This window comes from Arthrobacter sp. YAF34, assembly GCF_052113245.1.
In the GTDB taxonomy this organism is placed as follows: Bacteria; Actinomycetota; Actinomycetes; order Actinomycetales; family Micrococcaceae; genus Arthrobacter.
The window spans coordinates 114,539-172,013 of record NZ_JBFRCV010000008.1 but is presented as its reverse complement, the minus strand read 5'-3'; the positions used below and the strand labels follow the sequence as shown (position 1 = coordinate 172,013).

Annotated in this window: 48 protein-coding genes and 2 tRNA genes (2 of these 50 cut by a window edge); 31 read left to right on the top strand and 19 right to left on the bottom strand. The window is 68.3% G+C overall.

The features are described from left to right. Positions 1-1,083, top strand: the 3' portion of a protein-coding gene (gene hemE / locus AB4Y72_RS11845) for a uroporphyrinogen decarboxylase (RefSeq protein ID WP_441426351.1). Its footprint begins 72 nt before the window's first position; only the last 1,083 of its 1,155 coding nucleotides appear in the window; its start codon lies beyond the left edge, outside the window; it ends in the stop codon at positions 1,081-1,083. Positions 1,084-1,088: 5 nt separating this feature from the next. Next, positions 1,089-2,633, top strand: a complete 1,545-nt coding sequence (locus AB4Y72_RS11840) for a protoporphyrinogen/coproporphyrinogen oxidase (RefSeq protein WP_441426350.1) — start codon at positions 1,089-1,091, stop codon at positions 2,631-2,633. 302 nt (positions 2,634-2,935) lie between these two features. Here the strand turns inward: AB4Y72_RS11840 and AB4Y72_RS11835 are convergent, their stop codons facing one another. Further along, complete coding sequence (locus tag AB4Y72_RS11835; protein ID WP_441426349.1) at positions 2,936-3,103, bottom strand: hypothetical protein; 168 nt, start codon at positions 3,101-3,103, stop codon at positions 2,936-2,938. Positions 3,104-3,121: 18 nt separating this feature from the next. Continuing rightward, positions 3,122-3,502: a hypothetical protein gene (locus tag AB4Y72_RS11830; RefSeq protein WP_441426348.1), complete on the bottom strand. Its 381-nt coding sequence runs from the start codon at positions 3,500-3,502 to the stop codon at positions 3,122-3,124. A gap of 252 nt (positions 3,503-3,754) precedes the next feature. Here AB4Y72_RS11830 and hemQ point away from each other — a divergent pair, with 252 nt between their 5' ends. From hemQ to hemL, 7 genes are read left to right on the top strand one after another with little or no spacing between them, the layout of a single operon-like run. After that, entirely contained in the window at positions 3,755-4,501 is a 747-nt protein-coding gene (hemQ, locus tag AB4Y72_RS11825; RefSeq protein WP_441426347.1) for a hydrogen peroxide-dependent heme synthase, read from the top strand. Next, complete coding sequence (locus AB4Y72_RS11820; protein WP_441426346.1) at positions 4,498-5,784, top strand: ferrochelatase; 1,287 nt, start codon at positions 4,498-4,500, stop codon at positions 5,782-5,784. Before hemQ ends, AB4Y72_RS11820 begins: the two co-directional genes overlap by 4 nt. Then, the gene (gene hemC / locus AB4Y72_RS11815; protein WP_441426345.1) at positions 5,781-6,779 is read left to right on the top strand and encodes a hydroxymethylbilane synthase; all 999 of its coding nucleotides are present in this window, start codon (positions 5,781-5,783) and stop codon (positions 6,777-6,779) included. Before AB4Y72_RS11820 ends, hemC begins: the two co-directional genes overlap by 4 nt. 19 nt (positions 6,780-6,798) lie before the next feature. Next, the gene (locus AB4Y72_RS11810; protein ID WP_441426344.1) at positions 6,799-7,794 is read left to right on the top strand and encodes a uroporphyrinogen-III synthase; all 996 of its coding nucleotides are present in this window, start codon (positions 6,799-6,801) and stop codon (positions 7,792-7,794) included. Beyond that, positions 7,791-8,774, top strand: coding sequence for a porphobilinogen synthase (gene hemB, locus AB4Y72_RS11805; RefSeq protein ID WP_441426343.1), 984 nt, complete (start codon positions 7,791-7,793; stop codon positions 8,772-8,774). Before AB4Y72_RS11810 ends, hemB begins: the two co-directional genes overlap by 4 nt. Next, a complete protein-coding gene (locus AB4Y72_RS11800; RefSeq protein WP_441426342.1) occupies positions 8,771-9,880 on the top strand; it encodes an LLM class flavin-dependent oxidoreductase in 1,110 nt (369 codons plus the stop codon). The genes hemB and AB4Y72_RS11800 overlap by 4 nt, the downstream gene beginning before the upstream one ends. Before the next feature lie 29 nt (positions 9,881-9,909). Continuing rightward, complete coding sequence (gene hemL / locus AB4Y72_RS11795; protein WP_441426341.1) at positions 9,910-11,241, top strand: glutamate-1-semialdehyde 2,1-aminomutase; 1,332 nt, start codon at positions 9,910-9,912, stop codon at positions 11,239-11,241. 127 nt (positions 11,242-11,368) lie between these two features. On the opposite strand, the gene AB4Y72_RS11790 is transcribed toward hemL, so the two are convergent. From AB4Y72_RS11790 to AB4Y72_RS11775, 4 genes are all read right to left on the bottom strand, one after another. Further along, positions 11,369-12,106: an amino acid ABC transporter ATP-binding protein gene (locus AB4Y72_RS11790; protein WP_441426340.1), complete on the bottom strand. Its 738-nt coding sequence runs from the start codon at positions 12,104-12,106 to the stop codon at positions 11,369-11,371. Next, positions 12,103-12,867, bottom strand: coding sequence for an amino acid ABC transporter permease (locus AB4Y72_RS11785; protein ID WP_441426339.1), 765 nt, complete (start codon positions 12,865-12,867; stop codon positions 12,103-12,105). Before AB4Y72_RS11785 ends, AB4Y72_RS11790 begins: the two co-directional genes overlap by 4 nt. 3 nt (positions 12,868-12,870) lie before the next feature. Continuing rightward, positions 12,871-13,806: an ABC transporter substrate-binding protein gene (locus AB4Y72_RS11780; RefSeq protein WP_441426414.1), complete on the bottom strand. Its 936-nt coding sequence runs from the start codon at positions 13,804-13,806 to the stop codon at positions 12,871-12,873. A gap of 428 nt (positions 13,807-14,234) precedes the next feature. Further along, on the bottom strand, positions 14,235-14,945 hold the full coding sequence (locus AB4Y72_RS11775) for a 3'-5' exonuclease (RefSeq protein ID WP_441426338.1): 711 nt from the start codon (positions 14,943-14,945) through the stop codon (positions 14,235-14,237). A 97-nt stretch (positions 14,946-15,042) separates the two neighbouring features. Between AB4Y72_RS11775 and AB4Y72_RS11770 the strand changes: the two genes are divergently transcribed. From AB4Y72_RS11770 to AB4Y72_RS11760, 3 genes are all read left to right on the top strand, one after another. Continuing rightward, entirely contained in the window at positions 15,043-15,459 is a 417-nt protein-coding gene (locus AB4Y72_RS11770) for an MGMT family protein (RefSeq protein WP_441426337.1), read from the top strand. Between the two features lie 92 nt (positions 15,460-15,551). Then, positions 15,552-18,812 (top strand): ATP-dependent helicase, encoded by a 3,261-nt coding sequence (locus AB4Y72_RS11765; RefSeq protein WP_441426413.1) that lies wholly within the window; start codon positions 15,552-15,554, stop codon positions 18,810-18,812. After that, positions 18,809-22,363 (top strand): ATP-dependent helicase, encoded by a 3,555-nt coding sequence (locus AB4Y72_RS11760; RefSeq protein ID WP_441426336.1) that lies wholly within the window; start codon positions 18,809-18,811, stop codon positions 22,361-22,363. Before AB4Y72_RS11765 ends, AB4Y72_RS11760 begins: the two co-directional genes overlap by 4 nt. Positions 22,364-22,393: 30 nt before the next feature. On the opposite strand, the gene AB4Y72_RS11755 is transcribed toward AB4Y72_RS11760, so the two are convergent. After that, a complete protein-coding gene (locus AB4Y72_RS11755; protein WP_441426335.1) occupies positions 22,394-23,815 on the bottom strand; it encodes a phosphotransferase in 1,422 nt (473 codons plus the stop codon). 304 nt (positions 23,816-24,119) lie between these two features. Between AB4Y72_RS11755 and nudC the strand changes: the two genes are divergently transcribed. From nudC to AB4Y72_RS11740, 3 genes are all read left to right on the top strand, one after another. Next, positions 24,120-25,124 (top strand): NAD(+) diphosphatase, encoded by a 1,005-nt coding sequence (gene nudC, locus AB4Y72_RS11750; RefSeq protein WP_441426334.1) that lies wholly within the window; start codon positions 24,120-24,122, stop codon positions 25,122-25,124. 155 nt (positions 25,125-25,279) lie between these two features. Further along, complete coding sequence (locus tag AB4Y72_RS11745; protein WP_441426412.1) at positions 25,280-27,382, top strand: ATP-dependent DNA helicase UvrD2; 2,103 nt, start codon at positions 25,280-25,282, stop codon at positions 27,380-27,382. 29 nt (positions 27,383-27,411) lie between these two features. Further along, complete coding sequence (locus tag AB4Y72_RS11740) at positions 27,412-28,050, top strand: M48 metallopeptidase family protein (RefSeq protein WP_441426411.1); 639 nt, start codon at positions 27,412-27,414, stop codon at positions 28,048-28,050. 44 nt (positions 28,051-28,094) lie between these two features. Here the strand turns inward: AB4Y72_RS11740 and AB4Y72_RS11735 are convergent, their stop codons facing one another. Further along, complete coding sequence (locus AB4Y72_RS11735) at positions 28,095-29,609, bottom strand: zinc-dependent metalloprotease (protein ID WP_441426333.1); 1,515 nt, start codon at positions 29,607-29,609, stop codon at positions 28,095-28,097. A gap of 281 nt (positions 29,610-29,890) precedes the next feature. Between AB4Y72_RS11735 and AB4Y72_RS11730 the strand changes: the two genes are divergently transcribed. The 3 genes from AB4Y72_RS11730 (at position 29,891) to AB4Y72_RS11720 (ending at position 34,502) form a co-directional block, all read left to right on the top strand. Beyond that, positions 29,891-31,039: a YlbL family protein gene (locus AB4Y72_RS11730; RefSeq protein WP_441426332.1), complete on the top strand. Its 1,149-nt coding sequence runs from the start codon at positions 29,891-29,893 to the stop codon at positions 31,037-31,039. 216 nt (positions 31,040-31,255) lie between these two features. Continuing rightward, positions 31,256-34,252 (top strand): UPF0182 family membrane protein, encoded by a 2,997-nt coding sequence (locus AB4Y72_RS11725; RefSeq protein WP_441426331.1) that lies wholly within the window; start codon positions 31,256-31,258, stop codon positions 34,250-34,252. Between the two features lie 176 nt (positions 34,253-34,428). After that, positions 34,429-34,502: transfer RNA gene (locus tag AB4Y72_RS11720), tRNA-Met, on the top strand. Positions 34,503-34,784: 282 nt separating this feature from the next. Here the strand turns inward: AB4Y72_RS11720 and AB4Y72_RS11715 are convergent. Together AB4Y72_RS11715 and AB4Y72_RS11710 are read right to left on the bottom strand one after the other, a co-directional pair. Beyond that, entirely contained in the window at positions 34,785-35,696 is a 912-nt protein-coding gene (locus AB4Y72_RS11715) for an IS1249 family transposase (protein WP_441426330.1), read from the bottom strand. Next, positions 35,603-35,911 (bottom strand): IS1/IS1595 family N-terminal zinc-binding domain-containing protein, encoded by a 309-nt coding sequence (locus AB4Y72_RS11710; protein WP_441426410.1) that lies wholly within the window; start codon positions 35,909-35,911, stop codon positions 35,603-35,605. Before AB4Y72_RS11710 ends, AB4Y72_RS11715 begins: the two co-directional genes overlap by 94 nt. 345 nt (positions 35,912-36,256) lie before the next feature. Between AB4Y72_RS11710 and AB4Y72_RS11705 the strand changes: the two genes are divergently transcribed. From AB4Y72_RS11705 to AB4Y72_RS11690, 4 genes are all read left to right on the top strand, one after another. Then, complete coding sequence (locus AB4Y72_RS11705) at positions 36,257-36,970, top strand: DUF4397 domain-containing protein (RefSeq protein ID WP_441426329.1); 714 nt, start codon at positions 36,257-36,259, stop codon at positions 36,968-36,970. 183 nt (positions 36,971-37,153) lie between these two features. Continuing rightward, a complete protein-coding gene (locus AB4Y72_RS11700) occupies positions 37,154-37,726 on the top strand; it encodes an RNA polymerase sigma factor (RefSeq protein WP_441426328.1) in 573 nt (190 codons plus the stop codon). Then, complete coding sequence (locus tag AB4Y72_RS11695) at positions 37,713-38,567, top strand: anti-sigma factor (protein ID WP_441426327.1); 855 nt, start codon at positions 37,713-37,715, stop codon at positions 38,565-38,567. The genes AB4Y72_RS11700 and AB4Y72_RS11695 overlap by 14 nt, the downstream gene beginning before the upstream one ends. 129 nt (positions 38,568-38,696) lie before the next feature. Beyond that, a tRNA-Met gene (locus AB4Y72_RS11690) sits at positions 38,697-38,773 on the top strand. A 119-nt stretch (positions 38,774-38,892) separates the two neighbouring features. On the opposite strand, the gene AB4Y72_RS11685 is transcribed toward AB4Y72_RS11690, so the two are convergent. The 3 genes from AB4Y72_RS11685 to AB4Y72_RS11675 form a co-directional block, all read right to left on the bottom strand. Next, positions 38,893-40,317, bottom strand: a complete 1,425-nt coding sequence (locus AB4Y72_RS11685; protein WP_441426326.1) for a cryptochrome/photolyase family protein — start codon at positions 40,315-40,317, stop codon at positions 38,893-38,895. Positions 40,318-40,475: 158 nt separating this feature from the next. Beyond that, on the bottom strand, positions 40,476-41,267 hold the full coding sequence (locus AB4Y72_RS11680) for a PspA/IM30 family protein (RefSeq protein WP_441426325.1): 792 nt from the start codon (positions 41,265-41,267) through the stop codon (positions 40,476-40,478). Positions 41,268-41,407: 140 nt separating this feature from the next. Continuing rightward, positions 41,408-43,459, bottom strand: coding sequence for a TPM domain-containing protein (locus AB4Y72_RS11675; RefSeq protein ID WP_441426324.1), 2,052 nt, complete (start codon positions 43,457-43,459; stop codon positions 41,408-41,410). 296 nt (positions 43,460-43,755) lie between these two features. Here AB4Y72_RS11675 and AB4Y72_RS11670 point away from each other — a divergent pair, with 296 nt between their 5' ends. From AB4Y72_RS11670 to AB4Y72_RS11645, 6 genes are all read left to right on the top strand, one after another. Further along, a complete protein-coding gene (locus AB4Y72_RS11670; protein ID WP_441426323.1) occupies positions 43,756-45,396 on the top strand; it encodes a trypsin-like peptidase domain-containing protein in 1,641 nt (546 codons plus the stop codon). A 329-nt stretch (positions 45,397-45,725) separates the two neighbouring features. After that, positions 45,726-46,526 carry an electron transfer flavoprotein subunit beta/FixA family protein gene (locus AB4Y72_RS11665; RefSeq protein WP_441426409.1) on the top strand — a complete coding sequence of 267 codons (801 nt, stop codon included), beginning with the start codon at positions 45,726-45,728 and terminating at the stop codon, positions 46,524-46,526. A 15-nt stretch (positions 46,527-46,541) separates the two neighbouring features. After that, positions 46,542-47,492: an electron transfer flavoprotein subunit alpha/FixB family protein gene (locus tag AB4Y72_RS11660; RefSeq protein WP_441426322.1), complete on the top strand. Its 951-nt coding sequence runs from the start codon at positions 46,542-46,544 to the stop codon at positions 47,490-47,492. 4 nt (positions 47,493-47,496) lie between these two features. After that, positions 47,497-48,276: a PIG-L deacetylase family protein gene (locus AB4Y72_RS11655; protein ID WP_441426321.1), complete on the top strand. Its 780-nt coding sequence runs from the start codon at positions 47,497-47,499 to the stop codon at positions 48,274-48,276. 75 nt (positions 48,277-48,351) lie between these two features. After that, entirely contained in the window at positions 48,352-48,882 is a 531-nt protein-coding gene (locus tag AB4Y72_RS11650; protein WP_441426320.1) for a gluconokinase, read from the top strand. 54 nt (positions 48,883-48,936) lie between these two features. Next, complete coding sequence (locus AB4Y72_RS11645; protein WP_441426408.1) at positions 48,937-50,331, top strand: GntT/GntP/DsdX family permease; 1,395 nt, start codon at positions 48,937-48,939, stop codon at positions 50,329-50,331. Between the two features lie 181 nt (positions 50,332-50,512). On the opposite strand, the gene AB4Y72_RS11640 is transcribed toward AB4Y72_RS11645, so the two are convergent. From AB4Y72_RS11640 to AB4Y72_RS11625, 4 genes are all read right to left on the bottom strand, one after another. Continuing rightward, on the bottom strand, positions 50,513-51,394 hold the full coding sequence (locus tag AB4Y72_RS11640; protein WP_441426319.1) for an anti-sigma factor: 882 nt from the start codon (positions 51,392-51,394) through the stop codon (positions 50,513-50,515). A 10-nt stretch (positions 51,395-51,404) separates the two neighbouring features. After that, positions 51,405-52,010: an ECF RNA polymerase sigma factor SigK gene (gene sigK, locus AB4Y72_RS11635; RefSeq protein ID WP_441426318.1), complete on the bottom strand. Its 606-nt coding sequence runs from the start codon at positions 52,008-52,010 to the stop codon at positions 51,405-51,407. A gap of 306 nt (positions 52,011-52,316) precedes the next feature. Next, positions 52,317-52,784: a tRNA (cytidine(34)-2'-O)-methyltransferase gene (locus AB4Y72_RS11630; RefSeq protein ID WP_441426317.1), complete on the bottom strand. Its 468-nt coding sequence runs from the start codon at positions 52,782-52,784 to the stop codon at positions 52,317-52,319. Between the two features lie 101 nt (positions 52,785-52,885). Further along, positions 52,886-53,869: a J domain-containing protein gene (locus AB4Y72_RS11625; protein ID WP_441426316.1), complete on the bottom strand. Its 984-nt coding sequence runs from the start codon at positions 53,867-53,869 to the stop codon at positions 52,886-52,888. 142 nt (positions 53,870-54,011) lie between these two features. Here AB4Y72_RS11625 and AB4Y72_RS11620 point away from each other — a divergent pair, with 142 nt between their 5' ends. Further along, on the top strand, positions 54,012-54,239 hold the full coding sequence (locus tag AB4Y72_RS11620) for a hypothetical protein (protein ID WP_441426315.1): 228 nt from the start codon (positions 54,012-54,014) through the stop codon (positions 54,237-54,239). A 71-nt stretch (positions 54,240-54,310) separates the two neighbouring features. Here AB4Y72_RS11620 and AB4Y72_RS11615 read toward each other — a convergent pair whose 3' ends face one another. After that, a complete protein-coding gene (locus AB4Y72_RS11615) occupies positions 54,311-54,739 on the bottom strand; it encodes a hypothetical protein (RefSeq protein WP_441426314.1) in 429 nt (142 codons plus the stop codon). 91 nt (positions 54,740-54,830) lie between these two features. On the opposite strand from AB4Y72_RS11615, the gene AB4Y72_RS11610 reads away from it, so the two are divergent. Together AB4Y72_RS11610 and AB4Y72_RS11605 are read left to right on the top strand one after the other, a co-directional pair. Next, entirely contained in the window at positions 54,831-55,601 is a 771-nt protein-coding gene (locus AB4Y72_RS11610) for a helix-turn-helix transcriptional regulator (RefSeq protein WP_441426313.1), read from the top strand. A 261-nt stretch (positions 55,602-55,862) separates the two neighbouring features. Beyond that, positions 55,863-57,104: a cysteine desulfurase family protein gene (locus AB4Y72_RS11605; RefSeq protein ID WP_441426312.1), complete on the top strand. Its 1,242-nt coding sequence runs from the start codon at positions 55,863-55,865 to the stop codon at positions 57,102-57,104. On the opposite strand, the gene AB4Y72_RS11600 is transcribed toward AB4Y72_RS11605, so the two are convergent. Next, on the bottom strand, positions 57,101-57,475 hold the final stretch of the coding sequence (locus tag AB4Y72_RS11600) for an NAD(P)/FAD-dependent oxidoreductase (protein ID WP_441426311.1). It continues 876 nt past the right edge of the window; the window shows 375 of its 1,251 coding nt (coding positions 877-1,251); its start codon lies beyond the right edge, outside the window; its stop codon occupies positions 57,101-57,103. The genes AB4Y72_RS11605 and AB4Y72_RS11600 overlap by 4 nt on opposite strands.

The following is a 57,475-nucleotide window of genomic DNA, read 5'->3' as shown; positions in this document are numbered from 1 at the left end:
GCCGCGGATGAGGCCGCCGGCCGCCTCCCTGCCGGACACCCGCTGATGGATGGGCGCACCGCAGGCTCGCCGCTGATCACCGCCTACCGCGGGGGCACGCCCTCCCGCCGTCCCGTCTGGTTCATGCGGCAGGCGGGCCGCTCGCTCCCCGAATACTTGAAGGTCCGCGAGGGTGTCGCGATGCTGGACTCGTGTCTGCGCCCGGAACTGGCGTCCGAGATCACGCTGCAGCCGGTCCGGCGCCACGACGTCGACGCCGCCATCTTCTTCTCGGACATTGTCATCCCGCTCAAGCTGGCCGGTGTCGGTGTGGACATCGTGCCCGGCGTCGGGCCCGTCCTGGACAAGCCGGTCCGCACCGCCGCGGACGTCGCAGCCCTGCCGCAGCTGACCTGGGAGGCCCTGGAACCCATCCGCGAAGCCGTCCGGCTCACCGTGGCCGAGCTCGGCAGCACGCCGCTGATCGGTTTCGCCGGTGCGCCGTTCACGCTCGCGGCGTACATGGTGGAAGGCAAGCCGTCGCGCGACCACCTCGGGCCGCGCACCATGATGCATGCCGACCCGGAAACGTGGACGGCGCTGGCCAACTGGGCGGCCGACGCCTCCGGCATGTTCCTCCGGGCGCAGCTGGAAGCCGGCGCGTCCGCCGCGCAGCTCTTCGACTCCTGGGCCGGTTCGCTGGGGCTGGCCGACTACAAGCGCTTTGTTGCTCCGGCGTCGGCCCGGGCCCTGGACCATGTCCGCCACCTCGGCGCACCGCTCATCCACTTCGGCACCGGCACCTCGGAACTGCTCGTCGCCATGCGCGACGTCGGCGTCGACGTCGTGGGCGTTGACTACCGGCTGCCGCTGGACGAGGCCAACCGCCGCCTGGGCGGGACCGTTCCGCTGCAGGGCAACATCGACCCGGCGCTCCTCTCCGCACCGTGGGAAGTCCTGGAAGCGCACGTCCGCGACGTGATTGCTGCCGGCTCCGCGGCGCCCGGCCACGTCCTGAACCTGGGCCACGGTGTGCCCCCGGAGACGGATCCCACTGTGCTGACGCGCGTCGTCGAGCTCATCCACTCCATCTCCCCGGAGTAAAGGGCATGGACGCAGGCGCCGGCCGAACGTCCGCGGAAGGCACCGCCGCGGCGGCTGGCTCCCTCGGGGCGACTGCCCTGGTGGTTGGCGGCGGGATATCAGGGCTGCTTGCCGCCCGGGAGTTCGCCCTGGCCGGTGTCCGCACCACCGTGCTGGAGGCCGGCGACGCCTGGGGCGGCTGTGTGGGCAGCCATGCAGTGGCCGGACTGACCTTGGACAGCGGGGCGGAGTCATTCGCCACCCGCACCGCTGCGGTAGCCGATCTCGCCGCCGAACTCGGGATTGCCGGCGAGATCGTTGCGCCGAACCCCGGCGGCGCCTGGGTCCAGCTCCCCGACGGCCCGCGGGAACTGCCCAAGACCGGCGTGCTCGGCATCCCGGCCAATCCCTGGGACCCGGAAGTCCGCCGTTCCCTGGGCCTGCTTGGCTCCCTCCGCGCTTCCCTGGACGCGGTGCTCCCGGCCTCGCTGGGCACTGCCGACGAAGCCACGAGCGTGTCCGTGCTGGTCCGCCGGCGGATGGGCAGGCGGGTGCTGGACCGGCTCGTTGCGCCGGTGGTCGGCGGCGTCCACTCGGCCGATCCCTCAGTGCTCGACGTCGACATGGTGGCCCCCGGGCTGCGGGCCGGCCTCCGCCGGCACGGTTCCCTCGCCGCCGCCGTCGCGGCCCAGCGCCGGGGAGCCGCCGGCACAGGCGTGCGGGCCTCGGCAGCCGGCACCGGCGCGCCGGCCACGAACCAGCCTGCCGGGCTTCAAAAAGCCGGCTCCGCCGTCGCCGGCCTGCGCGGCGGGATGCACACCCTCGTGGCCGCCCTGCTGGCCGATCTGCGACAGCGCGGGGTCACCCTGCTCAGCGGGACCCCGGCCCGGTCCGTGCGGCGCACAGCCGGCGGCTGGCGGATCACCACGGACCAGGCCACGTACGACGCCGGCCTGCTGGTGGTTGCGGTCGAAGGCCCTGCCGCCGTCGGGCTGCTCGAAGAATCCCTGCCGGACCTTGCTCCCCTCCGCCCCGAGGCCGGGCCCGATGTCAGCTTGGTCACCCTCGTGGTGGACCTCCCGGCCCTCGACCGGGCGCCACGCGGCACAGGCGTGCTCGTGGCGCCGCAAAGCCCGGGCGTGCAGGCCAAGGCGCTGACCCACGCCACCGCCAAGTGGGCTTGGCTGGCGGACCGGACCGGACCCGGCAGGCATGTGTTGCGGCTCTCCTACGGCCGGGGCGTCGCCCCGGGCAACACCCGGGAGTCCGACGCCGGGGGAGCCGGGGCCGCGCGGCGCCCGGACGATGAACTGTTCGGCGCCGCCCTGGCCGATGCCTCGGCGCTGCTCGGGGTCCCGGTCACTGCCGACGCCGTGGCGGGATGGGACGTGGTCCGCTGGGCAGGTGCACTGCCCTTCGCCTCCCTCGGCCACAGGCAACGCGTCGCGGCGGTTCGGAGCGTCTGCGCCGCGGACGGCTCACTCGCCCTCGTGGGCGGCTGGTTGTCCGGCAACGGCCTGGCTGCTATTGTCGCCGACACCCCGCGGCAGGTCCGCGCTCTGCTGCCCTGACACCCCCTCAGTCACAAAAATCACAACGGTCCCAGATGCCCCCTGAAACCCTCCGGCATCATGGGTTACTCGCCGGTATTCCCTGGTTTTTGGCTGGTTTTTCCTCGTGGTGGATTCCGGCTAGGCTCGATGACCATGGTTATTTTCAGGTCCAACGTGTCAACAACGAAGACCAGGCGCCATGGGGGGCTCCGGCGCGGCACTGCAGCAGCCGCTCTCGGGGTGGTACTGGCTGTCACCGCAGGCGTTCCCGCCTCGCATGGTGCCACCGGGTTGTCGGCAGCAGCGACCACCCCCTCGGCTCAGGGCTCACTGACCATCGGTCTGGATGACGTGCTGGGCAGCCTGCTGGGCTCCTCGCCGAGCTCCTCAGATTCCTCAGATTCCTCCGACTCGGACTGGGCCACCCCCGCGCCGTCGCCGACGCGCAGCAGCAGCAGCCCGGAGCCTACGAGCCCGGAGCCCAGCACCCCTGAGCCCAGCAGCCCTCAGCCCAGCACCAAGGCGCCCAGCAATCCCCAGCCCACGGCCCCGCGCACCAGCACTCCGCCCTCCGGGACTCCCAGCGCTACCGTTGCCCCGCCGGCCGGGCCGCCGGCGCCGGGCGCTGCGCTCACCGCACCGGCCGCGGGAGTCGCAGCGGGGGCTTCCCCGGCCGCGCAGGCCCCCGGCCAGGTGGCTGCGGTCGCCGGTGCCGGCACGGTCGCCGGGTCCCAGTCCGGAGCCGCGGCGGCCGGAAGCCGGGCCGCCGCGCCGGCGCCGCACAGTGCGTCGCCGTCGAAATCTGCAGAGCCGCAGCCATCACCGGCCGGCTCGACCAGCGCCGTCCCGACAACGGCGCCGGCGGCCAGGGGGCATGCGGGGGGCACCTCCCTGGAGGCTACCTCGTCGGTGGGACCCGAAGGGCCGTCCCCGCTCATCGGCTGGGGGATCAGCCTGGTGGCGTTGTCCCTCGGCGCCGGGGCCGCCTATGTGCGCCTGCGGAAGAGCTGACCCGCCAGCGGTCCGGCTTCCTGGGCATCGCCACCGCTGGAGCGGCGGCATGTGAAATAAAGCACTTCTACGCGTTGTAGAAGTGCTTTTTTTCGACTTAGCCGGGGAGAGGGGGCAGACTGGTAACCATGAGCCACACTTCTGCCGAATCTGTCACTAAAACCGGAATGCCAGTCCCCGGAGCATCAGTCGCCGGGGCGTCGGCGCCCGACAATTCAACCGAGCAGTACTTCACCCTCTGGACTGTTTTCAAGCGGTCCGCAGACGTCCTCCGCGACGCGGACGCGGCGGGGGACTTCGAGTCCCTCGTGGCTGGTCTCGCCGAATCCGGCGTGGTCCACCGCGGCAGCTACGACGTTTCCGCCATGCGCGCGGACGCGGACATCATGATCTGGCTCCACGGACCGAAGCCCGAGGACCTGCAGCGGGCGGTCCGGAGCATCCGCCGCAGCAAGCTCTTCACCGGCACCGAGATCGCCTGGTCCGCCATGGGCGTCCACCGCGAAGCGGAATTCGCCAAGAACCACACGCCCGCGTTCTCCCGCGGCGTCGAACCGGCGGAGTGGCTCTGCGTCTACCCGTTCGTCCGCTCCTACGAGTGGTACCTCCTGCCGGACGCCGAGCGCGGCGCCATGCTCCGCGACCACGGCCTCCTGGGCCGGGACTTCCCGCAGGTCATCTCCAACACCGTTTCCTCCTTCGCCCTCGGCGACTGGGAATGGATCCTCGCCCTCGAGGCGCCCGAACTCGTGGACCTCGTTGACCTGATGCGGCACCTGCGCGCCACCGACGCCCGCCACCACGTCCGCGAGGAAGTCCCCTTCTACACCGGCCGCCGCGTCAGCGCCGCCGAGATCGCCGAGGTCCTTGCATGAGCCCGCTGGATCCACAGGAGACCGCCACGGCGGTGACCGCAGTGAACCCCGCTACCGAGGCCGGCCGGATGGCCCCCAAGGATTACGACGCCGTTCTCCTGGCCTCGTTCGGCGGCCCGGAAGGCCAGGAGGACGTCATCCCGTTCCTCCGCAATGTCACCCGGGGCCGCGGCATCCCGGACGAGCGGCTTGAAGAGGTCTCGCACCACTACCGCGCCAATGGCGGCATCAGCCCCATCAACCAGCAGAACCGCGCGCTCAAGGCCGCCATGGAAGCCGAGCTCACCGGCCGCGGCATCGATCTGCCGGTCTTCTGGGGCAACCGCAATTGGGACCCCTACATCCCGCAGACGCTCAAGGACATGTACGACGCCGGGCACCGCAAGGTCCTCATGGTCACCACGAGCGCCTACTCGTGCTACTCCAGCTGCCGCCAGTACCGCGAGGACATCGGCATGGCCCTGACCGAAACCGGGCTGGACGGAAAACTCGAAGTGGACAAGGTGCGCCAGTACTTTGACCACCCGGGCTTCGTCGAACCGTTCGTCGAGGGCACCGCTGCCGGTCTGGCCGACGTCCGCGCCCAGCTCGCCGCCGCCGGCACGCCCGACGCCCCGGTGCACATCCTCTTTGCCACCCACTCCATCCCCACCCGCGACGCCGAAGCCGCAGGCCGCTCAGAGGGCGAATCCCGCCACTTCGAACAAGACTCCGCCTACGTGGCCCAGCACCTTGCCACCGGAACCGAGGTCATCCGCCGGGTTGAAGCCGAGTCCGGCCTGACGGCCCCGTGGTCCCTCGTTTACCAGTCCCGTTCCGGCGCCCCGCATGTGCCGTGGCTCGAACCCGACATTAACGACGCCATCGAGGACCTCGCCGGCCAGGGCGTCAAGGGCGTCGTGATCGTGCCCCTGGGCTTCGTCAGCGACCACATGGAAGTCGTCTGGGATCTCGACACCGAGGCGCTGGAGACCTGCGGCACACTCGGCCTCGCCGCGACCCGCGTCCCCACGCCGGGAACCCACCGGAAGTTCGTGGCCGGAATCGTGGACCTGATCAGCGAGCGGACCACGGCGAACAACATCGCAGACCGGCCGCACCTGACCGGCCTCGGACCCTGGTACGACGTCTGCCGGCCGGGCTGCTGCGCGAACTTCCGCGGCGAAAAGCCTACCATCGCGGGCGCCGACACGACCGTCGGGACAGGCCATGATCCCTACCCGGCCGCAGCACCCGCGGCCGCGGATATGGCGGCCCCGGCGGCTGGTCAGGCAACGCCGTGACCGTCCGGATCGGAACCCGGGCCAGTAAGCTGGCCCTGACCCAGACCCAGCAGACCGCGGACCAGCTGGCCGCCGTCGGCGGATTCCCGGTGGAGCTTGTCCACATCAGGACCGACGGCGATGTCCTGACCGGCTCGCTGTCCCAAATGGGAGGCACCGGGGTGTTCGTTGCGGCCCTGCGCGATGCGCTGCTGCGCGACGCCTGCGATGTCGCCGTGCATTCGCTCAAGGATCTGCCCACCGGGCCGGCCCTCGGACTGACCCTCGCGGCGACGCCCAAACGCGTCGACGTCCGTGATGTGCTCTGCGCCCGGGACGGGTTCAAGCTGGCCGACCTGCCCGCCGGCGCCAGCGTGGGCACCGGTTCTCCGCGCCGCGCGGCACAGCTGCGTGCCGTCCGGCCGGACCTGGACATCCGGGACATCCGCGGCAACGTCGATACCCGGCTCGGACGCGTCCCCGGGATCGCCGGCAACACGACCGACGCCGTCGTCGACGGCAAGTCCTGCGACCTCGACGCCGTCGTCCTGGCCGCCGCCGGCCTGCACCGGATCGGCCGTCTGGACGCCGTTAGCGAGTATCTCGAGACCGACATCATGCTTCCCGCCGCCGGCCAGGGAGCCCTGGCGATCGAGTGCCGCGCCGCCGACGCGCCGCGCCGGGCCGGGTCCACGGAAGGGTCCCAGGGCGTCCTCGCCCAAGCCCTCGCAGCCCTCGACGATCCCGATACAAGGCTTGCCGTCACCGCCGAACGGGCGCTCCTGGCCCGCCTGGAGGCAGGCTGTGCCGCGCCGGTGGGTGCCTATGCCTACCGCAAGGGAAGCATGCTGCACCTCGACGCCGTGGTGTGCGCCGTTGACGGCACGGCCAGTGTCCGGGACCAGAAGGCAACCGATGGGCTGACCGAGGTCGGGGCGACCTTGCTGGGAATCGAACTGGCCGAGGCCCTGCTGGCCCGCGGCGCCGCCGACATCGCGGACCTGACCGCTTCCTGAACCGGGGGATCCAGCGCACATGGAACGGGACAGCGCCAGCAACGAGGGCACCAACGCACACGCAGGCTACGCCAGCGGGGCGCTTGAAGGCGCCCGGATTCTGATCGCCCGCAGCCCGGACCGTGCCGGCGACCTCGTCGCGGCCCTGCGCCGCCTGGGCGCCGAGCCGCTCCTGCTGCCTCTCATCGACTTCGAGGTGGCACGCGACCAGCATTCCCTGGACGTCGCCTTCGACGCCCTCGGCGCCGGCGCCTACAACTGGCTCGTCATCAGCAGCGCCACCACCGTTCAGGTGCTCGAGGCCAAGGCCGCCGAACGGGGCTCCAGCCTCGCCGCGTGGCTGCCCGGCCACGTCCAGGTAGCCACGATCGGCCCCGCCACGCGGCAGATCCTTGAGTCCCGGGGAATCAGCGTGGACCTCGCGCCCACGGCATCGCAATCCGGGGCCGGCCTGCTCGGCGTCTGGCCCGAAGGCCGCGGCAGCGTACTCCTGCCGCAGGCGGACATCGCCGACCCCCGCCTCCGCCGCGGACTGGAACGCCTTGGGGCCTCGGTGCAGGCCGTGACCGCCTACCGGACCGTGGACTACCCGGCCGATCCCCGCCTGGGCCTGCCGCCCGCCGGGCCGCAAGTGGCCGACGCCGACGGCGGGCAGCCGGCCGGCGTCCTGACAGCGGCCGAAGCGAAACGCGAGGTCCTCGCCGGCCGGCTCGGCGCCGTCGTTGCCGCGTCCCCGAGTGCGGCGCGCCGCCTCAACGCGGAACTCGCCCCGCTCGGTGCGTGCCGGTTCGTCGCGATCGGGCGTTCGACGGCGGCGGAAGCGGCGGTGCTGGGACTCACCGTCGCGGCCGTCGCGGAGGCGCCAACCGCGTCGGGCCTCGTCGCCGCCGTCGTCCGTTCTCAATCATCACAGCAGCCGCGGCAGCCGCCGCAGCAGCCCCCCGCCGCCGCCCCGGCAGGGCTGTCACCAGCAGATCGTTTCCCAGCAGAGCATCAAGCGAAGGACAACACATGAGCTTTCCCACCCACCGGCCGCGCCGGCTCCGCACCACGCCCGCCATGCGGCGGCTGACCGCTGAGCACCGGCTCGCCGCCGCCGAGCTGATTCTTCCCGCCTTCATCCGTGAGGGCTTGAGCGAGCCCAGTCCGATTGCCTCGATGCCTGGCGTGCAGCAGCACACCACCGACTCGCTCAAACGCGCCGCGGCCGAGGCTGTAGAGCTGGGCGTCGGCGGCATCATGCTGTTCGGCATCCCCGCTGTCCGGGATGCGCGGGGCACCGCCTCCCTGGACCCCGACGGTGTGCTGAACAAGGCCATCAGGGACGTCCGCGCCGAGGTAGGCGACGAGCTGGTGGTCATGAGCGACGTGTGCCTGGACGAGTTCACCGATCACGGCCACTGCGGCGTCCTGGACGCCAACGGCTACGTGGATAACGACGCGACCCTGGAGATATACGGACAGATGGCCGTGGCCCAGGCCGACGCCGGTGCGCACGTCCTGGGGCCGTCCGGCATGATGGACGGCCAGATCGCCGTGATCCGGCAGGCCCTGGAGGATGCCGGGCACGCCAACACCGCCGTGGTGGCCTACGCCGCGAAGTACGCCTCCGCGTTTTACGGACCTTTCCGCGAGGCCGTCGACTCGCAGCTGACCGGCGACCGCCGCACGTACCAGATGGACGCCGCGAACCGCCGGGAAGCCATCCTCGAGGTGGACTTGGACCTGGCCGAAGGCGCCGACATGGTCATGGTCAAACCGGCCATGAGCTACCTGGACATCCTTGCCGACGTCGCCGCCATGAGCCCGGTCCCGGTGGCCGCCTACCAGATTTCCGGCGAGTACTCGATGATCGAGGCCGCCGCCGCGAACGGCTGGATCGACCGCCGGGCCGCCATCACCGAATCCGTGCTGGGCATCAAGCGCGCCGGCGCCAACATGGTGCTGACCTACTGGGCGAGCGAACTCGCCGGCTGGCTCGAGGAATCCCGGTGAACACGGCTGCTGAGCCCCGCACCCCGTCGGCCGTTTCCACACCCACGGAACCGGTCGGGCCGGGCCGCATCCTCCTTGGACTGAACACGTTCGGTGACGTCGGCGTCTTCCCCGACGGCCATCCCGTCCCGCACGCCCAGGTCCTCCGGCAGCTCCTGGAACAGGCTGAGCTGGCCGACGAGGTCGGCCTGCACGCCTTCGCGGTGGGGGAGCACCACCGCCGCGACTTCGCGGTCTCCGCCCCGGAAGTGTTTCTGGCCGCCGCGGCCGCCCGGACCAAGCACATCCGGCTCGGTTCCGCCGTGACGGTGCTCAGTTCCGATGACCCGATCCGGGTCTTCCAGCGCTTTGCCACCGTGGACGCCATCTCCAGCGGCCGAGCGGAAGTCATGCTGGGCCGCGGCTCGTTCATCGAATCCTTCCCGCTGTTCGGCCTCGACCTGGCCGACTACGAGGTCCTCTTCGAGGAAAAGCTCGAGCTCTTCGACAAGGTCCGGGCGCAGGAACCCGTCCACTGGGAGGGCCGCACCCGGCCGGGCATCAGCGGCCTGAGCGTCTATCCGCCGTTGGAGCACCACCTCCTGCCCACCTGGATCGGCGTCGGAGGGACCCCGGAGTCGGTGCTGCGCTGCGCCGAGTACGGCTACCCCATCATCTTCGCGATCATCGGCGGCCAGCCACGGTCCTTTGCCCCGCTGGCCGGTCTCTATCGCGAGGCCATGGCCAAATACGGTCACCCCATGCAGCAGGTGGCCACCCATTCACCCGGCCACGTTGCCGCCACGGACGAGGAAGCCCGGGAGGAGTTCTTCCCGCACTGGATCGCCATGCGCAACCGGCTGGGCGCCGAGCGGGGCTGGGGTCCGGGCAGCCGGGCCGAGTTTGACGCCATGTGCACGGCAGAGGGGGCGCTCTATGTCGGGTCTCCGGAGACGGTGGCCGCGAAGATCGCCCTGTTGAAGAAGAACCTGGGCGTGGACCGCTTTGATCTCAAGTACAGCAACGGCACCCTGCCGCATGCGGCCATGATGCGCTCCATCGAACTGTTCGGCACCGAAGTGGCACCCCGCGTGGCAGCGCTGCTGGCCAAGCCCGCCGGACACTGACCGGCCGCATAACTGAAAGAATAGGAACCATGACTTCCAGCATGCCTCGCAACGAGGAACTCTTTGACCGCGCCCGCCAGCTGATGCCGGGCGGCGTGAACTCGCCCGTGCGAGCCTTCGGCTCCGTGGGCGGGACGCCGCGGTTCATGGTCTCCGCCAAGGGCGCCTACCTGACCGACGCCGACGGCGCCGACTACGTCGACCTCGTCTGCTCCTGGGGCCCGGCACTGCTCGGACACGCCCACCCCGAGGTCATCGCGGCGGTGCACGCCGCCGTCGACCGTGGCCTGTCTTTCGGCGCATCGACGCCGGACGAGGCCAACCTCGCCGCGATCGTCAAGGAGCGCGTGCCGGCCGCCGAACGCGTCCGGATGGTCTCGACCGGCACCGAAGCCACCATGACCGCCATCCGGCTGGCCCGCGGCTTCACCGGCCGGAACCTCGTCATCAAGTTCGCCGGCTGCTACCACGGCCACCTCGACGGCCTCCTGGCCGCCGCGGGCTCGGGCCTGGCAACCCTCGCATTGCCCGGCTCGGCCGGCGTCACGGCCGCCACCGCCGCCGAAACCCTCGTCCTGCCGTACAACGACCTCGACGCCGTGGAAGCCGCGTTCGCCAAGCACGGTGACAGCATCGCCGCCGTCATCACCGAGGCCGCGCCCGCCAACATGGGCGTCGTCACCCCCGGCGAGGGCTTCAACGCGGGCCTGTCCCGGATCACACGCGAGCACGGTGCCCTGCTGATCCTCGATGAAGTCCTGACCGGGTTCCGCACCGGCTACTCCGGCTACTGGGGCCTGACCGGCGGTGCCGCCGACGCCGCCGAACCGTGGGTCCCGGACCTGCTGACCTTTGGAAAGGTGATCGGCGGCGGGATGCCGACGGCGGCCCTCGGCGGCCGCGCCGACGTCATGGACTACCTCGCGCCCCTGGGGCCCGTCTACCAGGCCGGCACCCTCTCCGGGAACCCGGTGGCCATGGCCGCCGGCGTCGCCACTCTGACCCACGCGACCCCCAAGGTCTATTCGTTCGTGGACGCCCGGTCCCTGGAGCTTTCCGCGGCGCTGTCCTCTGCCCTCGACGCAGCCGGCGTGGACCACTCCATCCAGCGCGCCGGCAACCTGTTCTCCGTGGCGTTCGGCACGTCCGCCCGCGGTGTCCACAACTACGACGACGCCCAGGGCCAGGAAGTGTTCCGCTACGCACCGTTCTTCCACTCCATGCTGGACTCGGGGGTCTACCTGCCGCCGTCGGTCTTCGAGGCCTGGTTCCTCTCGGCCGCGCACGACGACGCCGCGATGAACCGGATCTTCGACGCCCTGCCGGCCGCGGCGAAAGCGGCCGCAGCCGCGAAGGCGTAGCCGCACCGCAACGTTAAACGACTGATGGCACCCGCAGCGGCGGGTGCCATCAGTCGGTTAAGCCGGCATTGCAGCCGGTGAGCTAGAGAACGCTGAACTAAAGAACGGTGAACTAGAGAACGGTGGACTAAAGAACGTCGGAGAGGAAGCTCTGGAGGCGTTCGGTCCGCGGACTCGTGAAGATCTGTTCCGGCTTGCCGGACTCCACGACGACGCCGCCGTCCATGAACGTGACCGTGTCCGAGACGTTCCGGGAGAAGCCCATCTCGTGGGTCACCACCACCATGGTCATGCCGCCCTTGGCGAGGTCGGCCATCAGCGCCAGCACACCCTTGACGAGCTCCGGGTCGAGGGCGGAGGTGGCCTCGTCGAAGAACATCACCTCCGGTTTCATGGCCAGGGCGCGGGCAATGGCGACGCGCTGCTGCTGGCCGCCCGAGAGGTTGGCGGGACGCGCGTCGGCCTTGTGCTTGAGGCCCACCAGGTCGAGCTGCTCGAGGGCCTCGGCCCGGGCCTGCTCGGCCGGCAGCTTGCGCAGCTTCCGCAGCGCGAGCGAGACGTTGTCCACGACCGTCTTGTGCGGGAACAGGTTGAACTGCTGGAACACCATGCCGATCCGCTGGCGCAGCTCGTCCGGGTTGTCCTTCAGGACCGAGCGGCCATCTAGCAGGATGTCGCCCTGGTCCGGTTCGATCAGGCGGTTCATGACCCGCAGCAGCGTGGACTTGCCCGATCCGGAGGGGCCGATCACCGACGCGGTGGTGCCCTTCTCAACGTGCAGGTCGATGCCGCGGAGGACGTGGTTGGAGCCGAAGGACAGGTGCAGGTTCTTGCCGGTCAGCGAGCCGGAGGCGAATTCGCTCATGGCTGTGCTCCCTTCCCGATCAGGGCCGCCGCGTCGTCCGGCTGCTGTTTCTCCGGACGGCCCGTGCGCAGGCGCTTGTCGATGTAGTTGACCAGGTGGGTCAGCGGAACGGTCAGGATGAGGTACATGAACGCCGCGGCAACCAGCGGCGAAAGATTCCCCGTGATGGCGGCGGCGTCGTTACCGATCCGGAAGATCTCACGCTGACTGGCGATCAGGCCCAGCAGGTAGATCAGGGACGAGTCCTTGATCAGCGAGATGAACTGGTTGACCAGGGCCGGGAGCACCCGCCGGATGCCCTGCGGAATGACCACGAGGCGCATGGACGAGCCATAGCTGAAGCCCAGCGCACGGGAGGCCTCTAACTGGCCCTTTTCCACGCTCTGGATGCCTGAGCGGAAGATCTCGCCGATGTAGGCCGCCGCCATGAGGGTCAGGGCGAAGATGGCGAGCGGGAACGGGTTCGTGGATCCGGTCGTTATCCGGACCACGGGTCCGAGCCCGAGGCCGATCAGGAGAATGACCACAATCGCCGGGACGCCGCGGAACACGTCCGTGTAGATCCGGGAGAGCCACCGCAGCGCGGTGATGCGGGACGTGCCCATGACGGCCAGGACCATGCCCAGGATGCACCCGAGCACGCCCGAGGAAACCGCCAGGATCAGGGTGTTGGGCAGGCCGAACCGAATCATGTTCGGTAGGACGGCCGCCATCGCCTCCCAGTCAAAGAAGGTCTTGACGAGTTGATCGAGTGCATCCATGGACTAGGACTTCGGAACGGTGACGGCCTTGGAGCCCGGGGACCACGTCGCCGGGGTCTTGCGGTCCGGGTACCATTCCTTGGTCAGCTTGGACCAGGTGCCGTCGGCAATGACGGCGTCGAGTCCGGAGTTCAGCGCATCAATGAGAGGCTGGTTTTCCTTGTTCACGGCGTACGCGGTGAAGTTCTGGGTGTTCACCACCGACTCGGCGATGACCGTGCCGTCGCCTTCCTTAACCTGGCCGGTGGCCTGCTGGGACGGTGCGACCCAGGCATCAACCTGTCCACTCTTCAAGTTGGCGTAGGCGGTGTTGTAGTCCTCGAAGCGGACGGGCTCGATCCCGAGGGTGTTGGTGACGTAGTCATCCTGCACCGTGCCCTGGACCACGGCGATGCGGGTGTCCTTGGTCAGGTCCTTGAACCCCTTGATCTTGGAGTCTTTCTTGGCCACCACTGCCATGTAGCCGAAGTCGTAACCATTGGTGAAGCCCACGGTCTTGCGGCGGGCGTCGGTGGTGGAAATCGAAGACGAACCGAGGTCGAACTGCTTGTTCTGGACCTGGGCGAGCAGCGACGCGAAGCCGGTCGCCTTGAACTCCACCTTGAGGCCCAGCTTGTCCGCGATGGCGCGCAGGAGCTCGTTGTCGTAGCCGGTGAACTTGCCGTTCTTGTCGATGTAGATGTTCGGCGGGGCGTCCGAGAGCGTGCCCACGGTGAGTGTTCCATCGCTGATGAGGCCGAGCTTGGACTTGTCGATCTTATCCAGGGGCGTGACGTCCTTGGTCGTGTATTTGTCCAGGGATTTCTGGTCGCTGCCCTGGAGGGCATCCGTCGAGGACGCCGTTGACTGCGCCGACCCGCCGCCGCACGCCGCAAGGGAAACGGCCACGGCCACGGCCACAGGAACGGTTGTCAGCCACTTCAAGGCTTTGCTTTTCATCACGCAATCACTTTCGTCCGAATTCAGTGGTTCGCGGGGAGACCCGTCGGGTTCCCGGCTGCCGGCTTGGGCGCCGGGCGGGGCAAAACGCCGCGAAAGATAATTGTGTCATCCGACGCGGACGCCCATTGAATCCGAATTAATCGGCGGAAATATGCGTGGGTGGTGCACGATCTTCAGGATCGTTGCGGATTGACTGCGGTCCGGGTCGCAGCCGCAGGGTGCAGCGGAATCATCGGCGGGGGAGTTTGCGGCGGCCCCACGCGCCGGACGGTGTGAGTTGCGTCGCAACCGCTGGAATTCCGCGCAGCCGGGGACTAGTCCCGCCTTTTCTGCGGACTTTTGCCGGCGAACGTTGCGTTTTAAGAAGTTCGGTTTTAAGAAGTTGCCGGGTTCAGACATCGAGGCGGTCCAAACCTCCGGGACGACTAGAAGTCGCCGCGGCTGGCGTCTTCCGGGGGCAGTACCGGCCAGTCGCCTTCGATGACGGCGGCCGGCTTCGTCTTGCGCAGATAGCTCTGGAAGTCCGCGGCCTGGGCGGAGGCCCATTCAACCTGGAGCTGGTGCAGGTTGCTCGCCGGCATCCTGAGCTTGGGGAACTTCCCGGCCATGGCATCGAGCATGCGCAGGGTCGCCAAGGCGTCGGCGGCTGAGGTGTGGGCGTTGTCCAGGCTGACGCCGTATTCCTCACACAGGGCCGTGAGGGTGCGTTTGCCCTTGCGGTACCGGTCCACCTGCTTGTTCATGATGTACGGGTCCAGGACAGGGAACCGGGTCAACTGCGGGACGCCGTAGCGCGCCGACTCGGCCGCGAGCACAGTGAAGTCGTAGCTGGCGTTGAAGGCGATGACGGGCACGCCGTCGTCGAACAGGTCCTGCAGCACTGCGGCGAGTTCGCGTGTCACTTCGGCGGCGGGCCGGCCTTCGCGGCGGGCCTGCTCGGTGGTGATGCCGTGGATGTCGCTGGCCTCGGTGGGAATCTCAACGCCCGGGTCGGCGAGCCACTCGTGCTCGTGGATCACTCCGCCGTCGGAATCCACCACGGTGACTGACGCCGTGACGATCCGCGCCGACCGGGAGTTCCGGCCCGTGGTTTCGAGGTCGAAGGCTGCGCGGGGGAGGCTGTTCCAGGTGCTCATGCGTCAACGCTACCTGCTGCCTCCGACAGTTCTTGACCGCCGTCCGCGCGCGCCGCCCGCGCCCCGTGCCGGAGCCCGGAACGGCTAGGCTGGACCGATGCGAACGGAGTATGTGGAGGCGGTGCTGGAGCTCGTGGCGTTGATCCCGCCCGGTGCCGCAGTGGCCTACGGCGACGTTGCGGAGCTCCTCGGTTCCGGCGGCCCCCGTCAGGTCGGTTCGGTCATGAGCCACCACGGCAGCAGCGTGCCGTGGTGGCGCGTCCTAAAGTCCAGCGGGGACGCGCCTCCCGGCCTCGAGAACGAGGCCTTGGCACTCTACGTCCAGGAGGGGACGCCACTGCGGGGCAGTTACGCCGACTTCCTCCGGACCGGCGAGGGCCGCTGGCGCGTTGACCTGGCCGCGGGCCGGTGGGCGCCCACCGACGCAGACTTCGACCGGATAGACGCCATCGCCGAGCGACTCGAGCGGGAGTCGCATAAATTGTCGGTGCCGGATGATGAAATGACCGTGTGAGTATCTCCAGCCAGCAGTTGCACCAGCAGTTGAGCCAGCAGTTAAACCAGCAGTTAAAACAACCCGGGGCAGGTCCGGCAACGGGCGCGGGGCTGCGCCTGCTGCCGCCCCGGACCCAGCACAGCGCGGTCCCGGTGCTGTCGCCGGACCAGCTCTTCGCCGTGGAGGTCCCGTCCGGTTCCGGCCCCGTCCTAGTGGCGGGCGCACCCGGCACAGGCAAGTCGACGGTCCTCGTCGAAGCCGCCGTCCGCCGCACCCAGCGGGACGGCCTTGACCCGGAGCGGATGCTCATCCTGGCTCCCGGACGGCTCGCCGCCGATACGCTTCGTGATCGCTTCACGGCCCGCCTGGACCGAAGCTTGAGCACGACGCCGGCCCGCACCTGGGCGTCCTACGCTTTCGACCTGATCCGCCGCGCCAAGGCTGACGGCATCCTGCCGCTGCCGCGCCAGCCGAAGCTGCTCTCCGGCCCGGAACAGGACCTGATCATCAAGGAACTGCTCGAAGGGCACGGGCTGCCAGGACTCGAGCTGCCGTGGCCTGAGGACCTGGGCGCTGCCCTGCAGACCCGCGGCTTCCGGCAGGAAGTGCGCCAGCTCTTTGACCGGATCATCGAATCCGGCCGGACGGCCGAGGACCTCGCCAGCCTGGCCCGGCAGTGCAACCGGCCCGACTGGATTCCGGCGGCGGCACTCTACTCCGAGTACCGCGACGTCCTGGACCTGCGCATGCCCGAGGCCTTCGACCCCGCGGGCATCATCACCGCCGCGCGGCAGATCTTCCAGGACGCCCCGGATTTCCTCGCGGCCGAACGCGACCGCCTTCAGCTGATTCTCGTGGACGACATCCAGGAGGCGAACCCCGCGGTCTTTGAACTGCTCGCTGACATTGCAGCCGGAAAGGACGCCATCATCACCGCCTCGCCGGACACGGTAGTCCAGGGCTTCCGCGGAGCACGTCCGGACCTCGTGGCGGAGCTTCCCCGGCTTCTGGGCACCGGCGAGGAGATCCTGGAACGTCCGCTCTGGATCGCGCATCGGCACGCCCCGGCCGTGGCGGAGTCGTGGCTGTCGGTGGCCGGGCGCATCTCCCGCCGCTCCGGCGGGCAGTCCGCGCGCCGGCTCGAGCAGCCCGAACCGGACCCCACACCCGCGGGAACCGTCGAGGCGCACCTGCTGCCCTCCCCGGTCCACGAACTGCGGTATGTGGCGCAGCGGATCCTCGAAGCGCAGCTGAACGACGCCCGGGAACTCGGGGACATCGCCGTGATCGTGCGCAACGGCGGCCAACTCAGCCAGCTGCAACGGTACCTGGCCGGCCAGGGAATCCCGGTGCGGATTCCCGTCGCCGAATCCGCGGTCCGGGACGAGGTCGCGGTGCGTCCGTTGCTGGATGCCTATGCCGTGGCCCTGAACCCTGAGGTGCTCACACCCGAGTCCGCCGTTTCCCTGCTGACGTCCCGGATCGGCGGCGCCACGGCGATTGAATTGCGGAGGCTGCGGCAATCCCTCCGGCGCGAGGAACTCTTGGGCGGCGGCGGACGCACCAGCGACGCCCTCCTGGTCGAGGCACTCCTGGAGCCCGGCGAACTGGCAACCCTGGGCATCGAGGGCCACTCGGCGCGGCGGATCGCCCGGATGATCCGGGCCGGGCGGGACGCCGCCGAGGCCCCCGGGGCCAACGCCGAGACGGTGCTGTGGGCACTCTGGCATTCCACCGGCCTGGCTGCCCGCTGGACCGAGGCCGCCCTGGCCGGAGGATCCGCCGGAGCCCGCGCCGACCGCGACCTGGATGCCATGATGGCGCTGTTCCATACCGCCGAACGCTTCGTCGACCAGCTGCCCGGCTCCGGTCCGGAGCAGTTCCTGGAATACCTGCTGAGCCAGGAGCTCCCGATGGACACCCTGGCCGCCAGGGCGCAGCTGGAAGACGCCGTGGAACTCATGACCCCCGCCAGTGCCGCGGGACGGGAGTGGCCGGTGGTGATCGTGCCAGGGCTGCAGGAAGGCGTGTGGCCCAACACCCGGCTGCGCGGCGAGCTGCTCGGCAGCACCCTGTTCGCCGACGCCGTCGAACATGGCGTGGACTATGCCCTGCAGCTGGATCCGCTCAGCCGCTTACGCGAAATCCGCTATGACGAACTCCGGAGCTTTTCCACCGCGGTGTCCCGCGCCCGCGAGGTGCTGATCTGCACGGCAGTGTCCTCGGAAGACGAGCAACCGTCCTCGTTCCTGGATTATGTGGCGCCGCTGCGCCCGGGGCAGGACCGGCGCGGCTTCACCCCGGTCGAGCGTCCGCTGACCCTCCGGGCACTGGTCGCGGAGCTTCGCCAGTACGCCCAACACGACCCCAGAACTGCCGAGTCGGCCGAAGCCGCGACTGTGCTGGGGGTGCTGGCCACGGCGCAGCCGCCGGTGCCGGGCGCGCACCCGGCGAGCTGGTGGGGACTGGCCGGATTATCTTCGGACGAACCCGTTGTTCCCCCGGGCGGAACCGTTTTCGTGTCGCCCTCAAAGGTCGAAACCGTGCAGAAATCGCCGCTGGACTGGTTCGTCCAGGCCGCGGGCGGAGAAGCAGCGACGGATTTTGCCCGCAGCCTGGGAACCTTGGTCCACGCCATCGCGCAGGACCTCCCTGACGCCGCGGGAAGCGAATACGTCGCGGAACTCGTCCGGCGCTGGCCCACGCTGGGCATGAAAGACAACTGGGAAGGCAAGCTGGACTTCCAGCGTGCCGAGTCCATGGTCCGCAAGCTCGCCCAGTACGTCCTCCTCATGCGCAGCGAGGGCCGGAGCCTGGTCGGCGTCGAACAGGACTTCGAGGTGAAGCTGCCCGACATACCTGCGGAGGACGCTGCCGGGTCCGCCGGATCCGCCGGCTCCGAGCCCGGCGACAGCGGGAGCATTGGTCCAGCGCGGCCCGCCGTGCTCCGCGGCCAGGTCGACAGGCTGGAGATCGACGCCGAAGGCCGGCTCGTGATCGTGGACCTGAAGACCGGGAAACGCCAGCCCGGGAAAGCGGACCTGGAACGCCATCCGCAGCTCGGCGCCTACCAGGCCGCCGTGCTGGCCGGGGGATTCCCGGGTCCCGACGACGGTCCGCCGCCGCTGCCGGGCGGCGCGGTCCTCGCCCAGCTCGGCACCACCACCAAGAGCCCCGGCATCCAAGCCCAAGCCCCGCTGGACCCGCAGGACAACTGGGCGCTGGAGATGGTCGGCGACGCCGCCAAAGTGATGTCCGGCAGTACCTTCCAGGCTCGCCATGATCCGTCCAAGGGAGGCCACGGCGGCCACGGCTGCCGGCTGCCCGAAGTGTGCCCGCTGTGCGTGCGGGGAAAGCAGGTTACCGAATGACCCCCGAGGCGCCGGAATCCGGCCACGCCGACCCGCAGCCGGCTCCGGCCGCCGGTGCGCTGCCCGAGCCGCGCTTCAGCCCCGAGGAGCTGTCCGAGATGCTGGGGGAGAAGAACCGGCCCACGCCCGAGCAGTCCCTGATCATTTCCTCGCCCCTCACACCGCGGCTCGTCATCGCAGGGGCGGGCTCGGGGAAGACCGCCACCATGGCGGACCGGGTGGTGTGGCTCGTGGCCAACGGGTGGGTCCGGCCGGAGGAAGTGCTCGGCGTCACCTTCACCCGCAAGGCCGCCGGCGAACTCGCTTCCCGGATCAGGGCCAAGCTGGCCGCGCTGCAGCGCATCGCGGCGGCCGACACCGGGAACACGGTCTTCCCGGCCGGGCTGCTGAGCGCGGATGCGCTGGAACCGAAGGTCTCCACCTACCACTCGTACGCGAGCGGCATTGTGTCTGACTATGGCCTCCGCCTCGGCGTCGAACGCGACGTCGTGCTGCTCGGCGGCGCCCAGTCGTTTCAGCTCGCCAGCGAGGTCGTGGAGGCCTTTGACGGCGACTACGAACACTTCCGGTCCGCCAAATCGACACTCGTCAAGGCCGTGATCCAACTGGCCGGGGAATGCGCGGAGCACCTGCAGGACCCCGCCCAGGTACGTGGCTGGCTGCTGGAACGAGTCAACGCGTTCGAGTCGCTTCCCTACATGGCCGAGGCCAAGAAGAACCCCACCCAGGCCGCCGGCGAGCTCAGCGCCATGCTGCGAACCCGGGCCAGCGTCGCGGACATGGTGGGCCGCTATTCGGCGGCGAAGCGCGCCCGCGGTGCCCTGGACTTCGGCGACCTCGTCGCCCTGGCGGCGCGGGTGGCCAACGAGATTCCGGTCGCCGCCCAAACCGAGCGCCAACGCTACAAGGTGGTGCTGCTCGATGAGTTCCAGGACACCTCGCACGCCCAGCTGGTGTTGTTCTCCCGGCTCTTCGGCGACGGCCATGCCGTCACCGCGGTGGGGGACCCGAACCAGTCCATCTACGGCTTCCGGGGAGCATCCGCCGGACAGCTCTTCCACTTCGTCCGCGAATTCCCGGTCCGGGTCAGCGGGGAGGGCACGAGCGCGGGCGAACATGCGGGTGGCGACGCTGCCGGCACGGCCCGCTTTGCCGTGGCGCCGACATCGTACCTGACCACCGCGTGGCGCAACGGACGCAACATCCTCGCCACCGCCAACCTCATCTCGGCCCCGTTAAGCAAGGCGGCGGCGGCCCTCGGGGCCGCCGGTGCCCGGGAAACGGCCGACGCCGTCGAGGTCCCGCCCCTGCAGCCCAGCCCGGCCGCCGTCCAGGGCAGGGTCGTGATGGGACGGTTCGCCACGGACGAAGCCGAGGCCGCGGCCATCGCCGGGGACGTGCTGAAGTTCCGGGTGACGGACTTCGACGCCGCGCAGGCGGACCCGGTGCCTCCGGCCATGGCCGTCCTTTGCCGCCGTCGGGCCCAGATGGAATGCATCCGCCGTGAGTTCGAGCTCCGGGGCATTCCGTATGAGATCGTCGGGCTCGGCGGGCTGCTGGATACCCCCGAAATCATCGACCTGGTCGCCACCCTCCGGGTCCTGGCCGATCCCGGCCGCTCTGACTCCCTCATGCGCCTGCTAGCCGGGGCCCGGTGGCGGATCGGCCCCGCAGACCTGATGGCACTGAGGGACTGGTCCAGTTTCCTTGCCCGCCGCCGCGGCCGTCCCGGCAGCCCGGACGCTGCCGACGACGGTCCGGAGGCAGGCGATGAGGCCGTCATCGAGGGGGACATCACGGACTCCGCCAGCCTGGTGGAAGCCCTGGACTGGTTGCCCCGCGACGGGTGGACCTCGGCGCATGGCCGCAGGCTCAGCCCCGAGGCCCGCGGCCGCCTGCAACGGCTCTCGGACGAACTCCGGCAGTTGCGCAGCTACATGGGGGATGACCTCACCACCTTGCTCGGCGAGGTCGAACGGGCCATGCTCCTGGATATTGAAGTAGCGGCCCGGCCCGGGGTCAGCATCCACCAGGCACGCCGGAACCTCGACGCCTTTCAGGACGCCGCCGCCGGGTTCCTGCACACCGCCCAGCGGGTGGACGTTTTGGCGTTCCTCGCCTGGCTCGAAGCCGCGGCGGCCGAGGAGAACGGTCTCGATGCCGCGGCGCCGGAAGTGAACCACGAGGCCGTCCAGCTCCTGACAGTTCATGCGTCCAAGGGGTTGGAGTGGGATGTGGTGTTCGTTCCCGGGCTCAACTCCGGGGCCTTCCCCAGCAGTCGGGACTCGCGGTGGAGCAGCGGAAGTGCGGCTTTGCCGTGGCCGCTGCGCGGCGACCGCGCCGACCTGCCCCAATGGGACCTGGACCAGCCGGACCAGAAGGGCTGGCTCGACGCCGAGAAGGAGTTCAAGTCCGCCGTCCAGACACACGGTGAAGCAGAGGAACGGCGCCTGGCCTATGTGGCCTACACGCGGGCCAAACATGTGCTCTGGATGTCAAGTGCCGCCTGGGTGGGATCCCGCGCCGGGTTGGCCGAGATGTCGCCTTTCCTTGCGGAGCTCGAGGGGCTCACCGCAGACGGTGCCGCCGAAATCCACCCCCTGTCCGTCACCGAGGATGCGCTGCCGGCGGAAAGCCCCCTGACGTCCGAACTCGAAGTCGCCGCGTGGCCCTACGATCCGCTCGAGGGGCCCTATGACCCCCGGACCGGCAAACGGCTGAGGCTTGTCCCGGGCCGCCGGGCGGCGATGGAATCAGCCGCGGCCCGGGTCCTGCAGGCGATGGATGTCGATCCGGAGCGGGGCTCGGCCCTCAGCGCTGCCGGCGGGAACGACAACCGGGTGCCCCTCCTGCGCGGGCCCGCGGCCGGATGGGCGCAGGAGGCGGCCACCCTCTTGGAACGCCGCTCCCGGCGTTCAGTGGTCCAAGACGTGCATCTGCCCGGCCATATCTCGGCGTCCACCCTCGTGGACCTTGACGACGACGCGGGTTCCGTCGTGGCCCGCCTGCGCCGGCCGGTCCCGCGCGAACCCGGCATGTCGGCCCGCAAGGGCACGGCCTTCCACGCGTGGGTGGAAGAATACTTCGGCGCTGCCGGCATGCTGGATCTGGGCGAGGCAGCCGGTGCCGACGACCACATCGACGAGGCCTACGGCCTGGATTCCATGGTGGAAACGTTCCGCCAGTCCGAGTGGGCGCACCGTGCCCCGGCCCATGTCGAGGTCCCGGTGGAGACGAGAATCGGCGACGTCGTGGTCCGGGGCCGGATCGACGCCGTCTTCCGGGATGCCGACGGCGGCTGGGACCTCGTGGACTGGAAAACCGGGCGCCGCCCCTCGGCCGCCCAGCTGAAGGTCAAGGCCGTGCAGCTCGCCGTCTACCGCCTGGCCTGGGCCCGGCTCAAAGCGGTCCCGCTGGAGGACGTCCGGGCAGCGTTCTACTATGTGGCCGACAACCAGGTGGTCCGTCCGCATGACCTCGGCTCGGCGGAGAAACTCGAAGGGATTGTGGCCGCGGCGCTGGGGAGGACAACGGAAGCAAGGGGCGCCTGAGGGAGCGCCCGAGGAATCCCGTCCGCGGCCCTAGCGGGACGTGGCGTCCACCACGGGGATGGCGGTGGTTGCCGTGTTGTCGCCCGATTTTGGCTGGCTGGCTGAATCCTGCGGCACGATGGAAATTGATTGCGTCGAGGTATCGTCGGCAGCGGGAACCGCGGCTCCGGTATCGCTTTGGCCGGAATCGCCGGAATCGCCGGAATCGCCGGAATCGGCGCCGGAGCCGGCGTCGTCCGCTTCGCGTGACCCTGCGCCGGGATCCGGGGCAGGGTCGGTGTCTGCGACAGGCTGCGCGGCGGCCCGCGAGCCGGCGTCCTCCGCTTCCTGGGGGATGGGTGCGATGTGTACAGCGGGCTTGGCACCGATCTCCGCGGCGGCGCCGGGTGCCGGTTCCAAGGGCAGCAGTGTGACTTTGCTGCCCGCGGTGGGCGCGCCGGAACCGGCCTTGGCTGGTTCTGCACCGGGCTCAGGTGCGGGGACCGTCTTGGGCAGCGGTTCCACCTTCGGCAGCGGTTCCACACTGATGGGCTGGCCGCCGTGTTCCGCGACGTCCTCGGCCAACGTGGCGAGCATGGATTCTGCCTCGTCGATCATGTCCTGGTTGCCGGCGGCCATGCCCTTGACAAGGTACTGGGCCAGGGCGAACTCGGCGGACAGTGCTGCCCGTCGCAGCAGGTGGACGTCGGGTACGTCGCGCCGGCTGGAGGTGTAGTGGTCCAGGACCGCGTTCACAAAGTCTTGTTCGTTCGAGGCGACCAGCCACGCCATGTCGTCGGCCGGGTCGCCAATGCGGAGGTCGGTCCAGCCCGTCACGGCGGTCACGCGGTCGCCGTCCACCAGCAGGTTGTCCTCATGGAGGTCGCCGTGAACCACGCAGGGATTGAAACGCCAGAGGGAAACGTCTTCCATGGCGTGCTCCCAGCGCAGCAGCAGCAGCGGCGGAATTTTTCCGGTGGTGGCGGCCTGGTCGAGTTCGTTCAGGCGCCGCTGGCGGAATTCGTTAGGAGTGTAGCTGGGCAGATCGGCGTTGCTCACGATGGACCGCGGGAGGTCATGGATAGCCGCCAGCGCGGCCCCGATCTCCCGCGCCAGGGTCGGCGAACCGTTGCTGAGGTCGTCGAGGGAGCGGGTAGCGCCGGCCAGATGGGAGTACACGAAGGTGCTCAGCTGGCCTTGCCGGACGGTTCCCGCCACGGTGGGCATGAGGAACGGCAGCTCGGCCCGGATACCGGGAGCGAACGCCCGCAACACCAGGAATTCGGTTTCGAGCCGGGCGCTGGCCTCGGCATGCCGGGGGGAGCGGACGCGCCATCGCTTGCCCTCTGAATCCAGCAGGAGCGCCGCATCGAAGTCTGCCGGATCGTCAGGCGCGGAACTGACGGCGGTCGGGGTCAGGCCGGGTACCGCCGCAGTTGCTACAGCTGCCAGTTCGATTGGTTTCCTTCTCACCCTTCCACGGTAGATTGAGCGGCGCCCAAGACGGCGATGCACTCCGGCGAGTCTTGAGATCGGGGCCAAATCAGAGCTAAACCTGCGCTGAATTCGGGACAGAGGACCCGTTCCGCGCTTGCCGCAGTACGCGCGGCCGCGCGGACGGCAAATGTCAATTGTCTGCCCGAGTCAGTACGGTGGGGGTATGAGTCTTGCGGAGTCACCGGCATCTTCAACGGCATCGTCTTCACCGGCATCGTCTTCAACAGCATCAGGGCAGACGCCCTCTGAACCGTCGTCGCCCGACGGTGCGGTGCCTCCGGTGCAGCAGCTGCCGGCAAACCACCTGATGGAGACGGTTCTTCCGGTGCGCCCGGCCCTGGTCGACCGCGGATCGGCGGCCCGGCTGAAACCCGGAATGCTGGCGGAACTGGTCGGATCAGGCTCGGCACGCGCCGTCGTGCTCTCCGGCCGGCAGGCGCTGGTCAGCGGGAACAGCCTCGTACTCCTGGACGCGGCCGAGCTCGCCGGGCATCTGGCGAAGACCCCGTACGCTCCGGAGCACGTGATCTATCTGGGCTCAGCCCTGGCTGGTTCGGACCTCGACGCCGGCACCGAGCTCGTCCTCTTCGTTCTGCCGGCGCAGTTCGAAGTCAGGGCCGAGGAGTTTGAAGCCCACGTGGCCGGCATCCCCGGCGACGCGCAGTGGGCCGGCTTCCGTGAGGTGGCCGCCCGCCTGAACGCGACGGACACGGCGTTGTTCATCGAGGCCAGCGCGATCGCCAACTGGCATGCCACCCACACCCACTGCCCGCGTTGCGGTGCCCCCACGCAGCCGGAAGCCGGCGGCTGGGTGCGCCGGTGCCCGGCCGACAACTCCGAGCACTATCCGCGGACGGATCCGGCCATCATCGTGACCGTGGTGGGTCCCGACGGGCGGCTGCTGCTCGGCGGCGGCGGTCCGCTCGACGCCCGTAACTATTCAACCCTCGCCGGCTTCGTCGAACCGGGGGAGTCACTCGAACAGGCCGTGCAGCGCGAAATCGCCGAGGAGGTCGGGGTCCGCGTTACCGCCTCCCAGTACCTCGGCTCGCAGTCCTGGCCGTTCCCCGCCTCGCTGATGCTCGGCTTCACGGCCACCACCGCGGACACCGAAGCCCGGCCCGACGGCGTCGAAGTCACCCGGGCGCGCTGGTTCAGCCGGAGCGAACTGCAGGAGGCGGTCCTCAGCGGCGAGATCGTCATTTCCAGCAGACTCTCCATCGCCCGGTCCCTCATCGAACACTGGTACGGCGGCGTCATTCAGGACGCCGCAGACAGCGCCTGACACACCGGCCTGTCCCCATCCGCAGGACACCGACTACCGACTGAGCAGCAAAAGTGACTACAGAGAAACTAAACTTCAGCACGCTTCCCGCCGCCGAGCCCGCCGGGCCCGCGGACGCCACCACCGAGGCCGGTCCCGAACCGGACACCCGCTCCCTGGAGGAACGGATCCTCGGCGGCCTCGATGCCGAGCAGCGCGAGGTCGCCAGCACCCTGCAGGGGCCCATGTGCGTGCTTGCCGGCGCCGGGACTGGGAAGACCCGCGCCATCACGCACCGGATCGCCTACGGCGTGCACTCCGGGGTCTACAGCCCGCAGCGGCTCCTGGCCGTCACCTTCACAGCCCGGGCTGCCGCCGAGATGCGCAGCCGGCTCCGTGACCTCGGTGTCGGCAACGTCCAGGCCCGCACCTTCCACGCTGCGGCGCTGCGCCAGCTGCAGTTCTTCTGGCCGCAGGCGGTCGGCGGCACGCTCCCCAACCTGCTGGACCACAAGGCGCAGATGATTGCCGAGGCCGCGCGGCGGCTCCGCCTCAGCACGGACCGGGCGTCCATCCGGGACCTCGCCTCCGAAATCGAGTGGGCCAAGGTCTCCATGCTGACTCCGGCGAACTATCTGGAAAACGCCCAGGGCCGCGGCAATCCGGGCGGATTCGACCTGACAGCCGTGGCTCGGGTCTTCCAGTCCTATGAGGACGTCAAGACGGACCGCAACGTCATCGACTTCGAGGACGTGCTGCTGATCACCGTCGGCATCCTGCAGGAGGACCCGAAGGTGGCCGCGACCGTCCGGGAGCAGTACCGCCACTTCGTCGTCGACGAGTACCAGGACGTCTCCCCGCTGCAGCAGCGGCTCCTGGAGCTGTGGCTCGGCGGCCGCGACGACCTCTGCGTCGTGGGCGACGCCAGCCAGACGATCTATTCCTTCACGGGTGCCTCGCCGAAGCACCTGCTCGGCTTCAAGGCCATGTATCCCGAGGCCCATGTGGTCAAGCTGATTCGGGACTACCGGTCCACCCCGCAGGTGGTCAAGCTCGCCAACGACCTCCTCGCCGGCCGGCGCAGCGGGGGCCCCGCGGCGGACGCCGCCTGGGCCACGCCCCTGCAGCTCGTGGCGCAGCGGCCAGCGGGCCCCGTGCCGCAGTTCACCGAATGCTCCGACGACGAGGCCGAGGCCGCCACGGTCGCCGCCCGGATCCGCGAACTGCTCGACGCCGGCACACCGGCCAGCCAGGTCGCCGTACTCTTCCGCACCAACGGCCAGTCCGAAGCCTACGAGCAGGCGCTTGCCTCGGCGGGGATCGGGTATCAGCTGCGCGGCGGTGAGCGGTTTTTCGCCCGGAAGGAAGTCCGGGACGCCATCCTGCAGCTCCGGGCCGCCACCCGGGCTGTAGCCGAAACCGCCTCTCCCGAGCCGCTTGGGCAGCTGGTGCGCGACATCGTGGCCTCCCTGGGCTACACCGACGCGGCGCCGCACAGCGGCGGGGCACTGCGGGAACGGTGGGAATCGCTAGCCGCCCTCGTGGCCCTCGCCGACGAACTCGTTGTCAGCCGGGGGGAGCAGTTCAGCCTCTCCGACTTCGTCAACGAACTCCAGGAACGCTCCCTTGCCCAGCATGCACCCACCGTCCAGGGCGTCACGCTGGCGTCGCTGCACGCCGCCAAGGGCCTGGAGTGGGACGCGGTGTTCCTGGTGGGGCTCAGCGAGGGGCTCATGCCGATCTCGTTCGCGGACAGCCCCGAATCGGTGGACGAGGAACGCCGGCTCCTCTACGTGGGCATCACCCGTGCCCGCGAACACTTGTTCCTGTCCTGGTCCACCGCCAGGACACCGGGCGGGCGGGCCAACCGCAAGCCTTCACGCTTCCTGGACGGCCTGCGCCCCGACTCGGTGGCCAGCTCGCAGCTTCGCGGCAAGGGCGCGGCGCCGCGCCGGAAGGCTGCCGTCCCGGCGTCGTGCCGGGTCTGCGGCAGCATGCTCTCCAGCGGCGCGGAACGCAAAGTGGGACGCTGCAACCAGTGCCCGCCCAGCTACGAGGAACAGACGTTCGAGGCACTGCGGCAATGGCGGAAGGACGTCGCCCTCGAGGCCGACGTGCCGGCGTTTGTCGTGTTCACCGATGCCACACTGACCGCCATCGCCGAGGCCCGCCCCGACTCGCTCGAACAGCTGGCCAAACTCGCCGGCGTGGGTCCGTCCAAGCTGGAGAAGTACGGCGAGGCCGTCCTGACCGTCCTGGCCGAAAGCACGGTCCAGTGATGCCCGGTCCAGTGATGCCCGGTGCAAAGATGCCCGGAACCGGGAAGGACCCTGCCGCGGGCACACCGCTGACCACCGCCGACGGCGCCCCGGTGGTGGTGCGCCGGTCCGCTCGTCGGCGCCGGACCGTCGCCGCATTCTGGGAAGATGGCACCGCCGTGGTCGCCATCCCCGCCTCGTTCAGCCGGGCCCAGGAACGCGAATGGGTCCACCGCATGCTGGAAAAACTCCGGCTGCAAGGTGCCCGAGGTGCGCGCGGTTCCGGCCGGCGGCGGCCCCGCTCTGACGCCGATCTCGCCGCCCACGCCGCCGAACTCTCAGCGAAGTATCTGGGCGGCAGGGCGGTGCCGTCTTCGGTCCGCTGGGTCACCAACCAGAATTCGCGCTGGGGTTCGGCGACTCCGTCGGAGGGAACCATCCGGCTCTCGGTGAAGCTGCAGCCCATGCCTCAGTGGGTCATCGACTATGTGTTGCTCCACGAACTCGCTCACCTCCTGGTCGCCGGGCACGACGCCGCGTTCTGGCGGCTGCTGGCGGCGTACCCCGAGACGGAGCGGGCCAAGGCGTTTCTTGAAGGGGTATCGTTCGCGACGTCACGCGGCCTGGCGCCCGGTGGCGGATACGACGATGCCCCGGACGGAACCGAAGTCCCGGCCGGGGCACACTAGCGTTCAACGGGCCGGGGCGCGCTGCGGCGACCCGGCCCGGCCCTCTAGGCTTTGGGGTCGCTGCCCTCCTCGGGCTTGCCCTCGTCGGTCCCGTCCTCCTGACGGCCGACGTCGGGTCCGCCGTCCTGGCGGTCGGCGTCGTCGTGGGCAGACGGTTGCTGGTCGGCTCCGGGGTTCTCCGCCCCGGTGTCCTCCGCCCCGGCGTCCGCGGGCTCGTCGAAGCCGCCGCTGAGGAGCTTCTGCAAAGCGTCATCCACCTCGCTGTCGCTGGCTTCGGCAAGCTTTCGGCGTTCGCTGAAGCCCTGGGGATCGTCCAGGTCCTCGGCCGTGGGCAGCAAATCCGGGTGCTGCCAGACGGCATCACGGCCCTCGATCCCGCGTTCAACCTTGAGTGAGGCCCAGAGTGTGGCGGCCTCGCGGAGCCGGCGCGGCCGCAGTTCGAGCCCCACCAGCGAGGAGAACGCGTGTTCCGCGGGACCCCCGGTCGCCCGGCGCCGCCGGACGGTCTCGCGCAACGCAGAGGCCGAGGGCAGGAGCTTCTCGGTGGCGCCCCAGGTCAATTCGTCCACCCAGCCTTCCACCAGGGCGAGGGCCGTCTCCAGTTTCTCGAGGGCCTGTTCCTGGGCAGGCGTGCGTTGCGGCATGAAGACACCCTGTGAGAGCGCCTCCTGGATGCCCTCGGGGTTGCTCGGATCGATCTCGCGGGCGAGTTCTTCGATCTTGGACGTGTCGATGTGGATACCGCGGGCGTAGGCCTCGATCGCGCTGAGGAGATGTCCGCGCAGCCAGGGGACCTGGACGAAAAGACGGGCGTGGGCCGCCTCGCGCACGGCGAGGAACAGGCGGATGTCATTTTCCGGCAGGCTGAGGCCCTCACCGAATTTCGCCACGTTGGCCGGCAGAAGCGCCATTTCAAGGTCTGCCAGCGGAACGCCGATGTCCGTTGAACTGACCACTTCGGCCGAGAGCGCACCGATCGCCTGGCCGAGCTGCATGCCGAAGATCGCCCCGCCCATGTTCTGGATCATGGAGGACGCGCCGCCCATCATCGCCTTCATTTCCTCGGGCATCTGCTCGGTCATGGCGGCGGAAAGCGCATTGGCAATGCTGTTGGCCACAGGCTCGGTCAACCGCTTCCACGTGCCCAGGGTTTCCTCGACCCATTCGGCACGGGACCAGGCCCGGCCGATCAGTCCTGTCGCCGGGAGTCCCGTGACCTGGTCAAGCCAGAGTTCGGCCAGCCGCAGGGCTTCGTCGACCTCGCGCGACTGCTGGGCGGTGACCGACGGGTCGGATCCGCTGGCCGCGACCCGCCGGGCGTTCTCATGCGCCAGTTGCCAATTGACGGGCCCCTCCGTGGGGGCACTCATCATCGCCTGTACCTGCGAGAACATCTGGGCCAGCAGGTTCGGATCGTCCGGGAGGCCGGCCGCCTTCGCGAGTTCGGCCGGGTCGATATTGCCCATGCCCGTCCCGCCCATCAGGTTCTTGAGCATTTCGGCCAGGGGATCCTTGGGTTCCTCATCGCCATTGGACGGATTGAGTGGGTTGGAGGTCATGATCCCGCCGATCGTCGGTGTGGCTGTTTCTCAACTTCACGGTACCCCCCGGCGAGAGCGGCTGTCTGCCGAAACCACGCCACGTTCGCTGTAGGCAAAGAACGGTCCGGGGCAGCAAGGGCGTAGTGTTGGAAGTTGGAATATTTGCATGCGGCAGCCGGGTTAGGCTGCGGCCCAGGTGCGTGGTCCCGGCGTCCTTTCAGGATGTCTTGGCAGGCTTGTCCTTGCAGGGAATCCTGTCAGGGGCCGCTGCCCCCGCGCCGGCACGGAGAGGTCGTTCAATGACAGTCACCCAAGGTGAACAGCCCGCCAGCGACCCAGCGCCCGGCCCGGTCCGGGGTAGGGGGAAGCGAACAGCAGGCACCGGCGTTCCCGGGAAGCGCGGCAACCGGTCCTCGGCCATGCTGGTCTCGGGGCTGCTCGCCCTGGCCCTCGGTATCGCCGCGGTGAGCCTGCCGGTACCCTATGTGGTCGAATCTCCCGGCCCTACCTTCAACACCATTGGCCAGGACAACGGCAAGCCGGTCATCAGCGTGACCGGCCATGAGACTTTTCCGGCCAAGGGCAACCTGGACCTCACCACGGTCTATGTCGACGGCGGTCCCAACGGTCCCGTCAACGTGTTTGAGGCCCTTTCCGCGTGGCTCAACGGGACCAAGGCCGTCTACCCCCAGGAGTTGCTGTTCCCCACCGGCGTGACGAAAGAACAGTCGCAGCAGGAGAGCGCCACAGCCATGACCACCTCGCAGGAGAACGCCGTCGCCGCGGCACTGAAAGAACTGAATATTCCGTTCGGCCAGAGAATGCAGGTGGCCGGCCTGCCGGATGACTCCGCGTCGAAGGGCCTTCTGCAAACAGGCGACATCCTGGTTTCCATCAACGGCAAGCCCATCACTGCCCTCGGCGTCGTTCAGGCGGACCTGGCCGCCGGCAAGGGAAAGCAGGTCAAGGTCGTTGTGGAACGCGCCGGCAAGCAGGCGCAGGTCACCGTCACTCCGGCGAAGAACAGCGCGGGCCGCTACATCCTTGGCGTCTTGCTGCAGTACAAGTTCACCTTCCCGTTTGACGTGAAGATCTCCCTCGACAAGGTGGGCGGCCCCAGTGCCGGCATGATGTTCGCCCTTGGCATCATCGACACCGTCACGCCGGGGGACCTCACCGGCGGCAAACACATCGCCGGGACCGGAACGATTACCCCGGACGGCGCCGTGGGACCCATCGGCGGGATCGCCCAGAAGATGCAGGGGGCGAGGTCCGGCGGGGCCACGCTCTTCCTGGCACCGGCGGCCAATTGCGACGACGTCGTGGGCCACGTTCCTGGCGGCCTGCAGGTGGTCAAGGTGGAGAACCTGACCGAGGCGCGAAAAGCCGTTGAACTGGCCGCGTCAGGTGGCGACACATCCGGTCTCCCTGTCTGCACCGGCAGCTAGACTGACCGCGGAACTAAGCGCCGGCCTCACTCGTGGCACTTATGACGGCCGCCGCCGTCTCTTCGGGAGCCTGCCGTGGGACCCTGACGGAACGGCGATGGCGGCCGTTACAATGCATCAACCCTGCAATGCCGGTACGTGGTCGCAGGACTGAGTCACAGCAGCGACCAATAACTAAAAAACCAGCAGTAGACGACCAGCTATGAGGTACCGAGTTTGTCCCGTCCCGCCAGCACTGTCCCGCCCGGAAGACCCCAGACACGACGCGGCGCCCTGACGCCGACGCTCATCATCGTGGCCCTGATAGTGGTCGGATTCATCTTCTTCGCCAACGTGTGGACGGATGTTCTCTGGTACCAGCAACTGGGCTTCTTCGAAGTGTTCATGACCGAGAACCTGGCCCGGATCGGGATCTTCCTGACCGGCTTCGCCGTCATGTTTGCGGCTGTCTTCTTCGCCATCCGCATTGCCTACCACGCGCGGCCGGTCTATGCGCCTGACTCGGAGGTCCGGGACAACCTGAACCGGTACCAGGTCCAACTCGAACCCGTCCGGCGCGTCGTGATGGTGGGGCTTCCCATCCTCTTTGGACTTTTTGCCGGCAGCGCCGCCGCCAGCCAGTGGCAGAAAGTCCTCCTGTTCTTCAACCAGGAGCCCTTCGGCCAGAACGATCCGCAGTTCGGCCTGGACATCAGCTTCTACCTCATGACGCTTCCCTTCCTCGGCTTCGTCACCGGGTTCCTCATCAGCGTCACGGTGATCGCGGGGCTCGCGGGCATCCTCACGCACTACCTCTACGGCAGCATCCGGATCATGGAACGCGGGATCTTCACCAGCCGCGCCGCGCAGATCCACTTGGCGGTGACGGGCGCCGCCTTCCTGGTCCTGCTGGGCATTAATTTCTGGCTTGACCGCTATTCGACGGTGCAGAACAGCGGCGGACGCTGGGCCGGCGCGCTGTACACGGACGTGAACGCCGTGATTCCGACCAAGGCCATCCTGGCCGTGGCGGCGGCCATCGTGGCTGTCCTGTTCATCGTCGCCGCAGTGATCGGTAAGTGGCGGCTTCCGGTGATCGGCACCGCCATGCTCATCATCACGGCCATCCTGGCCGGTGGCGTCTACCCCTGGGTCATCCAGCAGTTCCAGGTCCGGCCCTCGGAACAGACCCTGGAGAACCCCTACATCAAGCGGAACATCGCCATGACCCGTGCCGCCTACGGGCTGGATAAGGTCCAGGAGAAGCGGTACAACGCCACCACCAACGCCACCACCGGGGCGCTGGCCCCCGATGCGCAGACCACGGCCAACATCCGCCTCCTGGATCCGAACCTGATCTCGGATGCGTTCTCGCAGCTCGAACAGTACCGGCCCTACTACCAGTTCCCCAGCGCCCTGAATGTGGACCGGTACCAGATCAACGGCAAGACCCAGGACACGGTCATCGCCGTCCGCGAGCTGAACCCGGACGGGCTGGCCACGAACCAGCAATCCTGGCTGAACCGGCACGTGGTCTACACGCACGGCTACGGCGTCGTCGCGGCCAAGGGCAACAAGTTCACCGTTGACGGCAAGCCGGAATTCCTGCAGGCGGGCATCCCGACCACGGGCGTGCTCGGCAACGATTCGACCTATCAGCCCCGCATCTACTTCGGGCAGAACTCGCCCGACTACTCGATCGTGGGCGCCCCGGCCGGTGCACCGCACCGCGAGCAGGACCGGCCCGCGGGCAAGGAAGGCGAAAGCGATACGCAGTACACGTTCACCGGCAACGGCGGCCCGAACGTGGGCAGCTTCTTCAACAAGATCCTCTACGCGATCAAGTTCCAGTCCTCGGACCTGCTGCTTTCCGACGGCGTGAACGCCGACTCCCAGATCCTCTACGACCGCGACCCGCGGGACCGCGTCGAGAAGGTCGCTCCATACCTGACCGTGGACGGCAATGCCTACCCCGCCGTTGTCGACGGGAGGGTGAAGTGGATCGTGGATGGGTACACCACGAGCCCGTACTTCCCCTACTCCCAGCAGGAGCAACTCTCCGCCGCCACGGCCGATTCGCAGACCGCGGCCAACAGGACGGTAGCGTTGCCGAACAACTCGGTGAACTACATCCGCAACTCGGTCAAGGCCACCGTGGACGCCTATGACGGCTCCGTGACGCTGTACGCCTGGGACACCCAGGACCCGGTGTTGAAGTCTTGGCAGAAGATCTTCCCGACGTCGCTGAAGCCGTATTCCGAGATGTCCGGTGCGCTCATGAGCCACGTGCGGTACCCGGAAGACCTGTTCAAGGTCCAGCGCGAACTTCTGGGCCGCTATCACGTGACCAATCCGGACGCCTTCTACACCAACAACGATGCGTGGTCCGTGCCCAACGACCCCACCGTCAAGGACGAGGTCAAGCAGCCGCCCTACTACATGTCGCTGAAAATGCCCGACCAGAGCAAGCCGGCGTTCCAGCTGACCTCGTCATTCATTCCGCAGGTGGTCAACGGCAACGCCCGCAACGTGCTCTACGGCTACCTGGCCGCGGATTCGGATGCAGGCAACCAGAAGGGCGTGAAGGCGGACAGCTACGGCCAGCTCAGGCTCCTGCAGATCCCGCCGGAGACCCAGGTCCCCGGCCCCGGCCAGGCACAGAACAAGTTCAACTCCGACCCCACCGTTTCGCAGGCCCTCAACCTGCTGCGCCAGGGTGCGTCGGCGGTGCTCAACGGCAACCTCCTGACGCTGCCGGTGGGCGGCGGTATGGCATATGTCCAGCCTGTCTATCTGCGTTCAACGGGCGAGACCTCCTACCCGACGCTGCAGCGGGTCCTGGTGGCGTTCGGCGACAAGATCGGGTTCGCGCCCACGCTGGATGAGGCATTGAACCAGCTGTTCGGCGGAAACTCGGGAGCCGCGGCAGGAGACCAACCGAATAACGGGCAAACTCCGTCCAGCCCGACGGCGCCCGGGGGGACCCCGACGGCGAAGGCGGACCTGAAGGCCGCCCTCGACGATGCCAACGCCGCGATCAAGGCGGGCCAGGAGGCACTGGCGAAGGGCGACTTCGCTACCTACGGTGAACAGCAGAAGAAGCTTGCGGCGTCCTTGCAGAAGGCGCTCGAAGCCGAAGCGAAGCTGGAAACCACGGCGCCCACGGCTGGTACGGCCTCGCCGGCCCCGTCAGCCACCCCGTCGGCCACCCCGTCAACTGCGGCCGGCGGCTAAGGCTGCTGAGTCCAAATACAGGCGCACTGCCTGCAAACGGACAGGCCGGGCTTGCCCTCCGCGGAGGATCGGGCCCGGCCTGTCCTTTGCCGGGGGAGTGCGGCAGGCGGCGAGATGCACATCACGTCACCTCGATTTGGCCCCAAGTTCACCGGCAGGTAGAGTTGATCTTGCGACGCGGGGTGGAGCAGTTCGGTAGCTCGCTGGGCTCATAACCCAGAGGTCACAGGTTCAAATCCTGTCCCCGCAACTGGAGAAAAGGTCCGGAACACTGGAAACAGTGTTTCGGACCTTTTGTTTTAAGCCGGGGAATTGGGTCAAGCCTTGGGTTATGGGTTGTAGGACAGAAGTGTGGAAACCCCGCGCATGACGGGGGCCGTCCCGCCGGGCCCCTGAGCTATCGGACTCAGGCTCCCTTGGCCTCCCGGCGGATGCGCACCGGGGGCACTTTGGCACGGACACGCCGCTAATACGGGTCCCAGGGGCCGGAATCGGGGGTTATAGGACAAAACGTGTGTAAATCCCGCGCGTGTCAGGTGCGTCCTGCCCAGCCTTTTCTGGCCCAGAGACCCTCTTCTGCGGTGGCTGAGATGCCGTATTCCTCGGGTCCGTGTGGTTGTTCGGGGGCTGTCGGTGCCGGTGGGCGTTTGGGCGTGTGGTGCTCTGGCCGGATGAGCCGGGCGGGCTGGGCCGGGCTTTCGCTGTGGAGGTAGAGGTACCACTCGATGGCCCGCTTCTGGTGGTCTTCGCTCATCCCGCGGTGGGCCTGGAGCAGCAGTCGCAGCTGGGCGTTCGTGCCGCCTTCTATCCGGTTGGTCGTGGAGGCGATGCCAAGGCCTGTGAACTCGGTGCGCAGGTAGGTGAACAACGTCCCTGCCTGACTGAGCCGTTCCAGGAGACGGTAGGCCTTGCGAAGCCGGTCATGGGTAAACCACCAGGTCTGATTCGCCCGCACCCACGCCGGCGCCATGGCGGTGTTGCTGCGGTAGGTTCGTGCCCGGACCAGCTGGCCGTGGCTCTGGTACCAGTCGTTGAGGTGACCAAGCCACGCAGCGGCCTGTGCCGGTGTGCTGATCCGTGTCAGAGCCCGGCCAAGGCGCAGCAGGGCTTTGCCGGCCTCGGTCCTGGGCCGGCTGGTCAGGTAGGTCCGCACGTTGCGTTGGACATGGACCAGGCAGCGCTGCACGGCGGTATCGGACCAGCAATCAGACAACGCCGCGGCGATCCCGGATCCGCCGTCGGTGATCACGACCCGCGGTGCGGGGAACCGCTGCAGCAGGGCGGCCCAGGCGGCCTTCTTTTCAGTGTCGCACCACCGCCAGCCGATCACGTGCTCTCCGGCGATCGCGATCAGACAGCACCACGAGCCGACATAGATCCCGTCGATCTGAATCTGGTTGTGGATCTCGCCCGTGGCCGGAATCTCGGGGCGATGTTCCAGCACCACTCCGTGCGGCGCCGGAACGACCGGGGCGTGCCGAACGCGACAACACCTGCTTGGCTGCCGCTGCCCAGCAGCCACCCCAGAAACGCTTCCAGCTCCGCACGCCGACTCACATCCGGGCGTTCACCCGAGCGGCTAGCCCCGCAATCCAGACACCGGTATCGCTGCTTTCCCGCAGCCGTTTTCCCATTACGAACCAGCGTCCGACCGCAAATCAGACATTCCAGAGATATACAAGCACCCCAGCCACCCTAAGCTCCCAAAGCTTAGCTATCCCTGATTTCGCCCGCCACGACTGGGAAGGAAGCCCCTCCCATACACACGTTTTGTCCTATAACCCGGAATCGGGTCCAGAGGCGCCCCGGTCGGCGAAAGGCGTCGTCCTGAGCTCGGTGTGGGCGGCAAAGGCCACCACCCGAATATCCGGAGTCCTGATGCGGCCAGGGCCGCCACAAGGACAAAAAACTTCCGTGGCCGTGCATCCGTGTAAGGCCTTCGGCCGGTAGTAAGGGTGTAAGCACAACCACAGCCCCCATGCGGGCATCCCCTAGGAGTTGGAAATGCGCAAGAAACTTTCTGCAGTTGCCGGAGCGATGACGCTGCTGGCAGCACTGACCTTGGCCGCACCGGCCCAGGCCGGCACGCATCACCGCGACGAAGGCACAGCGAAACTCTCGGTCCTCCACGGCGTCCCGGGCCTTACCGTCGACGTCTGGCTCGACGGCAAGCGCGCCCTGGACAACTTCAAGCCGGGCACGCTGGCGGGCCCGTTGAACGTCCCCGACGGCGACCACAAGATTGCCATCACCGGGGCGAACGCCACCAGCGCGGCCAACCCCGTCATTGGCCCCGTCACGGTCGACTTGGAAGCAGGCCAGGACTATACGGCGGTGGCACACCTGGCCGCTAACGGGAAACCGACGGCCACGCTCTTCACCAATGACACCTCCGCCAGCCCGGATGGAAAGGGCAAGCTGACCGTCCGGCACGTCGCCGCCGCACCGGCCGTCGACGTCCTCGCCGGAAAGACCGCCGTCATCAAGGGACTGATCAACCCGCATCAAAAGACGCTGACCCTCAAGGCCGGGACCGTCTCCGCCTCGGTCGCCGCCGCCGGAACCACAGCCCCGCTGATCGGCCCCGCCCACGTCAAGATCACCGCGGGGAAAAACACCATTGTCTACGCGTGGGGCAGCCTCGCGGCCAAGAACCTCAAAGTGGCCGTCCAGGTTGTGAACTCGTCATCACAAGGAGACGGGTGCGACGACGAGTAGGCTCCTAGGGCTCGTGCCGCCGTCACGTTCTCTTGCCCGGTGGGACCGCTTCGACTGCGGTCCCACCGGCAGGCGTGGTTAATGTCGTTTCGGCCAACCGCCGCCATTCGACCGTGGCGGAGCCCCAATGCGAGCGGCATAATGTGCTCCAAGAGGACCCGTAGCCGCTCAAAGGAGCACCCGGTGGAGGCTGCCGCAACGAATGATTGGGACGCCGGTCTCGATCACGCATTTGCCGGCGGCGATGAACGCGTCCTCGCGGAAGCCTACCGCCGGTTTGGTCCGCTGGTTTACACGCTGGCGCTGCGAACCTTGGGAGAACGTGCCGCGGCCGACGACGTCACCCAGGAGGTCTTCATCCGGGCTTGGAAATCACGGACCAGTTATCGCCCGGAGGCGGCACGCCTGCCCGCCTGGCTGATCGGGATCGCCCGCAATGCCATCTCCGATGCCTTGTCTGCCCGCAACCGCCAGCGCCATCTCGAGCAAGCGGCCATGCTCCTGGCTGTTGACCCCGCTGCCCGACCGGATGCCGGGGACGTCGAAGAGGTCGCCGACCGCCTGACCCTGGACGAAGAACTGGAACATTTAGGGGACCCGCAGCAGGCAATAATGCGGCTGGCGTTCTACGAAGACCTGACGCACGACCAGATCTCCTCGCGCCTGAATCTGCCGCTCGGTACCGTCAAAAGCCACATTCGGCGCAGCCTCACCCGATTGCGCACCCGCCTGGAGGTGGAACATGGAACACCTTGACGCCGAGCTCCTCAGCCTGATGGCCCTCGGCGAACCCCTGGGCACAGACGCCGACGCAGACCACCTCGCCAGCTGCCCCGTGTGCAGCGAAACCCTCCGCGGCCTGCAACACGCCGTGCACATAGCCACGCTCGATTCCACGGGCATCGAACTCGAGCAACCCGGCAGCCAGAACTGGGCCGCCATCCATCAAGCCCTCGGGCTCTCCCCGGCGCTCGCGACGGATCCCCTGAGCCAGCACTCCGTAGCGCCCGGTGGACCCCCGGAGCGGTCGGCCATCGGCCCAGCCACGGAGCAAGCGCCCCCGAACAACGGCAGCACAACAGCGTCGGCATCGACTCCAATTCGGCCCAGGGCCAAAAATCGGGCCGTCCGTCCCGGGCTCTGGATGATGGCAGCTGCGGCCGGCATCGTTCTCGGCACGGCCGCCGGATGGATCGCCGCCGGAGTCATCGGACACACGGGCACGCCGGCCCCCTCCTCCACCCAGTCGGGCCCCGCATCCATCGTCGTCGCCCGAGCGCCGTTAACGCCGCTGCCCACGCACACCGGGGGCGGAGATGCGCAAGTGGAGCGACTCCCGGATGGAACCCGCCAACTGATGATCCGGCTCTCCAACGACCACATCGCCGGATTCCGGGGAGTGTGGGTCGGATCCGCCGATCTGTCCAAGATGGTCAGCCTGGGGGTCCTCGACGGTGATTCCGGCATCTTCACCATCCCTGCCGGCATCGACCTGGCCCAGTACCCCATCGTTGACATCTCAGACCAGCCCTACAACGGGGATCCAACCCACTCCGCCGACAGTATCGCCCGTGGAACGCTCAACGCGAAAAAGTGACGCGCCGGGACCTTTCGTGAAGCCGGACATGTCGGGGATGCCTTCGTGAGGAGGCGATGGCGCCGGGCCGGGCCCGGACCGGTAGGTGGTCATGGCGCCTCCGAAACTAGGGTAGAGTTGATCAAGCGACGCGGGGTGGAGCAGTTCGGTAGCTCGCTGGGCTCATAACCCAGAGGTCACAGGTTCAAATCCTGTCCCCGCAACCAAGAAACACCAGCGGTACACGAAAGGCCCGGATCTGATGATCCGGGCCTTTCTGTTGTCCGCGTAGGCCCGCGGGTCCCGCCCGGGCCTACCCGGCCCGGACCTGCCCGTCAGCCAGTCGTCAGCCGTCTTTGAGCCGCTGGTAGGTCGCCAGGGCAAGGGCCCTGGACTCGGCAAGATCCACAATGCGTGGCGGGTACCCGAGGGCTGCGCCGTCGGCCTTCCACGGCTCGTGGACGGCCTTGTCATCCAGCGCGGAGAGCTCGGGAATGTACCCGCGCAGGTAACGGCCGGCGGCGTCGAACTTCTTGCTCTGCGTGACCGGGTTGAAGATCCGGAAATACGGCGAGGCGTCGGCGCCAGAACCCGCGACCCACTGCCAGTTCGCCGGGTTGCTCGCGGCGTCGGCGTCCACCAGCGTGTCCCAGAACCACGCCTCGCCCAAGCGCCAGTCGGCCAGCAGGTTCTTCACCAGGAAGGAAGCTGCCGCCATCCGGACGCGGTTGTGCATCCAGCCGGTCTGCCAGAGCTGGCGCATGCCTGCGTCCACCAGCGGGTACCCGGTGCGGCCCTGTTGCCAGGCCTCCAGCTCGGCTCCCGACGGCGTCTGCCACTCGAAACGGTCGAATTCGGGCCGATAATTCTGCGTCGCCAGGTCCGGGTTCTCGTAGAGCAGCTGCCAGCAGAATTCCCGCCAGCCGAGTTCGGAACGAAAGACCCCGACGTCGGCCGGTGCCCCCGTCGCAAAGTGTTCCCGCAGCGTGTGCCAGATCCGGAAGGGGCTGATTTCTCCAAAGCGCAGATGGGGGGACAGCCGGCTGGTCCCCTCCACGCCGGGAATGTCGCGGCCTGTCCCGTATTCTGCTGCCGGGCCGTCCACAAAATCCGCCAGTCGGTGATGGGCGCCGGCTTCTCCCGGCACCCAGGTCCCGGCCAGCCCGGCGCTCCAATCGGGAGTCCGGGGGAGCAGCGCCCAGCTTTCGATCGGCTCGCTTGCCGGCAGGGCTCCGTCGCGGGTGGGTGCCGGGGCGGGAAGCCGGTCCGGGGCCGCGAGCGGCTGCCGGGGCTCCGTGCCGGCCATGCAGGCCCTCCAGAACGGCGTGAACACCTTGTAGGGCCCCCCGCTGCCGGTCCGCACCGTCCACGGCTCGAACATGAGGTTGGCCTGGAAGCTCGTGGCGCTGAGGCCCTCCGTGGTGGCCCAGCTCTTGAGTCCGGCGTCGATGCTGCGTTCTGGTTCGCCGTAGCGGCGGTTCCACAGCAGGGTGTCGGCAGAGGTTTCCGCCGCGAGCTCCCGCATGATCTGTCCGGCAGGGCCGCGGCGGAGCACCAGGCGCGAGCCCGCGGCCTGGAGGGCGACGGCGAGCCGCGCCAGGGAGTGGTGAAGCCACCACTTCACGGCGCCGCCCAGGGGCCGGATGCCGGGCGATTCTTCGTCGAGGACATAGACAACGGTCAGGGGCGTGCCCAGGGCGGCGGCCTCCGCCAGTGCCGGATTGTCATCCAGCCGGAGGTCGTCGCGGAGCCAGACAAGGGTGGCAGACATGGATCCACGGTACACGCGCCGACCCGGCACCATTGCACCAGACACCACCGCGCCAGGGCACCGCCCCGCAACAGCCGCGGCACAACAAAGGCCGGGCTCCGGCGGGCCAAGAGGTGTCAGCCTCGCCCGCCGGAACCCGGCCTCTGAAACCAGGCCGGTTAGAGCTTGTCGAAGTCGGCTTCCTCCACGGTGGAGCCGGTCTTAGCGGTCCCGTCGCCGGTGCCGATGGCGGCAGGGGAGCCGCCGGACTTCATCGCGGCCAGCCGGGCCTCGATCTCGGTCTGTTCGCCGAGGTCTTCCAGCGAATTGAACTGGGCATCCAGGCTCGAGGCGGCGAGCTCCTGCTGGCCCCGGACCTTGGCTTCCTCGCGGCGGATCTTCTCTTCGAAGCGGCCAACCTCGGAGGTGGGGTCCATGATGTTGATGCTCTTGAGTGCGTCGTGGACCTGGCTCTGGGCCTGCACCGTCTTGGACCGGGCCACCAGCTCATTGCGCTTGCTGGTCAGTTCGTTGAGCTTGCCCTTCATCTGGTCAAGGCCGTGCTTGAGCTTATCCACCACTTCCGTCTGGGACGCAATGCTCGGCTCGGCGGCCCGTGCCTCGTTTTCGGAGGCGATCTGGCGCTGCAGCGCAACCTTGGCCAGGTTGTCGAACTTCTCCGCGTCGCCAACGTCGCCCCGGGCGCGGTATTCGTCGGCCTTGCGGGAAGCAGCGAGGGCCTTGTTGCCCCAGTCCTGGGCGTTCCGGATGTCCTCGTTGTAGTCGTCCTGGAGCATGCGCAGGTTGCCGATGGTCTGGGCCACCGCGGACTCTGCCTCCGCGATGTTGTTTGTGTAGTCACGGACCATCTGGTCCAGCATCTTCTGCGGATCCTCGGCCTGGTCCAGCAACGAGTTGATGTTGGCCTTCGCCAGCTGCGCCATGCGGCCGAAAATGGACTGCTTAACCATGGTGTTACCTTTCGTCCTGCTCAGTTGTCTCACTGAAATCCAGTGAACAGATGATGTGTCGCTTCTATCCGCTGCCCGGACCCTTCCGGCCGGCGCGTCGTCTGCTGTCATTCCTTCCCGTGCAGCGAATGCGCAAAAGGCTAGAAGCTGCCGGAGTCGCCGCCGCCAAAGTCACCGCCCCCGCCAAAGTCGCCGCCGCCCCAGCCGCCGCCGGAATCGCCGCCGCCAAAGTCACCGCCGCCGCCACCGCCCCAGCCGCCGCCGCCTCCGCCGTGGAGGATGGAGTTGATGAGGATTCCGCCGAGGATCGCGCCGCCGAGGCCGCCGCCGCCGCTGCCGCCGAACATCCCGCCACGGCCGTAGCCCTGGTTGGCGTAGCCGCCGAAGTGATCCACGTCGGACTGGGCCAACTGGGCGGCCTGTGCCGCCAGGGCGTGGGCCTGCTGCGCGTACTGCAGCGCGGTGATCGGGTCGCTGCGGGAGATGGAAAGCGCATAGTCCAGGTTCCGCTGGGCTTCAGCCAGGCGCGTGCGCGCGTCGGTGCCCACGCCGCCGCGGCGGGCGGTGATGTAGTCCGACGTCGCGCTGATCTGGGCCTGGGCCGACATGATGCTCTGCTGCAGCGACGCCTGGGCACGGCGCTCCTGCTCCTGCTGGTCGCGGATGCCGCTGAGCGCCGAGTCGAGTGTCTGGTGCGCCGTTGCCACGCGTCTCAGCGTGGCAATGGGATCGAACTTGCCGCCCTGAATTTCCGTCTTGACCTGCGCCAGCGCGGCTTCCACCGCGGCCACCGGTCCGGACAGTTCCGGGTGGGCCCCGGACTGGAGGATCGCCTTCGCCTGGGCCAGGTCCTGGGCCGTGTCGACGACGGCGGACTCAAGTCCGCTGCGCGCCTCTGCGAGGCTGCCGGCCACCTTGGTGATGGCGCCGATCAGCACGTTGGTCTGGTGCAGGCTTTCCTCGGCGGCCCGCACGGCCACCGCGGCGAGGCCGTTTTCGCCCGCGGCGAGCTTTTCCTTCGCCGCGGCGGAGGCGTTCTGTACGAAGTCGAGACGGTCCTTGGCCTGGTTGATGTTGTCCGCGACCTGGACCAAGGCGCTCTCCGCGTACTTGGCGCGAAGTTCGGTCAGCGATTGTTCGGCGCTGGCAATCTTTGCCTCGGCCTCCGCGGCTCCGGCGCCGACGGCGGCGAGGGCCTGCGGGGCGTTCTTCTCCAGCTCCCGAAGGGAATCGAAGTCCGCTTTCTGCTCCTGCAGTGAAGCCAGGGCCGCTTCGGAGCGGCGGATGATTTCGCCGAGCCAGCTGCGCTGCTGCTCCTCGGTGTCGGGAATGTGGTCGTCAAGCTGCTGCTGCAGTTTGAACGACTCCGTCATGTGGGCCTTGGCCTCCTGCAGCGCCTTGGTGAAGTTACCCACCGCGGCGTCACCGTATTGGGCTTGGGCGAAGCCAAGTTCCTGCTCGCTGGACTTGATGGCGTCGTCCGCCTCGATCAGCAGAGAATCGCTCTTGCGGCGCAGTTCCGCCACACTGAGGCCCGCCAGCGGGTCCGCGTCCGCACCGTGTGGGCCGGCAGAGGCCCCGGCAGCCTGGCCGGCCTTCTTCCGTCGGCTGCGGAAGTAGAGATACGCTCCCGCCCCGCCTACGGCCACGACGCCGACCCCCACCAGCACGGCACTGCCCGCGCCCTCTCCGGAGGAGACCGAGCCACTTCCGCCGCCCGCGGCATCACCGACCGCCGTGGCAGTGTCGATGGCCGCCTGGGCAAAGTCCCGCTTCCCGCCGCCCAGGTTCGGAACGATGGCGTTCTGGGTGATGGCGTCCGTCTTGGGGTAGATGGCGCTGGCCGAGCTGGGCGAGAAGTAGTAATGGCCGTCATCGGACATGGTGAGGATGACGTCAGCCTTGCCCATGCCTTTGTTTTTGGCCACGGCCACGGCCCAGGCTTTAGGGTCCGTGGGGTTCTCGAATGTCTTTGCCGTGACCACATACAGGTTGTACTTGTGATCCTTCAGGAGCTTCTGGATGGCGTCCTGGACTTCGCCCTTGCGGCTACCCAGAAGATTTCCGCTGTCCACGATGTTCTGCCCGGACGGGATTGTCACCGGGTCTTCGGCCAAGGCCGGGGCGGCGGGTAGCGCCAGCAATCCGGCCACGCCAAGGACGGCGAGAAAACGATTCAACTTAGACCGCATGTGCAACCCTTCAGCACTTCTGGGACCGGTTCGGTCGAACCAGCCGTCACAGAATGCAGCAGCGCCCCCACGCAGATGTAAAGCCGCAGGTCGCTGTGGCAATTCCATTTGATTCTATGGTGCACCCAAATGGCAGTCCACCTATGGGAATATGCCACCAGCGAAAAGCGCTTAAGCGTGCAAACGCCGGTCTGCCGACCGCTGAAAATCCGTTCAGGAACCTCCCAGCAAATGTTCGCTCTAGTATCAGTCTGAGCGTCCATAGTTGTAGGTAGACGAGGATGAAAGGAAGTCTCATGACTGAGAACCCAGTGCCGGGTGCGTCACCGGAGCCGACGCCACAGAACCGGGAACCGGAGGGGCCGCAGGATGGCGCCTCGGCTCAGACGAATGCCTCAGCGCAGCCGGATGCCCCCCAGGCCACTGAGGTGGCACCTGGAAGCCCGGCACGTGAGAACCCGACCCTCCGGATGGACCGCGCCGGGGAAGGCGCGCCGCGGCCCGTGTACCCGCAGCACCAGCCCTCCGCCGCGGATACCCAGCAGTTCGGTGCCCCGGCCCAGCATGCAGGCCCCTATGTCGCATCACCTCAGCCCGGCCAGCAGGCCGGCCCGTCCCCGTACGGCCAAGCCACTTACGGCCAAGCCCACTCCGGCGGCCAGCCGCAGTCGGCGCCGCACTATGCCTCCGCTCCGGGATTTGTGAACAACCCGGCGCACGCCCCGAAGCGCAAAGCGGCCTTCGGGGTTCCCACACTCGTCGCCAGCATCGTGGCTGCCGGCCTGATCGGCGGCGGCGTGGTCGCCGGCAGCAACGCGCTGCTGGCGGACCGCTACGCCACGGCCAGCAGCAACACCACCCAGGCGGGGCCGGTGATCGTCAACAACAAAGACGACGTCAACGCCATCTCCGCCGCCGCACTCAAGGCCTCCCCGAGCGTCGTGACCATCAAGGCCACCAGCGGCAGCGACGGCGGAACCGGCAGCGGGATCATTCTGGACACGGAGGGCCACGTGCTCACCAACACCCACGTGGTCACACTCGACGGCAAAGCCGCCAACGCCACGATGGAAGTCCGGACCAGCGACGGCAAGGTCTATTCCGCGAAGATTGTCGGTACCGATCCGCTGTCCGACCTCGCCGTGATCAAGATCGACAACCCCTCGGGCCTGGTCCCGGCCACTCTGGGTGACTCGGGCAAGCTGAACGTCGGCGACACCGCCGTCGCCATCGGCTCGCCGCTGGGACTCACCGGCACGGTCACCGACGGCATCGTCTCGACCTTGAACCGGACCATTAGCGTGGCTTCGTCGGCCGCGCCCAAGAACGGTGCGGACAACTCCCAGGGCGGCGACCAGGGCTTCCAGTTTGCACCTCCGGGCGGCGGCCAGAGCCAAAGCACCGCGGACCAGGGATCTATCTCGATCAACGTCATCCAGACGGACGCGGCCATCAACCCGGGTAACTCCGGCGGCGCGCTGGTGAACACCAAGGGCGAAATCATCGGCGTAAACGTTGCCATCGCCTCCGCCGGCGGCGACTCGTCCAGCGGCAGCAGCAACGGCAACATTGGCGTGGGCTTCAGCATCCCGATCAACAATGCCAAGCGCGTGGCCCAGGAAATCATCAACAGCGGCAAAGCCACGCACGCTCAGTTCGGCGTCAGTGTGAAGGCCAAGGCCGCGGGCACATCCTCCTCCGGGTTCTCGGTAGGCGCGGAAGTCGCGACTGTCGAGTCAGGCTCGGCCGCTGACAAGGCGGGCATCAAGGTAGGCGACGTCGTCACGAAGTTCCAGGACCTGACCATCAGCGATCCCAACCAGCTGACCGCTGCGGTGCGCGAACAGCCCGCAGGGGCCACGGTCAAGGTCACGGTCCTGCGCGGCGGCCAGCCGAAGGACCTCGATGTGACCCTCGGCGCTGCAGCAGACCAGTAGGACCAGAGCAGTAGAGCCAGAGCACTAGAGCCAGTGCAGTAGAAGCAGTGCAGTAGGAACAGCAAGAGGCCGGGCGGCACCTAGAATTCACCAAAGGTGCGGCTCGGCCTCTCGCGTGCCGGCGTCGGGCAGAATGGCGGCCAGAACAGCCGTGCGGGGAGAGGGCCGGAAGCGGGCGCTGACACAGGCGTTAACCCATGCCGCGCCGCCGGGCGGCTATATGGTTAGCTAGGAACAGCCCGTCAACCGGGCGTTCCGTGGCCATGACCCCGCCAGGGGCGGGCTATCCACCCGCATGGAAGGCTGCTGTAGACCCAGTGGAAGAAACCCTGAAGATCATTGTGCTGGTCAAGCACGTCCCGGATGCGCAGTTCGACCGCCACCTCGTTGGTGGGGCCAATACCGTTGACCGCTCCGAAAGCATCCTGTCGGAACTGGATGAGTACGCCCTGGAAGCGGCCTTGCAGCTGATCGAGGCCCGCGGCGGCGAAGCGGCCGGGAACAAGGTCATCGCCCTCAGCATGGGGCCGGCCGGGGCAGTCAATGCGGTGAAGAAGTCCCTGCAGATCGGCGCAACGGAAGGCGTGCACCTCACCGACGAGGCCCTGGCCGGCTCCGACGCCGCTGCCACCTCGCTGGCACTGGCCGCCGCAATCCGCCACCTCGGCGCCGACGCCCCCGCGGACCTCATCCTCACCGGCATGGCCTCCACTGACGGCGAGACCTCCCTGGTCCCGGCGCAGCTCGCCGAACGTCTGGGGCTTCCGCAGGTAACCTTTGCCGCGTCGCTGGAGCTCGACGCCGGCAAGCTCACCGCCCGCCGCGACGGCGACACGCACGCGGACACCATCGTGGCTCAGCTGCCGGCACTGGTCTCCGTCACAGACCAGATCAATGACCCCCGGTACCCGAACTTCAAGGGCATCATGGCGGCGAAAAAGAAGACCATCACCACCTTGAGCCTTGCCGACATCGGCGTCGACGCGGCCCACGTGGGCAAGTCCGGCTCCTGGACCGCCGTCGAGACCGCCGAGGCCCGCCCGCCGCGCACGGCCGGCACCATCATCACCGACGACGGCGACGCCGGCCTTCAGCTGGTCGAGTTCCTGGCCGCCCAGAAGCTGCTCTAAAGGGGAAAACCGAACATGGCAAAAGTACTCGTTTTCATTGACAACCCCGGCCAGGCCCTGAAGAAGTCGAGCCTGGAACTGCTCACGATCGGGCGCTCCCTGGGCGAAACCGTTGCCGCCGTCAACGGCGAACTGCACGACGACGCCGCCGCGGCCCTCGCAGCCTATGGCGCCGAGGCGTTGTATCTCCCGTCCGCCGCCGACCTCGACGACTACCTCGTGGGACCCAAGGCGGCATTCGTGGCCGCGGCCGCCGACGCCGCCGGAGCGGGCGTGGTCCTGACCGAGAACTCGGCCGAGGGCAAGGAAATCGCCGCCCGGCTCGGCATCAGGCTCGGCGCCGGCGTCATCACCGACGTCGTGGCCGTGGACCCGGACGGAACGGCGCACAAGTCGGTGCTCGCGGGGTCCTACACCTCCACCGCGAAGGCCACGACGCCCGTTTCCGTGCTGACCGTGAAGCCGAACAGCATCACGCCCGAGCCCGCGGTAACTGCCACGGCGCCGGAAAGCATCACCGTCCAGGTTCCTGACGTGACCGCGGCCGCAGCCCGGGTCACGGCGCGCAGCGACAAGCCCGCCAGCGGGCGCCCCGATCTGGCCGAGGCGCGGATCGTGGTGGCCGGCGGCCGGGGCGTGGACGGCAACTTTGGCCCGCTGGAGGAACTCGCCGACGCCCTGGGCGCCGCCATCGGCGCCTCGCGGGCCGCCACCGACGCCGGCTGGATCGGCCACGACGCGCAGGTCGGCCAGACCGGCAAGACCGTCTCGCCGCAGCTGTACATCTCCGCGGGCATTTCCGGCGCCATCCAGCAGAAGTCCGGCATGCAGACCGCCAAGGTGATTGTGGCCGTGAACAAGGACGCCGAATCGCCGATTTTCGAGATCGCGGACTTCGGCGTTGTTGGCGACCTCTTCAAGGTGCTGCCGCAGGCAACCGCCGAAATCAAGAAGCGCAAAGGCTGACCGCATGAGCACGAACGCCGTCCCGGCACAAAGCCCGTTCGATCCGGAGACCTCCAGGATCGAGCGGGTGCTTTGTTTCACGGCCCACCCGGACGACATCGATTTCGGCGCCGCCGGGACCGTTGCAGCCTGGACTGCGGCCGGGGTGCAGGTCAGCTACTGCATCATGACCGACGGCGATGCCGGCGGCTTCGATCCGGCGCAGCGCGACGAAATCGTGCGGCTGCGCGTCGCCGAGCAGGAGCGCGCGGCCGCCCTGGTCGGCGTCACGGACATCCATTACCTGCACCAGCGTGACGGCTACCTCGAACCCTCGCATGAGGTGATGCGCGAGGTGGTGCGCCTGATCCGGCAGCTCCGGCCCGACGTCGTGGTGTCCATGCACCCGGAACGCAACTGGAACCGGATCCAGAAGAGCCACCCGGACCACCTGGCCGTGGGGGAGGCCGTGACCCGGGCCGTGTATCCCGCGCTGGAGAACCCCTTCGCGTATCCGGAACTGGCCGCGTCCGGGCTGGAGGCCTACAAGTTGCCATGGCTGTGGCTCTTCGCCGGGCCGGAAGAGCGCGAAAACCACTTCGTGGACGTTACCGAACACGTCGAAAGCAAGCTTGCCGCCGTCCACATCCACGTCAGCCAGCATCCCGACGTTGACGCCATGGAGCGCACGGTCCGCGGCCTCATGCTCGGTACGGGGGCCCGTGCCGGACTGCCCGCCGGCCGCAGCGCCGAGGCCTTCCACGTCGTCGCAGTCAACGGCCCGGGGACCATCGCCGGATTCTAGTGTTGCCGCAGCACCCCCTCTGCCATATGCTGGCCATTGTTTAAATCATATTTATTTGATGGAAGGCAGACTTTGATGGCGAAGACTGCGCAACACCCCGTTCTTGTGATCATGGGCGTTTCCGGATCCGGGAAGTCAACCGTGGCGGGACTGCTCGCCGGCAGGCTGGGCTGGGACCTGGCCGAGGGCGACGACCTGCACCCCGAATCGAACGTGGCCAAGATGCAGGCTGGCCGGCCGCTGACCGACGAGGATCGGTGGCCCTGGCTGGAAAGCATTGCGGGCTGGATCCGGGCCCACACGGAAACCGGAACTCCCGGCGTCGTGACGTGCTCGGCGCTCAAGAAGCGCTACCGGGACATCCTGCGCGGCGAGGGGGTGGTCTTCGTGTTCCTCGAAGGGACGCAGGAGAAGATCTCCGACCGGCTGGCCTCCCGCCACGGGCACTTTATGCCTCCGGCTCTGCTGGAGTCCCAGTTCGAGGCGCTCGAGGCGCCCACTGCGGACGAAAACTTCATTGCCCTGTCCGTTTCCGCATCGCCGGCGGAAGAAGCACAGGAAATCATTACCCGACTCAACCTCGCCGCTGCCGACGCCAGGCCCTGAGCCTCCCCGCGTTCCGCAGCCGACCAAGGAATTTTTGTGAAATCTCTGATAACAATGCAGCTTCCTGCTGCCGTTGACGCCGGATCCGGCGTCAACACCCAACTGCTGATCGTCGCGGGCCTCGGCATCGCACTGATCGTGGTGCTGATTGCCAAGTTCAAGTTCCACCCGTTCCTGGCCCTCGTGCTGGGGTCCGGCTTCGTCGGCCTCGCCGCCGGCGTGGAGCCGGCCAAGGTGATTGTCAACTTCGAGGACGGCGTGGGCGGCGTCCTGAAGGAAGTCGGCCTGCTGATCGCCCTCGGCGCGATGCTCGGCAAACTGCTCGCCGACTCCGGCGGCGCCAACCAGGTGGTCGACACGCTCCTGTCCAAGGCCACCGGAAACAAGCTGGTCTGGGCCATCACGCTCGTCGCGGTGATCATCGGCCTGCCGATGTTCTTCGAAATCGGGCTCGTGCTGCTGCTGCCGGTGATCGTCCTGGTCACCCAGCGCTCCAAGATGCCGCTGATGCGCATCGCCATCCCGGCGCTGGCGGGCCTGTCCGTGCTGCACGGGCTGGTGCCGCCGCACCCGGGACCGCTGATCGCGATCAGCGCCGTCAAGGCTGAGCTGGGCACCACCCTGGCCCTCGGCATCCTCGTGGCCATCCCCACCGTCATTATCTGTGGCCCGCTGTTCTCGCGCCTGGCGGCACGGTGGGTGCCGGTCGGCGCCCCCGCCGTTGCCGGCGGCATCGATACCGTGCACGGCGCGGACATGGAGGGCGTCAAGCGCCCGCCGAGCTTCCTCGTCACGCTACTGACCATCCTCTTCCCGGTGGTCCTCATGTTGCTCAGGGCCGTCGTGGACATCATCTGGCCCAACCCCGCGACGGCTCCGGCACTCCGGATGTTCTTCGACTTCGTCGGGCAGCCCCTGGTCGCCATGACCTTGGCCGTCCTGCTGGCCATGGTGACCTTTGGCTACACAGTGGGCCTCAGCGGCGCCAAGATCACAAGCAGGATCAGTGCCAGCCTCGGCCCGATCGCGGGGATCCTCCTGATCGTCGGCGCGGGCGGCGGTTTCAAGCAGACACTGATTGGTGCCGGCGTGGGTGACTCCGTGAAGGCCTGGGCCGAGGGGACCAACATGTCCGTCCTGGTGCTCGGCTTTATCGTGGCCGTTGCCCTGCGCCTGGCGACAGGCTCGGCCACCGTCGCCACCGTGACGGCCGCCGGCATCGTGGCACCGCTCGCCAGCTCGCTGTCGCCGACGCACGCCGCACTGCTGGCCCTCGCCATCGGCGCCGGCTCGCTGTTCTTCTCGCACGTGAACGACGCCGGCTTCTGGCTGGTCAAGGAGCTGTTCGGACTCACCGTGGGCCAGACGTTCAAGACCTGGTCCGTCATGGAAACGCTGATCTCCGTGGTGAGCTTCAGCCTGATCATGCTCCTCTCGCTCGTCATTTAGCCGCGCTCAACGTAGAAAGCCGCCCCGGCCGTGATTCCTCCTCTGGAAGGAGTCACGGCCGGGGCGGCTTCTCTATGTCCTGCGCCCTCAGCTACCGCGCTCCCGGATACTCTGCTCTCAGAACCCAAGCTCTCAGGTTCTGAACTCCAGCGCCCCGGGTTCGGTTGGGGACTGCGCCTGCCTACGCGCCCAGCGGTGCGGAAGCGACGGTAGGCAGGGTCGGCGTCGCGGACCCGCCCACGGGTTCCACGGTGATGCCCAGGGCGGCGGCGGAGTCGATGCCCTTGACGACCGCCGGCTTGGACAGGGCTTGCGCGTCCATGAGGCCCTGCGATACCGGGGCCGAACCGTCCTTGGGGATCAGCCACATCTGGTAGACCTTGCCCGCCGGCGGAGCAGGGACACCGTTCATCTTCACGACGGCGGCGTCCTTGGACGGGGAAATCGATACGGTGGCGGTGCCGCCTCCGTTGACGTCGACAGTGGCCTGCCGGACGTCGCTGGCCTGCATGACCTGGTTCAGCGGATCGTTCTGGTTGGCGACATAGGCGCTGACGCCCACGCCACCCAGAGCGATCACGCCTGCGGCGGCGACGCCGACAAGCCAGTTCCGCATGCCCTGCGGGCGCCGGCGTTCGTCCCGGCGCTTGCGGGCGGCACCGAGCTCGTCAGTGACGGGCAGTTCGGTACTGTCTCGAACCGGATGCGTGCCGGGAGCCGGCCGGAGTCCCGAACCGGGGAGCTGCGCCACGGCGGGGGACTGCTCTGCCGTCTGCGCCGGCAAGGAAGACATGATTCGGTCCAGCAGACCGGCCGGAGGCTCTTCCTCAGCGGTGAAGCTGGTGGCCAGGGTCTCCTGGGCCTGCCGCACCCGCTCGTTGAAGGCATCCCGCTCTGCGGCCGGTGCCGAGGCGAGGAAGTGCTCGATCGCTAGCCGTTCAGCGTCGTCCACGGCGTTGAGGGCATAAATCTCGGCCAGGTCCGCGACGCGGCCGGAGGCCAGGTCCGTGCCGATATCGGCAGTAAAGCCGCCGGGGAGGCGGTTGTTGTCATGTGCAAACATGTCAGTCAATTCAGCTCACCCCCAAGCAAGTCTTGAGTCGGATTAGTCCATCGCGGATGCGGGACTTGATGGTGGGAACGGCTGCGTTCAGCCGCTCGGCCACTTCCCGGTACGTGAGCCCGCCGTAGTAGGCCAGCCGCACGGACTCCTGCTGCGTGTCGGTCAGTGTCTCGAGGCACCGGACCACTGCCTCGGCCTCGAGCCGGCTGCCGACCTCGTCCGAGACGGAATCGTGGTCGATCTCCTGGCTGTTGGCGCCGTACTTGGCCTCGCGGTCGGTGGCGGACTGGGAAGACCGGACCTTGTCTACTGCGCGGCGGTGCGAGATGGTCATGAGCCACGCGAGCGGGCTGCCGGCCGCCGCATTGAACTTCGCCGCGTTCTGCCACACCTGCAGGAAGACTTCCTGCGTGGTGTCTTCACTGAGTTCGGCATCGATGAGGACCCGGCGTGCCATACCGAAGACGCGCCTGGAAGTGAGGTTGTAAAATTCCGCGAACGCCTCCTGGTCACCCTGTGCAATCAATCCCAGCAGACTGCCCAGCCGGCCGTTGATGTCGGCTGAGGTTCCCGCCGGTGCGGCGGCCTCGGGGTTCGGGGCATTCGGAGTTTCCATCACTCCCAAGCATAAGGTGCCCGCCGTCGAACGCGGGCCAGAAAGTGCGGCATGCGACGTGTGGCTGGCCCCTGCCCTATGGACAGGGCGTGCCCGAAGATTATCTGTCCTCACCCGCCGCACCTCGCCTTCTTCCGGTTTCTCCCCAAAACGTGCTGAGGCGACGGCTTGTGTGCCCGCCTTCAGAAGTGATTCGGCGCAGACTGGAACCTGGATGGGAGGGACCTGCGGATTACTTCGCCGCGGGATTCCGCCGGAGCAACGGCACGCTGCCGGAGCAGCCGCAGGCGGACGCGGGCGCAGGGGCTACAGTTTGGCCCCTGCGAAGCCGTTCTGGCGCCACGCCTCATAGACAGCGATGGACGCCGCGTTGGCCAGGTTCAGTGACCGGAGGGCCGGCATCATTGGCAGGCGGACGCGGGATGTCACCTGCGGACTGTTCTTCAGTTCCGCCGGCAATCCCACGGATTCGGGGCCGAACAGCAGAATGTCGCCCGCGCGGTAGCTGATGTCTGTGTAGGTGGTCTCGCCGTCGGAAGTGAACGCGAAGACCCGCTCCGGTTTCAGCGCCGCCCAGGCCGCGTCAATGTCCTTGTGGACGGTGACGACGGCGAGGTCGTGGTAGTCGAGGCCGGCGCGCCGGAGCTTGGCATCGGAAAAGTCAAAGCCCAGGGGCTCCACCAGATGCAGTTCGGCGCCGGTAATGGCCGCCAGGCGGATGGCGTTTCCCGTATTGCCGGGGATTTCTGGGGTGTGGAAGAGGATGCGGAACACGTATCCATCCTAGCGAGCCGCCGGAGCAGCGCGGCGCCTGCCGGCCGGATCGGGATTCTCCTGCCCGAAGGAGTGTCCCCGCCGGTCCTATTGCATGCTTCCTAGTGCATGCCGCGCAGCAGCCGGGCCAGCACGGGAACGTTGACGGTGTTGGGGGCCGGTCCCGAGCTGAGAAACTGCTTGAGGCCGCGGGCCAGGCCCGCTGCGTTGACGACTTCGACAAGCCCGGAGCTCTCGGCGTAGCCGCTGCCGTGGCCGCCGGCCGAGCGGCGGTGCCGGTCAATGACGGGCTGGTGCAGGTTGCCGTCCGTGCTGTGGACAACAATCCAGCCGGTGACATTGAGCTCGGGAAAAATATCCTGCATCCGGCGCACAACGTGGCCCAGCTGGGGCGGTGCGACGGAGCGTCCCCCGTGGGTCAGGGTGCTCCCGTTCCACGCGTACGCGCCCGGCGGCAGCAGCATGGAACCGATAATCGCGAGCCGGTAGCCGGCCAGGAGGGCGTGGTCGATGTGGCTGTTGTCTGCCGGGGACTGCAGCCCGTTGATGAGCCGCGCCGCCGGAATTGCGGTCAAGATCTGCCGGCTGATGAGCTGGACGGTGCGCATCTCGCGCTGGATCCGGGCCTCGGCTCCGAAGATCCCGCGCTTGCGGGGCACGCCGTGGACCTGTTGCCGCGCCACATCCGCGGAAATCAGCGCCACCGCGGCGCCGTCGGCAAACTGCTCGAAGGGGGGAACGTAGACCGGCGCATCCGCTGCGGTGTTCCGGGGCGTATTCGGGCGGACATTGGCGGAGGCCCGGCTGCCAGCGGCCGGGGCGTCGAAGTGGGCCCCCTGGTCCTCCGCGGGGGATGCGTAGGGGCTCCCGGGCGTGGCGCCGTAGGAGCGGTCATAGTCCGCGCGGCGTTTAGCGTCGATGAGCGTCTCGTAGGCGAGGGTGACCCGCCGGAAGGCCGCAGGGTCTCCTCCGTGGTCCGGGTGGGCAAGCCGGGCGGCCTTTCGGTAGGCCACTTTGATCTCCTTGGCCGTCGCCGTCACGGGGATCCTCAGGACTTGGTAATGCGAGCTGCTGCCCTGCGTCAAACAGAAATCCTTTTCGTTGATGGTGCCGGCTTCAAGGTGCACCGGACCGTTCGTGTGCGCCCGGCGTGGCCAGTTTAACCGGCTGGAGGAACAACGAGCGCGCATACCGGGATGGTTCCCGGCGGCTGGCATAATTCGGCGCATGATGATCGCCGTCGCCGCAAACCCGCGCGCGTCCTTTGGCCGGGCCCGAGCGCCGGGCCTGCCGCGGCACAATGTCCCGTCAGCCTGCGAGCAGGTGCTGGAGTCCCTGGCCCGCGGGGGCCGGATGATCGACGCCGGCCGGATCACCAGTGGTGGCACCAGCCGCTGGCGGCCAGCAACATCGTGGCCTACGCCGACGGCGAGCGGATCGGGGCGCTCCCGATGACCATCGAGGTGGTTCCGCGCGCTGTCTGTGTTCTCGCGTAGCGGCCCGGCATAGCAGCCTCGCCTGGCGGCTTAGGCGCTCGGCGCAGCAGGCTGCGCCGCCTTGCGCGGGGACAGCCGGTTCAGTGCCAGGGCGCCCACGAGCAGCCCGAAGTCACGCAGCGCGACGTCGTAGAAGCCGCCGAGGACGATCAGGTTGATGATGATGCCCAACAGCCAGACGGCCACGAGCGCAGACCCGAAGCGCGGGCGCACCGCCACCATGACGCCGGCGAGGATTTCCACCACGCCAACGATGTACATGATGGTCTGGGCCGGCAGCGGGACCACCTGGGTCGCCACAGGGGCCAGGTACATGGTCCAGTGGGTCAAAAGATTCGTGAACTTGTCCAGGCCGAACAGGATCGGCGCAACCGTAAAGACGGTCCGCAACAGGAGGAAGGCCTGGCGGTCCGCCGTGAGCTGCTGCGCCGGAACGGCGAGGGATGGAGAAACTTTCATGGCATGCTCCTTCTAAAAATGGATACTTCGATTTTAGAGCGGCACACGATGATTAAGCAATGATTCTTGTTTTTAGAGATATTCTTGTCTCATGACCAAACTTCCGTGGAACCACAGGCTGGCGGCGGTCGCGTCCCTGGGAGACGAGAACCGCAGGAGGCTGTTTGACTTCGTCGCCTCCGCGGCAGACGCCGTCGGCCGGGACGACGCGGCCCAGGCCGTGGGCCTGGCGCGGAGCACCGCCTCGTTCCACCTGGACCGGCTCGTGAAAGACGGGTTGCTGGCCGTGGAGTTCCGCAAGCTTGGAGGCCGGGAGGGCCCCGGCTCCGGCCGGCCCGCCAAGCTGTACCGGGCCGCCGTGGACGAGGTTGCGGCCTCCGTCCCCGACCGCCACTATGACCTCGCCGCCGAGCTGCTTGTCACCGCGATCGAGTCCGCAACCAGCGACGGCGGCTCGCCGCGGGATGCCCTGCTCCGGGCCGCCCGGGCCAGGGGGCAGGCGGCGGTCGAATCGGCGGCCCGCACAACCGGCCGCGAGCCCGCGGGGGACATCTGGACGGGGGACGCGGAATCCGCCGGCGGCCCCGAGGGCGCCGGCCCGTTCGCGGACTTCCTGGCGGGGCAGGGGTACTGCCCGGCGGACGACGGCAGCGGGGGACTGGTGCTGTTGAACTGCCCGTTCCATCGCCTCGCCACCGGGCATGCTGACGTGGTGTGTGCCATGAACGGAGCCTTCCTCGGCGGGGCCTCCGCGGCCCTGGGGATCAACCCGGATCGGATCGAAGCGCTCGCCATCGAAGATCTCAGGGAGCAGGGCGGCGCGCAGCCGGGGCAGTGCTGTGCCCGCATCCTGCCCGGGTGATTGGGTTGCCTGCGGCGCCGTTCGCCGGCCGGCGCCTTTGGCCCCGATTCCGGCCCCCCGGTTCGGTGTCCTCGGCGTGTCCGCGTCAAAGTGCCCCCGGACCGCATCCGCCGGACCGGAACAAGGTGGCCAGCACAAGGCACAGGGACGCTTTCACGGCTTGAATGTATACCGGCCCATGCCCTTCACCGCGCCGTGGTTCTCCACGGGGGACTCGCCCCTGCCGGAGGCAACGGAGGCGCCCGCAGGTAGAATTGCGCTGTGCCCGTATACCTCGATCATGCCGCCACCACCACTCTCGCCCCGGAAGCGCTGGCTGCCCTGACGCGCGAACTGGCCCGGACCGGCAACCCCTCCTCGCTGCACGGATCCGGCCGCCGTGCCCGGCGCTCCGTGGAGGATGCCAGGGAAATGCTGGCCGCGGCCGCCGGCGCCCATCCCTCGGAAGTCATCTTTACCTCCGGTGGGACCGAGGCGGACAACCTTGCGGTTAAAGGCCTGTACTGGGCCCGCCGTGCCGAGGACCCCGCGCGTACCCGCATCCTGTGTTCCGCCGTCGAACACCACGCGGTGCTGGACACCGTCGAATGGCTCGAACGGCATGAAGGCGCCGAGGTCTGCTGGCTCCCGGTGGACGCCGCGGGCCTCGTGGACCTGGCCGTGCTCAAGGCCGAGCTGTCCCGGGATCCGTCATCGATCGCCCTGGTGACCGTCATGTGGGCCAACAACGAGGTCGGCACCATCCAGCCGGTGGCCCGGATTGTGGAGCTGGCCCACGCTGCCGGCGTGCCCGTCCACTCCGACGCCGTCCAGGCCTTCGGGTCCCTGCCCGTTGACTTCCGCGACTCGGGCCTGGACGCCATGTCCGTCTCCGGGCACAAGATCGGCGGACCGGTCGGCGTCGGCGCGCTCATCCTGGGCCGGTCGGTGAAGCTGACTCCGGTCCAGCACGGCGGCGGGCAGGAACGCGACGTCCGCTCCGGGACACTGGACACGGCGTCGATCGCCGCTTTCGCCGCGGCCGCCGAGGCGGCAGCCGCGAAACTCCCCGAGGAAGCCGCCAGGATCGCGGCCCTCCGGGACCGGCTGATCGAGGGCGTCCATGCGGCCGTCCCCGAAGCCGTGCTGCGGGGCGCCCCGGGTTCCGGGCGGTTGCCCGGCAATGCGCATTTCACGTTCCCCGGCTGCGAAGGGGATTCGCTGTTGTTCCTGCTGGACCTCGCCGGCGTCGAATCCTCCACGGGCTCCGCCTGCACCGCGGGAGTTCCGCGGCCCTCCCATGTGCTGCTGGCCATGGGCCTGGACGAGGACACGGCGAGGGGTGCCCAGCGCTTTACGCTCGGACATTCCTCGACCGACGCCGACGTCGATGCCCTGCTCGCCGCGCTCCCGGGCGCCTACGCCCGGGCCCGCCAGGCAGGCATGGCCGGGCATGAGTCCAGCATCCAGACCGCGGGAACGGTGGCGCGCGGAGCTGCCCGTCAGGCCCCCGGAGGGGGCTAATCCAGCAGCTGATCCAGCAGCTGATCCAGCGGTGCCGCGGCATCGGCAAGCCGGTCCGGGCTCACGGCCGTCCGGGCGCTGATCAGCGCCTTGATCGCCTTCTGCGGCTTGGCGGCGCGGGGCCAGTTGACGTTCATCCCGGCCACCACGCGGCCCTCCCGCTGCCAGAAGGCCATGAACTCCTTCTCCGCGAGCGAGCCGCGGATGACCGGCGGCCCGGCGACCAGCGACGGGAAGCCCGAGTACTCCATGCTGACGTCGTACTGGTCCGTGTAGAAATACGGGATGGTGTCCAGCACGGCGTCAAGGCCGAGCATGGCCCGGGCGGCCACCTTGCCGCCGTTCAGGGCATTGGACCAGTGCTCGCTGCG

Excerpts from the sequence above, each read along its gene's own strand:
- AB4Y72_RS11760 (WP_441426336.1), top strand. The coding sequence starts at position 18,809 with ATGACCCCCGAGGCGCCGGAATCCGGCCACGCCGACCCGCAGCCGGCT.
- hemL (WP_441426341.1), top strand. The coding sequence starts at position 9,910 with ATGACTTCCAGCATGCCTCGCAACGAGGAACTCTTTGACCGCGCCCGC.
- AB4Y72_RS11645 (WP_441426408.1), top strand. The coding sequence starts at position 48,937 with ATGCAGCTTCCTGCTGCCGTTGACGCCGGATCCGGCGTCAACACCCAA.
- AB4Y72_RS11780 (WP_441426414.1), bottom strand. The coding sequence starts at position 13,806 with ATGAAAAGCAAAGCCTTGAAGTGGCTGACAACCGTTCCTGTGGCCGTG.
- AB4Y72_RS11610 (WP_441426313.1), top strand. The coding sequence starts at position 54,831 with ATGACCAAACTTCCGTGGAACCACAGGCTGGCGGCGGTCGCGTCCCTG.
- AB4Y72_RS11660 (WP_441426322.1), top strand. The coding sequence starts at position 46,542 with ATGGCAAAAGTACTCGTTTTCATTGACAACCCCGGCCAGGCCCTGAAG.
- AB4Y72_RS11735 (WP_441426333.1), bottom strand. The coding sequence starts at position 29,609 with ATGACCTCCAACCCACTCAATCCGTCCAATGGCGATGAGGAACCCAAG.
- AB4Y72_RS11680 (WP_441426325.1), bottom strand. The coding sequence starts at position 41,267 with ATGGTTAAGCAGTCCATTTTCGGCCGCATGGCGCAGCTGGCGAAGGCC.
- AB4Y72_RS11615 (WP_441426314.1), bottom strand. The coding sequence starts at position 54,739 with ATGAAAGTTTCTCCATCCCTCGCCGTTCCGGCGCAGCAGCTCACGGCG.
- AB4Y72_RS11770 (WP_441426337.1), top strand. The coding sequence starts at position 15,043 with ATGCGAACGGAGTATGTGGAGGCGGTGCTGGAGCTCGTGGCGTTGATC.
- AB4Y72_RS11790 (WP_441426340.1), bottom strand. The coding sequence starts at position 12,106 with ATGAGCGAATTCGCCTCCGGCTCGCTGACCGGCAAGAACCTGCACCTG.
- AB4Y72_RS11655 (WP_441426321.1), top strand. The coding sequence starts at position 47,497 with ATGAGCACGAACGCCGTCCCGGCACAAAGCCCGTTCGATCCGGAGACC.
- hemB (WP_441426343.1), top strand. The coding sequence starts at position 7,791 with ATGAGCTTTCCCACCCACCGGCCGCGCCGGCTCCGCACCACGCCCGCC.
- AB4Y72_RS11695 (WP_441426327.1), top strand. The coding sequence starts at position 37,713 with ATGGAACACCTTGACGCCGAGCTCCTCAGCCTGATGGCCCTCGGCGAA.
- AB4Y72_RS11820 (WP_441426346.1), top strand. The coding sequence starts at position 4,498 with ATGAGCCCGCTGGATCCACAGGAGACCGCCACGGCGGTGACCGCAGTG.
- sigK (WP_441426318.1), bottom strand. The coding sequence starts at position 52,010 with ATGGAAACTCCGAATGCCCCGAACCCCGAGGCCGCCGCACCGGCGGGA.
- AB4Y72_RS11785 (WP_441426339.1), bottom strand. The coding sequence starts at position 12,867 with ATGGATGCACTCGATCAACTCGTCAAGACCTTCTTTGACTGGGAGGCG.
- AB4Y72_RS11740 (WP_441426411.1), top strand. The coding sequence starts at position 27,412 with ATGCCCGGAACCGGGAAGGACCCTGCCGCGGGCACACCGCTGACCACC.
- AB4Y72_RS11675 (WP_441426324.1), bottom strand. The coding sequence starts at position 43,459 with ATGCGGTCTAAGTTGAATCGTTTTCTCGCCGTCCTTGGCGTGGCCGGA.
- AB4Y72_RS11640 (WP_441426319.1), bottom strand. The coding sequence starts at position 51,394 with ATGTTTGCACATGACAACAACCGCCTCCCCGGCGGCTTTACTGCCGAT.
- AB4Y72_RS11730 (WP_441426332.1), top strand. The coding sequence starts at position 29,891 with ATGACAGTCACCCAAGGTGAACAGCCCGCCAGCGACCCAGCGCCCGGC.
- AB4Y72_RS11810 (WP_441426344.1), top strand. The coding sequence starts at position 6,799 with ATGGAACGGGACAGCGCCAGCAACGAGGGCACCAACGCACACGCAGGC.
- AB4Y72_RS11620 (WP_441426315.1), top strand. The coding sequence starts at position 54,012 with ATGATGATCGCCGTCGCCGCAAACCCGCGCGCGTCCTTTGGCCGGGCC.
- hemQ (WP_441426347.1), top strand. The coding sequence starts at position 3,755 with ATGAGCCACACTTCTGCCGAATCTGTCACTAAAACCGGAATGCCAGTC.
- AB4Y72_RS11685 (WP_441426326.1), bottom strand. The coding sequence starts at position 40,317 with ATGTCTGCCACCCTTGTCTGGCTCCGCGACGACCTCCGGCTGGATGAC.
- AB4Y72_RS11705 (WP_441426329.1), top strand. The coding sequence starts at position 36,257 with ATGCGCAAGAAACTTTCTGCAGTTGCCGGAGCGATGACGCTGCTGGCA.
- AB4Y72_RS11775 (WP_441426338.1), bottom strand. The coding sequence starts at position 14,945 with ATGAGCACCTGGAACAGCCTCCCCCGCGCAGCCTTCGACCTCGAAACC.
- AB4Y72_RS11650 (WP_441426320.1), top strand. The coding sequence starts at position 48,352 with ATGGCGAAGACTGCGCAACACCCCGTTCTTGTGATCATGGGCGTTTCC.
- AB4Y72_RS11670 (WP_441426323.1), top strand. The coding sequence starts at position 43,756 with ATGACTGAGAACCCAGTGCCGGGTGCGTCACCGGAGCCGACGCCACAG.
- AB4Y72_RS11840 (WP_441426350.1), top strand. The coding sequence starts at position 1,089 with ATGGACGCAGGCGCCGGCCGAACGTCCGCGGAAGGCACCGCCGCGGCG.